This window comes from Propionivibrio limicola, assembly GCF_009469695.1.
GTDB classification, from domain to species: domain Bacteria; phylum Pseudomonadota; class Gammaproteobacteria; order Burkholderiales; family Rhodocyclaceae; genus Propionivibrio; species Propionivibrio limicola.
Genome location: NZ_SSSR01000014.1, coordinates 1 through 56,591, shown reverse-complemented (window position 1 = coordinate 56,591; position 56,591 = coordinate 1). Strand labels below are relative to the sequence as shown.

56 protein-coding genes (1 of these 56 running past the window's edge) are annotated in these 56,591 nt (G+C 62.3%); 29 read left to right on the top strand and 27 right to left on the bottom strand.

Annotated elements, in window-relative coordinates; all coding sequences use genetic code 11:
- The 7 genes from GH659_RS10470 to GH659_RS10440 form a co-directional block, all read left to right on the top strand.
- On the top strand, positions 1-969 hold the 3' portion of the coding sequence (locus GH659_RS10470; protein WP_153111354.1) for a leucyl aminopeptidase. Its footprint begins 528 nt before the window's first position; the window shows 969 of its 1,497 coding nt (coding positions 529-1,497); its start codon lies off the left edge, out of view; its stop codon occupies positions 967-969.
- Positions 970-991: 22 nt separating this feature from the next.
- Positions 992-1,411 (top strand): DNA polymerase III subunit chi, encoded by a 420-nt coding sequence (locus GH659_RS10465; RefSeq protein WP_153111353.1) that lies wholly within the window; start codon positions 992-994, stop codon positions 1,409-1,411.
- Positions 1,412-1,416: 5 nt separating this feature from the next.
- Positions 1,417-1,935 carry a hypothetical protein gene (locus GH659_RS10460; protein WP_153111352.1) on the top strand — a complete coding sequence of 173 codons (519 nt, stop codon included), beginning with the start codon at positions 1,417-1,419 and terminating at the stop codon, positions 1,933-1,935.
- A 97-nt stretch (positions 1,936-2,032) separates the two neighbouring features.
- Positions 2,033-4,849, top strand: coding sequence for a valine--tRNA ligase (locus GH659_RS10455; protein WP_153111351.1), 2,817 nt, complete (start codon positions 2,033-2,035; stop codon positions 4,847-4,849).
- A gap of 267 nt (positions 4,850-5,116) precedes the next feature.
- Positions 5,117-5,836, top strand: a complete 720-nt coding sequence (locus tag GH659_RS10450) for a winged helix-turn-helix domain-containing protein (RefSeq protein WP_153111350.1) — start codon at positions 5,117-5,119, stop codon at positions 5,834-5,836.
- Positions 5,836-7,257, top strand: coding sequence for an ATP-binding protein (locus GH659_RS10445; RefSeq protein WP_153111349.1), 1,422 nt, complete (start codon positions 5,836-5,838; stop codon positions 7,255-7,257). The genes GH659_RS10450 and GH659_RS10445 overlap by 1 nt, the downstream gene beginning before the upstream one ends.
- Positions 7,258-7,509: 252 nt before the next feature.
- Positions 7,510-7,758: a hypothetical protein gene (locus tag GH659_RS10440; protein WP_153111348.1), complete on the top strand. Its 249-nt coding sequence runs from the start codon at positions 7,510-7,512 to the stop codon at positions 7,756-7,758.
- Positions 7,759-8,075: 317 nt separating this feature from the next.
- Here the strand turns inward: GH659_RS10440 and GH659_RS10435 are convergent, their stop codons facing one another.
- The 12 genes from GH659_RS10435 to GH659_RS10380 form a co-directional block, all read right to left on the bottom strand.
- On the bottom strand, positions 8,076-9,407 hold the full coding sequence (locus GH659_RS10435) for a mechanosensitive ion channel family protein (RefSeq protein ID WP_153111347.1): 1,332 nt from the start codon (positions 9,405-9,407) through the stop codon (positions 8,076-8,078).
- Between the two features lie 58 nt (positions 9,408-9,465).
- The gene (locus GH659_RS10430) at positions 9,466-10,722 is read right to left on the bottom strand and encodes an RsmB/NOP family class I SAM-dependent RNA methyltransferase (protein ID WP_153111346.1); all 1,257 of its coding nucleotides are present in this window, start codon (positions 10,720-10,722) and stop codon (positions 9,466-9,468) included.
- A gap of 2 nt (positions 10,723-10,724) precedes the next feature.
- On the bottom strand, positions 10,725-11,762 hold the full coding sequence (locus GH659_RS10425) for a DUF3108 domain-containing protein (protein ID WP_153111345.1): 1,038 nt from the start codon (positions 11,760-11,762) through the stop codon (positions 10,725-10,727).
- Position 11,763: 1 nt separating this feature from the next.
- Complete coding sequence (gene purN / locus GH659_RS10420) at positions 11,764-12,426, bottom strand: phosphoribosylglycinamide formyltransferase (protein WP_153111344.1); 663 nt, start codon at positions 12,424-12,426, stop codon at positions 11,764-11,766.
- Positions 12,426-12,749 carry a Grx4 family monothiol glutaredoxin gene (gene grxD, locus GH659_RS10415; protein WP_153111343.1) on the bottom strand — a complete coding sequence of 108 codons (324 nt, stop codon included), beginning with the start codon at positions 12,747-12,749 and terminating at the stop codon, positions 12,426-12,428. Before grxD ends, purN begins: the two co-directional genes overlap by 1 nt.
- An 80-nt stretch (positions 12,750-12,829) precedes the next feature.
- On the bottom strand, positions 12,830-13,672 hold the full coding sequence (gene prmC / locus GH659_RS10410; RefSeq protein WP_153111342.1) for a peptide chain release factor N(5)-glutamine methyltransferase: 843 nt from the start codon (positions 13,670-13,672) through the stop codon (positions 12,830-12,832).
- On the bottom strand, positions 13,669-14,751 hold the full coding sequence (gene prfA / locus GH659_RS10405; RefSeq protein WP_153111341.1) for a peptide chain release factor 1: 1,083 nt from the start codon (positions 14,749-14,751) through the stop codon (positions 13,669-13,671). The genes prmC and prfA overlap by 4 nt, the downstream gene beginning before the upstream one ends.
- A 57-nt stretch (positions 14,752-14,808) precedes the next feature.
- On the bottom strand, positions 14,809-16,071 hold the full coding sequence (gene hemA / locus GH659_RS10400; protein ID WP_153111340.1) for a glutamyl-tRNA reductase: 1,263 nt from the start codon (positions 16,069-16,071) through the stop codon (positions 14,809-14,811).
- 127 nt (positions 16,072-16,198) lie between these two features.
- Positions 16,199-17,512: a hypothetical protein gene (locus GH659_RS10395; RefSeq protein WP_153111339.1), complete on the bottom strand. Its 1,314-nt coding sequence runs from the start codon at positions 17,510-17,512 to the stop codon at positions 16,199-16,201.
- Positions 17,509-18,690 (bottom strand): YbdK family carboxylate-amine ligase, encoded by a 1,182-nt coding sequence (locus GH659_RS10390; RefSeq protein ID WP_211364195.1) that lies wholly within the window; start codon positions 18,688-18,690, stop codon positions 17,509-17,511. The genes GH659_RS10395 and GH659_RS10390 overlap by 4 nt, the downstream gene beginning before the upstream one ends.
- Positions 18,687-19,958 carry a cation:proton antiporter domain-containing protein gene (locus GH659_RS10385; protein WP_170285872.1) on the bottom strand — a complete coding sequence of 424 codons (1,272 nt, stop codon included), beginning with the start codon at positions 19,956-19,958 and terminating at the stop codon, positions 18,687-18,689. The genes GH659_RS10390 and GH659_RS10385 overlap by 4 nt, the downstream gene beginning before the upstream one ends.
- Positions 19,955-20,746 (bottom strand): gamma-glutamyl-gamma-aminobutyrate hydrolase family protein, encoded by a 792-nt coding sequence (locus GH659_RS10380; protein ID WP_246167804.1) that lies wholly within the window; start codon positions 20,744-20,746, stop codon positions 19,955-19,957. Before GH659_RS10380 ends, GH659_RS10385 begins: the two co-directional genes overlap by 4 nt.
- A gap of 201 nt (positions 20,747-20,947) precedes the next feature.
- Between GH659_RS10380 and GH659_RS10375 the strand changes: the two genes are divergently transcribed.
- Both GH659_RS10375 and GH659_RS10370 read left to right on the top strand, forming a co-directional pair.
- Positions 20,948-21,469, top strand: a complete 522-nt coding sequence (locus GH659_RS10375; protein ID WP_153111336.1) for a MarR family winged helix-turn-helix transcriptional regulator — start codon at positions 20,948-20,950, stop codon at positions 21,467-21,469.
- A gap of 10 nt (positions 21,470-21,479) precedes the next feature.
- A complete protein-coding gene (locus tag GH659_RS10370) occupies positions 21,480-22,013 on the top strand; it encodes an OmpA family protein (RefSeq protein ID WP_170285871.1) in 534 nt (177 codons plus the stop codon).
- Between the two features lie 37 nt (positions 22,014-22,050).
- On the opposite strand, the gene GH659_RS10365 is transcribed toward GH659_RS10370, so the two are convergent.
- The 4 genes from GH659_RS10365 to GH659_RS10350 all read right to left on the bottom strand — a co-directional run bounded on the left by GH659_RS10365 (position 22,051) and on the right by GH659_RS10350 (position 26,032).
- On the bottom strand, positions 22,051-23,127 hold the full coding sequence (locus GH659_RS10365) for a sulfate/molybdate ABC transporter ATP-binding protein (RefSeq protein WP_153111334.1): 1,077 nt from the start codon (positions 23,125-23,127) through the stop codon (positions 22,051-22,053).
- A gap of 34 nt (positions 23,128-23,161) precedes the next feature.
- Positions 23,162-24,037, bottom strand: coding sequence for a sulfate ABC transporter permease subunit CysW (gene cysW / locus GH659_RS10360; RefSeq protein WP_153111333.1), 876 nt, complete (start codon positions 24,035-24,037; stop codon positions 23,162-23,164).
- Positions 24,034-24,864: a sulfate ABC transporter permease subunit CysT gene (gene cysT / locus GH659_RS10355; RefSeq protein WP_153111332.1), complete on the bottom strand. Its 831-nt coding sequence runs from the start codon at positions 24,862-24,864 to the stop codon at positions 24,034-24,036. Before cysT ends, cysW begins: the two co-directional genes overlap by 4 nt.
- Positions 24,865-25,024: 160 nt before the next feature.
- Positions 25,025-26,032 (bottom strand): sulfate ABC transporter substrate-binding protein, encoded by a 1,008-nt coding sequence (locus GH659_RS10350; RefSeq protein WP_153111331.1) that lies wholly within the window; start codon positions 26,030-26,032, stop codon positions 25,025-25,027.
- A 215-nt stretch (positions 26,033-26,247) separates the two neighbouring features.
- Between GH659_RS10350 and mnmL the strand changes: the two genes are divergently transcribed.
- From mnmL to GH659_RS10325, 5 genes are all read left to right on the top strand, one after another.
- The gene (mnmL, locus tag GH659_RS10345) at positions 26,248-27,195 is read left to right on the top strand and encodes a tRNA modification radical SAM protein MnmL/YtqA (RefSeq protein WP_153111330.1); all 948 of its coding nucleotides are present in this window, start codon (positions 26,248-26,250) and stop codon (positions 27,193-27,195) included.
- 86 nt (positions 27,196-27,281) lie between these two features.
- Positions 27,282-28,166, top strand: coding sequence for an FHA domain-containing protein (locus GH659_RS10340; protein ID WP_153111329.1), 885 nt, complete (start codon positions 27,282-27,284; stop codon positions 28,164-28,166).
- Positions 28,167-28,299: 133 nt separating this feature from the next.
- A complete protein-coding gene (locus tag GH659_RS10335) occupies positions 28,300-30,534 on the top strand; it encodes a penicillin-binding protein 1A (protein WP_211364197.1) in 2,235 nt (744 codons plus the stop codon).
- A 544-nt stretch (positions 30,535-31,078) separates the two neighbouring features.
- A complete protein-coding gene (locus GH659_RS10330) occupies positions 31,079-31,543 on the top strand; it encodes a hypothetical protein (protein WP_153111327.1) in 465 nt (154 codons plus the stop codon).
- A gap of 19 nt (positions 31,544-31,562) precedes the next feature.
- Positions 31,563-31,865 (top strand): hypothetical protein, encoded by a 303-nt coding sequence (locus GH659_RS10325; RefSeq protein ID WP_153111326.1) that lies wholly within the window; start codon positions 31,563-31,565, stop codon positions 31,863-31,865.
- A gap of 57 nt (positions 31,866-31,922) precedes the next feature.
- Here the strand turns inward: GH659_RS10325 and cyaY are convergent, their stop codons facing one another.
- Positions 31,923-32,252 carry an iron donor protein CyaY gene (cyaY, locus tag GH659_RS10320; protein WP_153111325.1) on the bottom strand — a complete coding sequence of 110 codons (330 nt, stop codon included), beginning with the start codon at positions 32,250-32,252 and terminating at the stop codon, positions 31,923-31,925.
- Positions 32,253-32,287: 35 nt separating this feature from the next.
- Between cyaY and lptM the strand changes: the two genes are divergently transcribed.
- From lptM to GH659_RS10290, 6 genes are all read left to right on the top strand, one after another.
- Complete coding sequence (gene lptM / locus GH659_RS10315) at positions 32,288-32,470, top strand: LPS translocon maturation chaperone LptM (RefSeq protein WP_153111324.1); 183 nt, start codon at positions 32,288-32,290, stop codon at positions 32,468-32,470.
- Between the two features lie 8 nt (positions 32,471-32,478).
- Complete coding sequence (gene lysA, locus GH659_RS10310) at positions 32,479-33,747, top strand: diaminopimelate decarboxylase (RefSeq protein ID WP_153111323.1); 1,269 nt, start codon at positions 32,479-32,481, stop codon at positions 33,745-33,747.
- Entirely contained in the window at positions 33,744-34,898 is a 1,155-nt protein-coding gene (locus tag GH659_RS10305; RefSeq protein ID WP_153111322.1) for an efflux RND transporter periplasmic adaptor subunit, read from the top strand. The genes lysA and GH659_RS10305 overlap by 4 nt, the downstream gene beginning before the upstream one ends.
- Positions 34,899-35,039: 141 nt before the next feature.
- Positions 35,040-38,144 carry an efflux RND transporter permease subunit gene (locus GH659_RS10300; RefSeq protein ID WP_153111321.1) on the top strand — a complete coding sequence of 1,035 codons (3,105 nt, stop codon included), beginning with the start codon at positions 35,040-35,042 and terminating at the stop codon, positions 38,142-38,144.
- 13 nt (positions 38,145-38,157) lie between these two features.
- Complete coding sequence (locus GH659_RS10295; protein ID WP_153111320.1) at positions 38,158-38,562, top strand: RNA-binding S4 domain-containing protein; 405 nt, start codon at positions 38,158-38,160, stop codon at positions 38,560-38,562.
- 103 nt (positions 38,563-38,665) lie between these two features.
- The gene (locus tag GH659_RS10290) at positions 38,666-39,499 is read left to right on the top strand and encodes a DUF5718 family protein (protein WP_153111319.1); all 834 of its coding nucleotides are present in this window, start codon (positions 38,666-38,668) and stop codon (positions 39,497-39,499) included.
- A gap of 80 nt (positions 39,500-39,579) precedes the next feature.
- On the opposite strand, the gene GH659_RS10285 is transcribed toward GH659_RS10290, so the two are convergent.
- On the bottom strand, positions 39,580-40,539 hold the full coding sequence (locus GH659_RS10285; RefSeq protein ID WP_153111318.1) for an AEC family transporter: 960 nt from the start codon (positions 40,537-40,539) through the stop codon (positions 39,580-39,582).
- A gap of 215 nt (positions 40,540-40,754) precedes the next feature.
- Between GH659_RS10285 and GH659_RS10280 the strand changes: the two genes are divergently transcribed.
- Positions 40,755-41,369 carry a cysteine hydrolase family protein gene (locus GH659_RS10280; RefSeq protein ID WP_170285870.1) on the top strand — a complete coding sequence of 205 codons (615 nt, stop codon included), beginning with the start codon at positions 40,755-40,757 and terminating at the stop codon, positions 41,367-41,369.
- A 161-nt stretch (positions 41,370-41,530) separates the two neighbouring features.
- On the opposite strand, the gene hslU is transcribed toward GH659_RS10280, so the two are convergent.
- Positions 41,531-42,865 (bottom strand): ATP-dependent protease ATPase subunit HslU, encoded by a 1,335-nt coding sequence (hslU, locus tag GH659_RS10275; RefSeq protein WP_153111316.1) that lies wholly within the window; start codon positions 42,863-42,865, stop codon positions 41,531-41,533.
- 110 nt (positions 42,866-42,975) lie between these two features.
- Between hslU and GH659_RS10270 the strand changes: the two genes are divergently transcribed.
- Together GH659_RS10270 and GH659_RS10265 are read left to right on the top strand one after the other, a co-directional pair.
- A complete protein-coding gene (locus GH659_RS10270) occupies positions 42,976-43,308 on the top strand; it encodes a hypothetical protein (protein WP_153111315.1) in 333 nt (110 codons plus the stop codon).
- A complete protein-coding gene (locus GH659_RS10265; protein ID WP_153111314.1) occupies positions 43,305-44,144 on the top strand; it encodes an HDOD domain-containing protein in 840 nt (279 codons plus the stop codon). Before GH659_RS10270 ends, GH659_RS10265 begins: the two co-directional genes overlap by 4 nt.
- Here GH659_RS10265 and hslV read toward each other — a convergent pair.
- Positions 44,141-44,680: an ATP-dependent protease subunit HslV gene (gene hslV / locus GH659_RS10260; protein ID WP_153111313.1), complete on the bottom strand. Its 540-nt coding sequence runs from the start codon at positions 44,678-44,680 to the stop codon at positions 44,141-44,143. The two genes, GH659_RS10265 and hslV, sit on opposite strands and share 4 nt — an antisense overlap.
- A 16-nt stretch (positions 44,681-44,696) precedes the next feature.
- Positions 44,697-45,851, bottom strand: a complete 1,155-nt coding sequence (locus GH659_RS10255; protein WP_153111312.1) for an STAS domain-containing protein — start codon at positions 45,849-45,851, stop codon at positions 44,697-44,699.
- 16 nt (positions 45,852-45,867) lie between these two features.
- Here GH659_RS10255 and GH659_RS10250 point away from each other — a divergent pair, with 16 nt between their 5' ends.
- Positions 45,868-46,083 carry a hypothetical protein gene (locus GH659_RS10250; protein WP_153111311.1) on the top strand — a complete coding sequence of 72 codons (216 nt, stop codon included), beginning with the start codon at positions 45,868-45,870 and terminating at the stop codon, positions 46,081-46,083.
- 33 nt (positions 46,084-46,116) lie between these two features.
- On the opposite strand, the gene GH659_RS10245 is transcribed toward GH659_RS10250, so the two are convergent.
- The 5 genes from GH659_RS10245 to dapF form a co-directional block, all read right to left on the bottom strand.
- Positions 46,117-47,133: a CobW family GTP-binding protein gene (locus tag GH659_RS10245; RefSeq protein WP_153111310.1), complete on the bottom strand. Its 1,017-nt coding sequence runs from the start codon at positions 47,131-47,133 to the stop codon at positions 46,117-46,119.
- A complete protein-coding gene (locus GH659_RS10240) occupies positions 47,126-47,575 on the bottom strand; it encodes a Fur family transcriptional regulator (RefSeq protein WP_153111309.1) in 450 nt (149 codons plus the stop codon). Before GH659_RS10240 ends, GH659_RS10245 begins: the two co-directional genes overlap by 8 nt.
- Positions 47,576-47,687: 112 nt before the next feature.
- The gene (gene xerC, locus GH659_RS10235; protein WP_281349733.1) at positions 47,688-48,629 is read right to left on the bottom strand and encodes a tyrosine recombinase XerC; all 942 of its coding nucleotides are present in this window, start codon (positions 48,627-48,629) and stop codon (positions 47,688-47,690) included.
- A gap of 24 nt (positions 48,630-48,653) precedes the next feature.
- Positions 48,654-49,313 (bottom strand): DUF484 family protein, encoded by a 660-nt coding sequence (locus GH659_RS10230; protein WP_153111308.1) that lies wholly within the window; start codon positions 49,311-49,313, stop codon positions 48,654-48,656.
- Positions 49,310-50,140 carry a diaminopimelate epimerase gene (dapF, locus tag GH659_RS10225; protein ID WP_153111307.1) on the bottom strand — a complete coding sequence of 277 codons (831 nt, stop codon included), beginning with the start codon at positions 50,138-50,140 and terminating at the stop codon, positions 49,310-49,312. Before dapF ends, GH659_RS10230 begins: the two co-directional genes overlap by 4 nt.
- A 181-nt stretch (positions 50,141-50,321) precedes the next feature.
- Here dapF and GH659_RS10220 point away from each other — a divergent pair, with 181 nt between their 5' ends.
- The 5 genes from GH659_RS10220 (at position 50,322) to GH659_RS10200 (ending at position 56,342) form a co-directional block, all read left to right on the top strand.
- A complete protein-coding gene (locus GH659_RS10220) occupies positions 50,322-51,209 on the top strand; it encodes a lysophospholipid acyltransferase family protein (protein ID WP_153111306.1) in 888 nt (295 codons plus the stop codon).
- A gap of 110 nt (positions 51,210-51,319) precedes the next feature.
- Positions 51,320-53,059, top strand: coding sequence for a carbamoyltransferase family protein (locus GH659_RS10215; RefSeq protein WP_153111305.1), 1,740 nt, complete (start codon positions 51,320-51,322; stop codon positions 53,057-53,059).
- An 18-nt stretch (positions 53,060-53,077) separates the two neighbouring features.
- A complete protein-coding gene (locus tag GH659_RS10210; RefSeq protein ID WP_153111304.1) occupies positions 53,078-54,208 on the top strand; it encodes a glycosyltransferase in 1,131 nt (376 codons plus the stop codon).
- Positions 54,205-55,254, top strand: coding sequence for a glycosyltransferase family 9 protein (locus GH659_RS10205; protein ID WP_153111303.1), 1,050 nt, complete (start codon positions 54,205-54,207; stop codon positions 55,252-55,254). The genes GH659_RS10210 and GH659_RS10205 overlap by 4 nt, the downstream gene beginning before the upstream one ends.
- The gene (locus GH659_RS10200; protein ID WP_153111302.1) at positions 55,254-56,342 is read left to right on the top strand and encodes a CgeB family protein; all 1,089 of its coding nucleotides are present in this window, start codon (positions 55,254-55,256) and stop codon (positions 56,340-56,342) included. The genes GH659_RS10205 and GH659_RS10200 overlap by 1 nt, the downstream gene beginning before the upstream one ends.
- A 22-nt stretch (positions 56,343-56,364) precedes the next feature.
- On the opposite strand, the gene GH659_RS10195 is transcribed toward GH659_RS10200, so the two are convergent.
- A complete protein-coding gene (locus GH659_RS10195; protein ID WP_425499991.1) occupies positions 56,365-56,481 on the bottom strand; it encodes a (2Fe-2S) ferredoxin domain-containing protein in 117 nt (38 codons plus the stop codon).
- Between the last annotated feature and the right edge of the window lie 110 nt (positions 56,482-56,591).

Sequence of the window (56,591 nt, the reverse complement as noted above, 5' to 3'; positions counted from 1 at the left end):
CAGGCCATCGCCGAAGGCGTTGCCCTCGCCCGCACGCTCGGCGACCTGCCCGGAAACATCTGCACCCCTGCATACCTGGCCGACACGGCAAAACGAATCGCCGCAGACCACGCACTCGAATGCGAGGTTCTCGAACGAAGCGACATGGAGTCGCTCGGCATGCATTCGTTGCTCTCGGTAGCCAAGGGCTCGCATCAGCCGCCCAAGTTGATCGTACTGCACTACAAGGGCGGCAAGGCAAACGACAAGCCGGTCGTGCTCGTCGGCAAGGGCATCACCTTCGACACCGGAGGCATTTCGCTCAAGCCGGGCGAAGGCATGGATGAAATGAAGTTCGACATGTGCGGCGCGGCAAGTGTGCTCGGCACGATCAAAGCCGCCGCGCTCATGCAGTTGCCGCTGAACCTGACGGTGATCGTACCATCGGTCGAAAACATGCCCGGCGGCAACGCCAGCAAACCGGGCGACATCGTCACCTCGCTCTCCGGCCAAACCATCGAAATCCTCAACACGGATGCCGAGGGGCGTCTCATCCTGTGCGATGCGCTGACCTACGCCGAACGTTTCCACCCCACGGCTGTCGTCGATATCGCCACCCTGACCGGCGCCTGCGTCATTGCATTGGGCCACGTCGCCAGCGGCCTGTTTGCCAACGATGACGATTTCGCCGCCGAACTTCTCGCCATGGGCTCCGAAGCCGGCGACCGCGCTTGGCACCTGCCCCTCTGGGACGACTACCAGGACCAACTGAAGAGCAACTTTGCCGACATGGCCAACATCGGCGGCCGACCGGCGGGCAGCGTTACGGCCGCCTGTTTCCTGTCGCGGTTTGCGAAAAAATTCACGTGGGCACACCTTGATATTGCCGGCACGGCCTGGAAATCAGGCGCTGAAAAAGGCGCCACCGGCCGCCCCGTCGCCCTGCTCACGCACTTCCTGCTCAACCGCGCCGGGAAGCTCGAGAATTAACCAACGGTTGGCCCTACATCAAGTGACCCGCATCTTTTTTTACCACGGCGCCAGCGACCGCATTGCCGCCATGGCCACCCTGATCGGCAAAACCTGCAAGCAAAAAAAGGCATTGCTGGTTTACGCGCCGGACAAGGTGGCCGCCGACGGACTCGACCGACGCCTGTGGACACATCCGCCGACCAGCTTCACCCCCCACGTGCGCGGTGATTCCCCCCTGGCACCGGAGACACCAGTGGTAATCACTGACGCACTCGACGGGCTGGCACACAACGAACGTCTGTTCAACCTCTCCAACGACATTCCTCCCGGCTTTTCACGCTTTACCAGCGTCATTGAGGTGGTCGGACAAGAGGGGGCGGAAAGGTTGGCGGGAAGGGAGCGCGTCAAGTTTTACAAGGATCGCGGCTATGAGATTCACTATGTCAATCTCGCGGAGTAGACGTCATGGCTGAAACCCCGGACATCGTCGAGCGGGCCGACTCGTTCATGCAACGCCGGCGCCGTTTCGTCGCCAACCGACCGGCAGAACCTACCCCCGCCGAGGACACAGAACCCGGCGACAACACCGCGCCGCCAGACGAATCCGACCTCAGCGCCGAAAACGGCCTGGACTTCGACGAAGACATTCCGGTTTTGACCGAGGTTATTCTTCCGGACGAAACCAGCCTTGCCGAAGCTGACGACCGGGTTGAGCCCCTCCTCCTTTGCCCAAACACAGCCCGCGCCGAAGCAGACGCCCCGCCCGCCTTCCCGAGCGACGAGGAAATCGAGGCTTTGGCCCTCGACATCGCCCAAACAATTGACCTGCAACTGGCCTACGAGCTTCCGACACTGCTCGAAGCGACGCTGTGCAAGGTAAGCGAGGAATTGCGGATCGGCATCGCCGCAACGATCGAAACAGCGTTGCGCAACTACCTCACCCAACGCAACACCAAGGCGGCCGAAGACGACCAAGCGGACTGAAGCTTCCTCATCCTGAGCACCTCAACACCATCGCCCCGGTGCAAAGGAGCCTTCCGGTATAATCGCGGGTTTTCCTCATTACCCTACCCCGCATCCTATGGAACTCGCCAAAAGTTTTGAACCGGCCGACATCGAGCGCCGCTGGTACCCCGAATGGGAGGCCAAGGGCCATTTCGACGTCGGCCTCGATGCAAACAAATCCGACGCCTTCTGCATCCTGCTGCCGCCGCCCAACGTCACCGGCACGTTGCACATGGGCCATGGCTTCAACCAGACGATCATGGACTCGCTCACCCGCTACCACCGCATGAAGGGCGACAACACGCTGTGGCAGCCGGGCACCGACCACGCCGGTATCGCCACGCAGATCGTCGTCGAACGCCAGCTCGACGCGCAGGGTATTTCGCGCCACGACCTCGGCCGCGAGAAGTTTCTCGACAAAGTCTGGGAGTGGAAGGAATACTCGGGCAACACCATCACCCGCCAGATGCGCCGCCTCGGCACCTCGCCGGACTGGAAGCGCGAGCGCTTCACGATGGATGCGGGCCTCTCCAAAACGGTCACCGAAACCTTCGTGCGCCTCTACAACGAAGGCCTGATCTACCGCGGCAAGCGGTTGGTCAATTGGGATCCGAAACTGCACACCGCCGTTTCCGACCTCGAAGTCGTGCAGGAAGAAGAAGACGGCTTCATGTGGCACATCCGCTACCCGTTGGCCGATGGTTCGGGCAGCCTGGTCGTCGCCACGACCCGCCCGGAAACCATGCTCGGCGACACCGCCGTGATGGTGCACCCGGAGGATGAACGCTACAAGGACATGATCGGCAAGCTGGTCAAGCTGCCGCTGACCGATCGCGAAATCCCGATCATCGCCGACAGCTACGTCGACCTCGAATTCGGCACCGGCTGCGTCAAAGTCACGCCGGCGCACGACTTCAACGACTACGCGGTTGGCCAGCGCCACAAGCTGCCGATCATCTCGATCCTGACGCTCGACGCCAAGATCAATGACAACGCCCCGGAAAAATACCGCGGCATGGATCGCTTCGACGCGCGCAAAGCCGTCGTTGCCGACCTCGACGCCCTCGGCATTCTGGAAAAGACCGACAAGCACAAACTGAAGGTGCCACGCGGCGACCGCACCGGTGTCGTCATCGAGCCGATGCTCACCGACCAGTGGTTCGTCGCCATGTCGAAGCCCGGTGCCGACGGCACCAGCATCGTCGGCAAGGCGCTCGAATGCGTCGCTTCCGGCGAAATCAAGTTCGTGCCGGAAAACTGGGTCAATACCTACAACCAGTGGCTCAACAACATCCAGGACTGGTGCATCTCGCGGCAACTCTGGTGGGGCCATCAAATTCCGGCCTGGTACGGCGAAAACGGCGAAATCTTTGTCGCCCACAACGAGGAAGAAGCGCGCGCCCAAGCCGACAAGATCGGCTACGCCGGCCCGCTGATGCGCGACCCGGACGTGCTCGACACTTGGTACTCGTCCGCCCTGTGGCCGTTCTCGACGCTCGACTGGACGCCCGAGTGGCCAGCCAAATCGAACGACGCGCTCGATCTCTACCTGCCGTCGACGGTGCTCGTCACCGGCTTCGACATCATCTTCTTCTGGGTAGCGCGCATGGTCATGATGACCAAGCACATCACCGGCAAGATCCCGTTCAAGCACGTCTATGTGCATGGCCTGATCCGCGACGCGGAAGGCCAGAAGATGAGCAAATCGAAGGGCAACGTGCTTGACCCGATCGACCTGATCGACGGCATCGGCATCGAAGACCTGGTCAAGAAGCGCACCACCGGTCTGATGAACCCGAAACAGGCCGAGCAGATCGAGAAGCGCACGCGCAAGGAATTCCCGGAAGGCATCCAGTCCTTCGGCACCGACGCCCTGCGCTTCACCTTCCTGTCGCTGGCCAGCCCCGGCCGCGACATCAAGTTCGACCTGCAACGCTGCGAGGGCTACCGCAACTTCTGCAACAAGCTGTGGAACGCCACGCGCTTCGTGCTGATGAACGTCGGTGACTACGACCTCGCGCTCGACAAATGCCCCGACACGCTCGCCGTCTCGTTCGCCGACAAGTGGATCGTCAGCAAGCTGCAGCGTACCGAAGCCGAAATCGCCCAGCACTTCGCCGAGTACCGCTTTGACCTGCTCGCCCGTGCCATCTACGAATTCGTCTGGGACGAGTTCTGTGACTGGTATCTCGAACTCGCCAAGGTGCAAATCCAGAACGGCACGCCGGAGCAGGCCCAGGCCACCCGCCGCACGCTGGTGCGCGTACTCGAAGCCGTGCTGCGCCTCGCCCACCCGCTGATTCCGTTCATCACCGAGGAACTGTGGCAGGCGGTCGCCCCGCTCGCCGGCAAGAAAACGCACGAAACGGTCATGCTCGCGGCCTACCCGGTTGCGCAACCGGCCAAGATCGACGAAGCCAGCGAAGCCAAGGTCCAGCAACTCAAGGACATGGCCTACGCCTGCCGCAACCTGCGCGGCGAAATGAACCTGTCGCCGGCGCAGAAAGTGCCCCTGATCGCCAACGGCGACGCGCCCCTCCTCGGCGAGTTCGCGCCCTACCTCAAGGCACTGGCCAAGCTGGCGGACATGCAGATCGTGGAAACCGGCTTCGAGAAGCTCGTCGATGAAGCAGCCGCACCGGTCGCCGTTGTCGGTGAAACGCGCCTGATGCTGAAGATCGAGATCGACGTCGCCGCCGAGACCGAGCGCCTGACCAAGGAAATCGCCCGCCTCGAAGGTGAAATCGCCAAGGCCAACGCCAAGCTCGGCAACGAAAGCTTCGTCGCCCGCGCCCCGGCACAGGTCGTCGAACAGGAGAAGAAGCGCCTCGCCGACTTCGTCGCCACGCTCGACAAACTCAAGCCGCAGCTGGAACGCTTGAAGCGCAGCTAAAGGCAAAACGCCCCAGCCAAAAACAGCCGGACTTGCCCTGCGCAACCGGCTGTTTTTTCGTCCAATATGCCAGCCCCCGGCAAACAGGCGAGGACTCCATGTCCGGCAGCCCTATCGAGAGATAGTTCGCGTTATCTTCATCTTGCTTCTCGGCTTGAACGGCGGGCGGACCAAGACACAGCCTGATTGGCGCTGCCATCCGCCGCCCCTTCAAGTATCATTCGCGAATCCGATTTTTGCCGGCCATCCAAAGGCCATGATCACGCCATGAAGACACGCATCCTGTTGGTGGAAGACGACGAACGCCTTGCCAACCTGACCGCCGAATACCTGCGCAAGAACGAATTTGAAGTCGCCATCGAGGCGCGCGGCGACGTTGCCGAGAATCGAATCATCAGCGAAGACCCGGATCTTGTGATCCTTGACCTGATGCTGCCCGGCAAGGACGGCTTCGAGATTTGCCGCGGCGTACGCGAAAAATACAAGGGCGTCATCCTGATGCTGACGGCTCGCGACGAAGATCTCGACCAGATTCTTGGACTCGAACTCGGCGCTGACGATTACATCGCCAAGCCCGTGCAGCCGCGCCTCCTTCTGGCCCGCATCAAGGCTTTACTGCGGCGGGCTCCGACGGTCGGCGACACCACCGGCGCAGGTGCCGAACATGGCGAGACCACCGAGCTATCCTTCGGCAATTTCAGCATCAGCCAGGCCACGCGCAGCACCCATCTCGGCAATCAGACCGTTGACCTGACCACCGCTGAATTCGACCTGCTCTGGCTTCTGGCCAGCCACGCCGGCAACATCCTTTCGCGCGACGACCTCCTGCAACAATTGCGCGGCATTGGCTTCGACGGACTCGACCGCTCTATCGACGCGCGCATTTCACGTCTGCGCCGGAAACTCGGCGACGACCCGGAGAACCCGACGCGGATCAAAACCGTGCGAGGAAAAGGTTACCTCTTCAGCAAGCACGACTGGCAGTAATGACCAGCACCACCCGCAACAACAAGCTGCTTGGCATCATCGGACGCTACAAGCCGTCCACGCCCTGGGGCGACGGATACAGCCTGTCGCGCCTGTTCCTGAACTTCTACCTGCTGGTGATGGGGTCGTTCGTCGCCGTCGCATTCTTCGCCGACTTCCTCATTTCCAGCGCCCTGCGCGGCATCACGGACGACTACACGAGCCGTTTCATGCGCGGAACGATCGTCATGATCGAGGACGAGCTTTTCCGCAAGCCGCGCTCTGAATGGACCAACACCATCAAGAGCCTGGACGAGAAGTTTTCCTACCGCCTGAATATCGTCGACCGCTGGTCGCTGAAACTCCCGCCCAAACAGGCCGAAAAACTGGACGCCGGCGAACTCGTCATCCTCGCCGAGAAGGACATGCTCTATCACCGGCTCAAACTGACGCCGCAGATTCTCGTCGTCGGACCGTTGAGCCCTGACATCAACCCCGATCGCCCGCGCGCGCTACCGCTCGATCTGCGCATCCGGCTGCTGACTTGGAGTCTGATCGGCCTCTTTCTGGCCATTGCCGTGTGGTTCTGGGTCAGACCCGTGTGGCGCGATCTGGAAGCCCTGCGCAAGACCGCGCGCGCACTCGGCGAAGGGCATTTCGAACGACGGGCGCCGCAAGCGCGCAGTGCCGCATTTGAACCCCTGATGCAGACGCTCAACGGCATGGCTGAACGCATCCAGCGCCTGATCGCGACGCAAAAGGAATTATCAAGCGCCATTTCGCACGAGTTGCGAACCCCCATTGCACGCCTGCGTTTTGCGCTTGAAATGATTGCCGAAACATCCGACCGCGAAGAGCGGGAACGGCTATGGTCGATGATGGAAGACGACATCGACGAACTAGACAATCTCATCGACTCGAGTCTGACCTATGCGCGTTTCGAGCGCGAACAACCCGAACTGAAACTCAAGATGGTCGACCTCGCGCCCTGGCTCGAAAATGAGGTCGACTCCATCCGCATTCTCAACCGCAATCTGAAACTCGATATCAGCGTCAGCACGCTTGCGCTGCCCTCGATGCTGCGCGTTGAACTCGATCAGAAGAGTATGCCGTACGCGATCACGAATTTGCTGCGCAATGCGCTCAAATACGCAAAATCGAAGATCGAGGTCAACGCCGAGGTCGCCGGAGATCACGTTCGGATTCACGTCGACGACGACGGAATCGGAATCCCGGAAGAGGAAAGACAATCGGTATTCACCGCGTTCACCCGGCTCGACCGATCACGCGATCGCTCGACGGGTGGCTACGGCCTCGGCCTGGCCATCGTGAAACAAGTCCTGGAGCAACATGGAGGGACCGTTCACGTCGACCAATCCCCGCTCGGCGGCGCCCGATTCACCATCGACTGGCCCGTGTTACAAAACGTCACGCAAAATTGACGGAAAACCGCAGGACGTTAGTCGACTACAAAACTATCATGAGTGGATTACGGGCTTCGCAACATCCATTCCCGATGCGACACATCCGATGAATCTTTCGATGATCCGCCCCTCCGTTCCATCCTTGCACCCCACAGCCTTACGCCCACTCCCCCACTCTGCCTTAGGCGATGGTTGCCAGTGTTATTCCCCGTTTCTTCTCTGCGCGCAGGACATCCCGCACAAGGACGAAACTCTCGACATTGAGATGCCATGAAAAACACCCACCCGTTGCCTGCCAAACCAGTGCATTTCCCGGTTGCCGAGGGCGTTGGCATCTTTATTGGGGTCGTCGCGTGGGATTTGCTCAGCGAAGGCGCAATCGAACTTCTGAAAGCGGCCCTGATCGCCGTACCGACATCGCTCATCTGGTATGCAGCGCGTTTATGGAAACAACGCTGCCTGGCAAAACCGGGAAAATCGGGAAGCTCGATCCAGCCCAAGAAAGGCCACCTGCAGTAACCATTGCGCTGGGTCCGCTCAATCTGAACCAGCGACAACTGCGCTCCCCAATACGCAACACAACTCCCACGCAGCAACGCCCCGCAAGCCTGTTACATTCCGTCACGCAAACAATGCACAAGGGGAACAGACCGGATTCGGGCAGTTTTTTATACTTCAGCCATTGCTTCAGCGTCCCCGCTGACAATGTTTGACCCTCCCTGACCTATCGCAAAGATAGGATCTTTATCCCGGACCGAAAACAGTCCGGGATTTTTTTTGCCTGTTTTCGGCGGGACGCAACCATAGAAGCGATACACGTTCGCCGATCAACGCACTCACGCGTTCAACGGCTGGCAGTCCCCCACTGGCTTGTCGAGAATTCGAACTTCGCGCTGAGGGAAGGGAATCTCGATGCCGTTTTCCTTGAAGGACTTCCAGATGGCCAGACTGACATCCGAGCGCACTCCACCGGTCCCGACTTCCGGATCGGCCACCCACAGGCCAAGTTCAAGATTGATACCGCTGTCGGCAAACTCGGTCAGCAAGACACCGGGCTCGGGATCGACCAGGACGCGGGGATGCTGGCACGCGGCTTCCTGCATCAGCTGCATGGCTTGCTCAAGATCGGTGCTATAGGCCACCTGAACTTTCACCGGTACCCTGACCCGGGTATCGGAAAACGACAAATTGCGCACCATGTTGCTGACCAGATGCTCATTCGGAATGATGACCTCGACACCGTTCAGCGTCCGCAATACCGTGTAACGCGTCGTGATCTGGGTGATCGTTCCGCTCGTCGCATCATCCACGGCAACGAGATTGCCAAGGCGAATCGAACGGTCGAGCAGGATGATGAAGCCGCTCACGTAATTGCTGGCGATCTTCTGCAAGCCGAAGCCGAGACCGACCGCCAAGGCGCCGCTGAACACCGAAAGCGCGGTCATGTCGATGCCGACGAGCGACAGGCTGATCAACAAGGCGACGATCGACAGCGCGGCCTTCGCCGCCCGCCCAAGTACTTCGCGCAGATTGCCGTCCATGTCACGCGCCGCCATCAGGCGTTTTTCAACGAGGCTGGCAATCCAGAGCGCGACGAGCAGCGTGCCGCCAATAGTGACCGTTCCGCTCAACAGCATCCACAGATCGAATTTCTGCTTGCCGACGCTGAATGTAACTTCTTCCAGCGCATCGATCACGAAGCGCGACATCCCGCTAAGTTCGATGACCAGACAACTCCAGATCGTCACCGTAATCAGCCGCTCGAAGCTCGTCAGGAAACCGCCGTGCGAGAAAACGCAGCGCAGCACGTAGACGAGAATTCTGACCAGCACCCACGTCATCAGCAGCGGCGCAGCCAGATAAAGCAGGCTGAGATGCCCCCAGCCGAACGCCACCAAGGTCTGGCGCAGGGAAAAGACCAGCACAACCGCAAGCAGGGGGAAACCGATCCGTTTCAGACCACCCTCGCCAAAAGCGCGCAAACCCGCCACGGTTGAGTCCGCTGGCGCACCGGCCGCACCCGCCGCCTTGGCCTTATTCAGCCACAATGAAAGCCAGCGCGAGAAGACCAGAATCAACACCAGCGCGCCTAATTCCCAATAGAACTCGGGATGCGAAACATCACCCCACAACTGGTGCAACAACGCAAAGATCTTCTTCTCGTTCATGAAAACTCCATCACTGACGCCACGCCATGCGCTCAACCATGCCGACGCACTGGCAAACTCACTGACGCTCCATCACGGCGGCAAAGAAGCCGTCCGTTTCATGCCGGTGAGGCAGCAGGCGCAAGTACTCGCCACAATCGATCTCGACCCCCTGCTTACGCAGGACGTCCTCGGCCGACAGGCTGACAAATTCGGGATGCGCCGCCAGGAATGCCGCCACCACCGCGGCGTTCTCGGCGTCGAGCAGGCTGCAAGTGGCGTATACCAGCCGACCGCCTTTTTTCACCAGAGTCGACGCGGCGGCAAGAATCGACGCCTGCTTGGCGGTCAATTCCGCGACGCTCTCCGGCCTCTGCTTCCACTTCAGGTCGGGATTGCGGCGCAGCGTGCCGAGGCCGGAACAGGGGGCATCGACGAGAACCCGGTCGAGCTTGCCGGCCAAGCGCTTGATCTTGATATCGTGTTCCGACTCGATACGGACGGGATGCACGTTCGACAGGCCTGAGCGGGCCAAACGCGGCTTGAGCTTCGCCAGACGCTTTTCGGCGACATCAAAAGCATAAAGGCGCCCCTGCGAGCGCATCATGGCGCCGAGCAGCAGCGTCTTGCCGCCTGCGCCGGCGCAGAAATCGGCCACCATTTCACCGCGCTTCGGTTGCAACAGAAAACCGAGCAACTGGCTGCCCTCGTCCTGCACCTCGATGCTGCCATCGATGAACAACGGGTGCTTGGAAAGCGACGGCTTGCCGCCCAAACGAATGCCGATCGGCGAATAACGGCCGGGAGCCGCCTCCAGACCGTCGGCCTTGAACCGCGCCAGCACCGTATCGCGGTCGGCCTTGAGCGTATTGACCCGCAGATCGAGCGGAGCCGGTTGATTCATGCTGGCCGCCAATGCCTCCAATTCACCGGCATCGAACTGCGCGGCAAGTGCCTCATACAGCCAGTCGGGCAAATCGAGCCGGACAGCGGCCGGCAATTCATCGAGCCTGACGGCCTTGGCCTGCGCCAGCCATTTGCCTTCCGACTCACTCAGCACGCCCTCGAGCTCGCGCCGGTTCATGCCCTGCACGCATGCGAGGTTGGCCAGAATCAACCGGCGCGACGTCACATCATCGAAACAACGCGCCGCGAGCGAGCGCTTGCGACGGAGCACGGAATAAACGGTTTCGGCGATAAAGCCGCGGTCGGCATGCCCAAGCTCACGGTGCTGACGAAAATAGTGCGAAACCACGGAGTCGGCCGCGAAGGACGTACGTAGCAATTCCGAAAGAAGCGACTCGGCATGCTTGAGTTGAGCGGATGTAAAACGCATTGTTATTGTTCCAATAGAATTTCGGTGGCGACTTGAACGTAACTGTCGCCCCTGTTATCGACGTAGCGGATTTTAACCGGCAGCATTCTGAAATCGTAAGCCAGCCAAAGCTCGGTCGCCGACCGCCCCTCCTCGCCTGGCGTCCGCAAATGCAGCGTATGCAGCACCATTTCGCCACTTGCCGGAACCTGAATGTCTTCATCGCCCACCACTTCAAAACGATAAAGCGCGTATTTTTTCCCGGTTGCAACAGGCAGCGTCGAGCCTGCCGCCGGCAGCGCCATAAGCCCCAACTGGTAGTTGAACGAGAGCAGATCCTGGGCGCCGGCCTCAAGCGGCTGCGGCGCTTTTTTGCCAACCGTAAGCAACCTGTTTTCCCAATCGAAAACGGCCCGCTCACGCGTCTCCTGCCCATCACGGCGCACGCTGAAGCGGTCCGGACGCAGGCCGGTTTCAACCACTTGACCAACACTCTCCATTTCAACGCTGACCGACTTGAGCAGCCAGGCAAGGCCGGTCGTCTGAGCGAGCGAGTGCAAACGATAGCGCCCCTCTTCGACCCACCACTCATGCCGGGCAAAGCCGATCTCGAAATTGCTGTCCCCGCGATCAATCCGGAAGCGGATCACGCCATGCGCAGACAGGCGGGAAGCCGTCGGCGACGGTTGACTGTCGGATGCGGCCGCCGGGATTTCAGCCTCCTCTTGCGGCGAACGCGCCTCCGCAAGAGGAGCCTCGCCCCCTGCGCCGGGCATCGCCAAATCGGGAAGCGCATCCCCGGTAGCGAGGACGCCGGGCGCCGGAGGCGTTTGCACGGCTCTCGGGGCCGCCTTCTTGTGGGCGCTTTTAGCCGCCGCCTTGCCGGCGACCGGGATCAGCTTCGGCCGAACGCTCACCTCCGGCGCCGGTTGCAACGGCCTCAGTTCGGCCACGAGCGGAGGAAGCTCGGGCTCTCCGGTTAAGTCGATGTCCGGCCCGAAAAGCGCGGCCAGATGGATGCCGAACGACGCGGCCAGAGCCAGCAAAAGGGCGGCGGACATCTTAGCCCGGCCGGGCGGCTCCCACCGCCGGAGAAATCAGGAGGGACTCGCCCCCCTGTTCAGCGTCGACGGCCACCCGCCCGCCGATGAGGCGCAAGCACCCTTCGGCAAACCAGCGAACCGCGAGCGGGTAGACCCGGTGTTCCTGCGCCAGCACGCGCGCGGCCAAGGCGTCTTCATCATCGCCATCGAGCACCGGCACGGCCGCCTGGACGATGATCGGCCCGTGGTCGAGCGCCGGGGTGACAAAATGCACCGTACAGCCGTGGATTCGCACGCCCTCCTCCAGCGCCCGCTGGTGCGTATGCAAGCCCGGGAACGATGGCAGCAACGACGGATGAATGTTCATCAACCGTCCTTCGTAATGGCAGACAAAGCCGTCGGTCAGGATGCGCATGAAACCCGCCAGCACCACGAGATCGGGCGCAAAGGCATCGATCGCCTCAACCATCGCCGCATCGAACGCTTCCCGGCTCGCGTACTGTTTGTGGTCGATGACACGCGTTGGCACGTCCCGCGCCGCGGCGATATCCAGCCCTTTGGCGTCGGGCCGGTTGGAGAGAACAGCGGCCACGCGCACGGGCACCGCGCCCGACGCCACAGCGTCGAGCAGCGACTCCATATTGCTGCCACGGCCGGATATCAGAATGACGATCGATTTCATCAGTCCGGAGCCGCGATGCCTTCAAGCAGCTTCTGCAACTCGCCGCTGTGATACATCTCGCGCATGATGTCGCAGCCACCGACGAATTCGCCACGGATGTAAAGCTGCGGGATGGTCGGCCAATTCGAGAACACCTTGATGCCGTCGCGGATGGCCGGGTCTTCGAGCACGTTCACGCTGAAAAAAAGCGGAAGGTTACAGGCTTGCAGAATTTGCACGGCGGTTTGCGAGAAGCCGCACATCGGCGCGCGCGGTGATCCCTTCATATAAAGCACCACCGGGTTGCTCGTCACTTGCTCTTTGATCAGCGCCTGCACGTCCATGGATATCCTCTATTGGGTCGAGTAAAACAATCGAAAAAGTGTACTGGTGCGATCTCTGCGGCGCAACCTTTGCCCAGCCATTACAGATGGCCGCCGCTCACCCGCTCGATGTCCGCGCCGTCCCGCCAGGAATCCACCCCGGCGAAACCGCGCGCGCGCAGCAGTTCGCGCACTTTGACTGCCTGATCGTAGCCGTGTTCAATCAACAGCCAGCCGCCGGGACGCAGATGCGCCGGCGCGCCATCGATCAGGATACGGATGCAAGCCAGCCCGTCGCCGCCCGCCACGCCGTCGGTCAGCGCGTGCTGCGGCTCGAACGGCAGTCCGTTCAGTTGCAGGTGCGGATCGCCGTCGACGACATACGGCGGGTTGGAAACGATCAGATCGAAGCGCTCGTCGCCGAGCGGCGCGTACCAGTCGCCCTCAAGAAAGCGGACATCGACGCCATGACGCGCCGCGTTGGCGCGGGCGACGGCGAGCGACGCCGGCGAGATATCGACCGCCGTCACGCTCGCCTGCGGACACAGCTTCGCCAGCATGATCGCCACGATGCCCGAGCCGGTGCCCAAATCGACGATGCGTGGCACGCTCAACTTTTGTGTGCGTTCGAGCGCCTGATCGACGAGCACTTCGGTATCCGGCCGCGGAATCAGCACGTCCGGCGTCACCGCGAATTCGCGGTCGTAGAACCAGGCGCTGCCGGTCAGATAGGCCAGCGGCTCGCCGGCCTCGCGGCGCGCCAGCAATTCGGCCAATCGCTGCGCCTGTTCCGGCGTCAGCAGTCGCTCGGGATGCGCGATCAGGTCGGTGCGCGTGCAGCCGCAGACGTGTTCGATCAGCAACCGCGCGTCGAGCCGGTCGATGCGCTGGCAAGCCTCGCGCCAGACGTCGCCGAGGCGAACGCCGTTTCCCGCTTCGCTCATTCCGCGTCAGCCAGCGCCGCCAACTGCTCGGCCTGATGTTCGGTCGACAGCGCTTCGACCAATTCGTCGATATCGCCGTCCATGATCGAGTCGATCTTGTACAACGTAAGGTTGATGCGGTGATCGGTCACCCGCCCCTGCGGGAAGTTGTAGGTGCGGATGCGCTCCGAACGGTCGCCGCTGCCGACCAGACTCTTGCGCGTCGAGGCGATCTTGGCGTTGTGCTCGCGCTCCTGCGCGTCGCGGATGCGCGAGACGAGCACGGCCATCGCCTGCGCCTTGTTCTGGTGCTGCGAACGGCCGTCCTGACATTCGACGACGGTGCCGGTCGGCAAGTGCGTGATGCGCACCGCCGAATCGGTCTTGTTGATGTGCTGACCGCCGGCGCCGGAGGCACGGAACGTATCGATGCGCAGGTCGGAAGGATTGATCTGCACGTCTTCGAGCGCATCGGCTTCCGGCATTACCGCGACGGTGCACGCCGAAGTGTGGATGCGCCCTTGTGATTCGGTTTCCGGCACGCGCTGCACGCGGTGGCCGCCGGACTCGAACTTGAGCTTCGAATAGACGCCACTGCCGGCGATGCGGGCGATGACTTCCTTGTAGCCGCCCAGCTCCGACTCGTTGGCCGAAACCACCTCGACCTGCCAGCGCTTGCGCTCGGCGTAGCGGGTGTACATGCGGAACAGGTTGCCGGCGAACAGGGCCGACTCGTCGCCGCCGGTGCCGGCGCGGATTTCGAGGAAGACGTTGCGCTCGTCGTTGGCGTCCTTCGGCAGCAGCAACTTCTGCAATTCGAGTTCGAGCTCAGGCAGCCGTTCGCGCGCGGCTTTCATCTCCTCCTCGGCCAGCTCCTTCATTTCCGGATCAGCCATCATTTCCTGCGCCGAAGCGAGATCGGCCTCGGTCTGCAGCCAGGTCTTGTAAAGCGCGACGACGGGGCCGAGCTCGGCGTGTTCGCGCGTCATCTTGCGGTACTGGTCCATGTCCCGCGTCGCCTCGCTGCTGGCCAGAATGCGGTCGAGCTCTTCGAGCCGGTCGCCGAGGTTCTCAAGTTTGTCGCGAATACTTTGTTTCATGGAATCGAATCCGTAAAAGAAGGCCGCGCCGAAAAGACGACGCCGCCGGACAACACGCTAATCGGCACTCCGGCCATCGGGATGCAGATGAAACAGGCGCGTCACCATCGCCTGCAACTCGCTGCGGTCGCCGTCAGACTGACTCAGAGCCTGCGTCGGGGCATGCAGGAACTTGTTGGTCAGCCGGTGCGAGAGCTGCTCAAGCACATTTTCGGCATTCTCGCCCCGCGCCAGCAATTTAAGCGCGTGATCGAGCTCATGCCGACGCATGCGCTCGGCCGCATCGCGCAGCGAACGGATCACCGGCACCGTCTCGCGCGTCTGCAGCCAGCCGAGGAAATTTTCGACTTGCGCCTCGATGATCGCCTCGGCGTCGACCACGGCCGACTGCCGTGATTCGAGTCCGGACTCGACGACCTGCGCCAAATCATCGACGGTATACAGGAAAACGTCGTCGAGCTCGCCGACTTCGACTTCGATGTCGCGCGGCACTGCGAGATCGACCATGAACATCGGCCGGTGCCGCCGCGCACGAATCGCGCGCTCGACGAGCCCGAGGCCGATGATCGGCAACTGGCTGGCCGTGCAGGAAACCACGATGTCGAATTCGGCCAGCCGCTCGCCGAGGTCCTCCAGGCGGATGGCCGTCGCCTCGAAGCGGTCGGCCAGCGCCCGCCCCCGGTCGATCGTGCGGTTGGCGACGACGATCTGCTTCGGCTTCTGCGCTGCAAAGTGCGTCGCGCACAGGTCGATCATCTCGCCGGCACCGATGAACAGCACGCGTTGCTCGGAAATCCGCTCGAAAATCCGCTCTGCGAGCCGAACGGCGGCGGCCGCCATCGACACGATGTTGGTACCGATCGCCGTCGTCGAACGCACATCCTTGGCCACCGCGAACGAATTCTGGAAAAGCTTGTGCAGCGTCGTCCCGAGCGCCCCGGCTTCGCGCGCAAAACGCATCGCTTCCTTCATCTGGCCGAGAATCTGCGGCTCGCCAAGCACCATCGAATCGAGCCCGCTGGCGACGCGAAAGGCATGACGCACCGCGTCCTTTCCCCGATGCGTATAGAAATACGGCTGCGCCTCGGCAAGCGGCAAGCGACGGTAAGCGGCCAGCCATTCAAGCACCTGATGCGGCGAATCGGCCTGACAGTAGATCTCCGTGCGGTTGCATGTCGACAGGATCGCCGCCTCGAAAACCCGGGCACTATCAGCCAGATCGGACAGCGCACGGTTCACTTCTTCCGGATGGAAGGCGACTTGCTCCCGGACCGAAAGCGGCGCTGTGCGGTGATTGATACCGAGGGAAAAAAGCGCCATGCGAGGAATCGGGAAAAGGGCCGGGGAACACAAAAACCGACGGATTATAGCACCCGCCCGAAAGCGCCCTGCTTCTTGCTTAAGGCAGAAACGGCGGCAAAAAAAGCGCCAAGCCCCCCTCCTCCCGCTAAGCCCCCTTGGCTTTTGCGGCCGGCACCGGCTGGCTGGCCGCCGCGAGCGCATCCCACACCTGTTCGAGCGTCGCCAACAAGGCGGGATTCGACGCTTCCGCCCCCGGATGAGCCGCGAACAGGGCGACGACCAGACGCCGATCCACGTCGACATAAAGGCTGTTGCCGTGCGGGCCGATCAACGCAACACGCCCGGCGCGACCGCCAAGATGCACGAAGCCGTAACGGTACTCGCTGCCGTTGCGCAGACCGGCCAGGGCCGGCGGATTCGGCTTGCGTGCGCCGGCTGACGCCGTCAGCGTTTCGACGAACCAGTTGGGCACCACGCTACGGCTGCCGCGCAGGCGCGGCTCGACCAGCACTTGCCCGAGCCGCGCCCAGTCGCGCAGCGAAAGCGCCAGACCGGCCGACAGCTCGGTGCCCGCGCCATCAGTCAGCCAGAGCGCGGGATACTCGGCTCCGAGACGGGAATACAGGTTGTCGCAGAACACCTGCGCCAGCGGCTTGTTGTATTTCTCGGCCAGCGCCCAGGCCAGCAAATCGCCCTCCGGGCCCGCCGCCGGCGAGAACGCATCACGGACATGGCTTTTTTCCCACAGCTCGGGACGTGCCAGCCAGGCACGCACGCCCTTGCCCGAACCGCCCGGCCCCCAGCCGCTTTCGGCGCGCCAGGCAGCCAGCTCCTGCGCCGACCACTCGAAGCGGCCATTGGCTTCAATCAACCGCTGCACCGACATCTTGCGCAATCCGGGCGGCTCGCCCAGCGCCTGCACATGCGCAGCCAGCGACTTCTCCGGCATCAGCTTGCCCTGCGCCGCACCAATGGCACCGAGCAGCGACAACACCGGCCGCGTCCCTTCGAGCAACAGGCGCGGCTGCTTCGCCGGCAGGCCGTGCCAATAGCGCTCGGCCAGCACGCGACCGTTGTGCAGCACGAGCAGGCCATCGGCGTAAAGGCGCGATTCGAGGAGGAAGACCAGACTGCGCGCCTTCATGTCGAGCGGATCGGTGGCCTGCACCCGGGCAAGGTCGAGCCGGCGCGGAGCGACAGGCAGCTTCGACGGCGCAGTCGCCGATCTGATTTCCACCCGGGGCATGAAGGTTTCCGGCGTTTGCAGGCTGAAGCGCAAGAACTCCGGCGCCAGCCAGTTTGCATGATCGAGGCGGCTGCCGCTCACCGGCGGATTCCGGTCGAACCGTTCGATCCGACACTGCGGGGCCGCGAGCGACTCCGCGCTCGCCAAGACCAGCGGGGCCAGCAGGAGCAGTCCCGAAAAAAACGGAAGAGAAGCCAATCGCCGGCCGTTCATTGTTTTGCCTCCTTTATCGGCATGAGCGCTTCCTGCGCGAAGCGGATCGAAGACTCGCGGACCACGTCATTGAGATTGCGCTGCCTCGCATAGCGTTCCCGCAACCAGTCGGCGTCGGAAGGCGTGCCGTCGAGCGGTGCCCGCAACGACTCCAGCCAGTGCGAGCAGCCCAGCGCAACGGCATCCTCGACCAGCGAATCGAGCAAGTCGGACAGCACTTCGCGCAACGGTTCCTGGCCGCGCTTGACGGGACTGGACAGCAGGGCGTCGAGCCCGTAGCGGCACGCCTGGAACTTGTTGTAGCGCGCCACGTGCAGATGCAGGTGGGCATTGTACGGCGGCCGCGTGCGCAACAAATGGCGTGCCAGGCATTGGGCAAACGCCGCCAGCGCCGCCGCCTGGGTGACGCCGAGCGGCGTATCGCAGACGCGGATTTCGACCGTGCCGTATTCCGGCTTCGGCCGCACGTCCCAATACAGATCCTTGATGCTGCGGATGATGCCGCAGTCCTTGAGCAGCGCGTAATACTCGTTGAAATGCGCCCAGTCGCGCAGCTCGGGGCACTGGCCGCTCAAAGGAAAGGCGGAGACGGCATTCAGGCGCGCCGACTGGAAGAAGGTATCGACGCCATCGACGAACGGCGACGAAGCCGACAGCGCGATGAAGAACGGCACGAACGGACACAGCGCCTGAGTCAGCCAGATCGCGTCATCGGCCGAAGCGCAGCCGACATGGATGTGTTGCCCGAAGACAGTGAATTGCTTGGCGAGGTAGCCATAGCGGTTGAATGTCTGCGCGTAGCGCTCGCCGGGCGAGATGCGCCGCTCCGGCCAACGGTGGAAAGGGTGGGTTCCCCCGCCGCAGATCACGATGTTGTTGCGCGCACATTCCTTGACGAGTACCTGGCGCAGACCATCCAGATCGGCCCCGATCTCATCCACGCTATGGCGCGGCAGCGTGCCGACCTCGATCATGCTCTCGGTGATTTCAAGCTTGATATCGCCGAAGCGGTTGTCGTAATCGAGGATGCTGAGCAAATCGGTCGCGCCGCGCGTCAGATCGAAGTCGCGCGGCGACAGGAGCTGCATTTCCAGTTCCACGCCCAGCGTCAAGGCGGCGCTTTCCGTGAACACCAGCAGCTCTTTCCCCGCCCCTTCCGTTGTCTTCACTTCACTCACAGGACATTCCTTCCTTCGTTACCCTCGCCCGCCGCCTCGCCCGCCCGCGTGATCGCGAACCGGCAAAGCAGCGGACCGACAATTTCCATCAGCGCCGCCGCAAAAAAGGCGAGCGTCAGCGCCGAGCGCCCGATCTCGGGATAGAGGCTTGCCAGCTCGAACGCCATGAAAATCGCCGTCGCCGACAACGGCTGGATACCGACGCCGACCAGCAAGCGCTTTTCCATCGGCAGGCTGCCGCCGGCCAGCGCGGGCGCCAGCAGCTTCGCTCCGGCGCGGACGACGAGGAGGCCGAGCGCCTGTAACCCGGTCAGCCAAGTAAAGTCCTGCCAGGGCAGTGACGCGCCGACAACGACGAACAGAATGATCGCCAGCAGCCAATGCCCCTCCGGCAGATTGGTGTAACTGAGCGTCTTGTCCGCATCCCGATAAGCCAACACCGCACCGGTCAAAAACAGCGTCAGGAAGATCGGCACCGACAGCATGCGGGCGACGCCCACCGCCAGCAGGGCCGCCGCGACCAGCACGAAAACCTGCGCCAGCGACCCCTTGGGCAAGCGCCGCGCCAGGACGAGCGCCAGCCAGGACATCAGCCAGGCAATCAGCGCCGCACCGAGCGCGACCCACAGCGGATGAACCAGCGCATTGAGCCAGTCGGCGCTGTACTGGGCGTGGACGACGCCGAGCACGACGGCGAAGACGATAAAAGCCGCCGCCGAGCCCAACGCCGTATGCAGAATGATCCGCTCGGACACCTGCCCCTGTCCGTTCGCCTCCTCGATCACCAGCAGCACGACCGCCGGCGCCGAGGCCATCGTCACCGCCGCCGTCGCCGCCGCCCAGGCCGGCGTCAGACCGGCCACCGCATAGGAAAAAACGAAGATGGCGAGGAACGAGAAAACGATGTCACTCAGCGTGCCGCGCATCAACACCCAGTTGCGGAACAGCCAGCGGATGTCGAGACGGCGACCGATCTCCATCAGCAATAGACCGTGCGCCGCATCGGCCAGCGGCCGCATCTGGGCCAGCGCCGCAAAATCGATCCAGCCGAGCATCGCCGGACCGAAAAATGTCCCCGCCAGCACGTAGCCGAGTACGCGCGGCCAGCCCCAACGCGTCCGCAGCCATTCGCCGACCAGCAGACCGACAACCAGCAACAGGCTGAACAAGGCCAGCGTATCGAGCTGATCGGGAAACGGCGGCAGGAAAATCAGCCGCTCCTGCAAGCCCTCCCAAGCGGCGCGCAAGGGCGCCAGCCAGCCGTTCACCAACGCCTCCCGCGCGCCGCACCGAGAAACTCATCGAGAATCGGCGTGCAATCGAGCAGATCGGGCGCGCCGGGTGGATGGAACTCCGGGTGCCATTGCAAGCCGAGCACATACGGCCGGCCTTCGAGCCGGACGGCTTCGATCACCCCGTCCTCGTCGCTCGTCGCCTCGACCTTCAAGCCACGCCCGAGCGCCTTGATCGACTGGTGGTGGATCGACACCACACGCCCGCCCGCCTGATCGGGATAAAGACGCGCCAGGCCGGAATCGGGCGCCCAGGAAATGGGATGGTGGTGGCGGTCGTAATCGTCATGGACATGCACGAGCGGCTTGTCGACCTGGGTGGCGATGTCCTGATAGAGCGTGCCGCCCAACGCCACGTTGATCAGTTGCGCGCCACGGCAGATGCCGAGCACGGCCTTGCCCGACTCCATGAATTCGTGCAGCAACTCCATCTCGTAGGCATCGCGCACGCGGTCGCCGCTCCATTCCGGCTGCAACGGCTCCTCGCCATAGCTCTGCGGCGCCACATCGGCGCCGCCCTGCAAAATCAGCCCGTCGAGATATTGCGGATAATCGGACAGGCGGATGCAGCTGCGATGCACGATGGCATCGCCGCTGACGGCGGGGATCATGAACACCATCACATCGCGCGACATTGCCCAGTGCGCCACGGATTGTTCGAGATACTGCAAGGATTTCGACTGCAAACCGGTCGCCCCGGCCTGCGGATGATAGATGCGCGCGGAAAGCCCGATGCGCAGCGGACGTCGACTCATGATGGACATTGCCTCCTCCCGGAACAGGCCCCGTTCATCAAAGGGATAATCAGCCCCTTCCGACGATTTACGGGACTTCAACCGTCAGGGGCCTCTTGCTCGGAAATTGCTCGCTGCAAATTACATTGAACAACAATATAATTGACAGGATTACACGAGGCAACCCATCCATCTCCCAAAAGATCCTCTCAACCGCCCCGCCGACACCCCATGAACGCCGCCCTTTCATCGCAATTGAATCTGGAAATCGTCCAGCAATTTCGCATCATCTACGGATCAATGCGCCAGTATTTCCGGGAGGTGGAAGAAAGCTGCGGCCTTCCCGGCTCGCAGATGTGGGTATTGCAGGAAGCCCAGCGCACACCGGGACTAGGCATAACCGAACTGGCCGGCCGCATGGGCATCCACCAATCGACCTGCAGCCTGCTCGTGGACAAACTGGTAACCCGCGGTTACCTGACCAAGGCCCGCCAGGGGAAGGACCACCGCCGGGTTGGCATCACCCTGACCGAGAACGGCGAAAAAGCCATCGCCGCGCTGCCCGGCCCGGCCGAGGGGATCCTGCCGGAGGCCCTGGCCACCATGCCGCTCGTCGCGCTAAATACATTGAACACCCATCTATCCGAACTCATTCAGCATCTGCCCGGCCACGTTGAAGGCTATGCCCGCACGCCGTTGGCCGACATGCTGCAAAACCGTCGCGATCCCGCGCAAAAGAATGAACTGCAATGAGGTTTCACCCATGACACGCTCGCACCCAACGACTCTACTGACCATCCTGCTAACACACGTCACGCTGCTTGCTGCTGGCTGCACAAGCCTGCCGACCGACGAAGCAGCCGACGCATCGCCCGCTATCGAGACAGAAGCGACACGCCGGCCAACCCGAACGCAATCGCCCACCTCGCCACGCGATGAAGCAAAAACGATCGCCGCCATCGATGAAGACGGTGCCATTTTTTTCCCGTCAGCCGTCACCCTCGTCAATGACGCGGGCAAGGAAAAACTGCAACGCCATGCAGCACGGATCAAGGAGGCCCCGGGAATCATCGTCACACTGACCGGCCACACCGACGACCAAGGCAGCCGCAACTACAATCTGGCGATCGCCGAGCAACGGACGCTGGCGGTCGAACGCCTGCTGCGTTCCTACGGCGTCCCCGCGCGCCAGATTCGCCGCTACAGCGCCGGCAGCGAAAAAGTCCCGAAAGCCTGCCGTTCGGCCGAATGCCGCGCCAAGATGCGGCGGGTCGATCTCGACTACTCGACGGAGTAGCGAACATCGCCGAGCCGCCCGGCGCGGCGACAGACACTCAGATGCCGGAACCGCCCTCTTCGAGCGGCACTTCCGGCACGCTGAATACCTTGACCTGACGCGGCTTGAGCCAGACGCACTGGCCTTTCGCCAGTTGCAGCACGTTGGCCCGCTCGCGTGTCAGTTCGACTTCGATCAGTTCGGAGGCATGCGCCAGTTCGACACGCACCATCGGCCCGATCGCATGCACGTCCTGCACCGTTGCCTCGATGCCACCGGCGACCGGCGTGTGCTCGATGTCGATATCGTGCGGCCGGACGAACGCCAGCGCTTCCTTGCCCTTCGGTGGCACGCCTTCGGCCGAATCCGCACCGACATTGGCCCACGCACCATGCACCCGGCTGTGAAAGACATTCACGTTGCCGAGGAACTGATAGACGAACGGCGACGCCGGGTTGGAATACACCTCGTCGGGCGTACCGATCTGCTCGACCTTGCCGTGGTTCATAACCACGACGCGATCGGCCACTTCGAGTGCCTCCTCCTGATCGTGCGTGACGAACACGCTGGAGATGTGCATTTCGTCGTGCAGTCGGCGCAACCAGCGGCGCAGTTCCTTGCGCACCTTGGTATCGAGCGCGCCGAACGGCTCGTCGAGCAGCAACACTTTCGGTTCAACGGCCAGCGCCCGGGCGAGCGCGATGCGCTGCCGCTGCCCGCCGGAGAGCTGCGACGGATAACGGTCGGCCAGCCAGTCGAGTTGCACGAGCTTCAGCAAATCGAGCACGCGGCGGCGAATCTCGGCTTCCGACGGACGCTCGTGCTTCGGCTTGACGCGCAGGCCGAAGGCGACGTTCTCGAACACCGACATGTGGCGGAACAGCGCGTAATGCTGGAAGACGAACCCAACCTGGCGGTCACGCGCATGCAGGTGCGTCGCCTCCTCGCCGCCGAATTTGACCACGCCTTCATCGGCCGACTCCATGCCGGCGATGATGCGCAAGAGCGTCGTCTTGCCGCAGCCGGACGGGCCGAGCAGCGCGACCAGCTCGCCGGTCGGAATCGTCAGATTGATGTTGTCGAGCGCGACGAAGTTGCCGAAGCGCTTGCCGATATTCTGAATTTCGATACTCATGGATAGGCACCCTTCAATTCGCGTTCATTGCGGTTCAGCTCGTCTTCTCCGGCGGCAATCCCGCCTCGAGCATTTCGGTTTCCTGGCGCATCCGCCATTCGACCAGCGTCTTGGCGACCAGCGTCACCAGCGCCAGCAGGGCGAGCACCGAGGCCGCGCCAAAGGCGCCGATCGCGTTGTATTCGTTGTAAATGATCTCGACGTAGAGCGGCAGCGTGTTCGTCTCGCCGCGAATATGGCCGGAGACCACCGACACCGCACCGAACTCGCCCATCGCCCGGGCGTTGGCGAGAATGACGCCGTAGAGCAGGCCCCACTTGATGTTCGGCAGCGTGACGCGGAAGAACATCTGCCAACCGGAAGCGCCGAGCGACACGGCGGCTTCCTCCTCGTCCCGCCCCTGCGCCTGCATGAGCGGAATCAGCTCGCGGGCGACGAACGGGAAGGTGATGAACAGGGTGACGAGGATCATGCCCGGCAGGGCGAAGACGATCTTGATGCCGTGCGCCGCCAGCCACGGCCCGAACACGCCCTGCGCGCCGAAAATCAGCAAGGAAACGAGACCGACGACGACCGGCGACACGGCAAACGGCAGGTCGATCAACGTGATCAAGAGGCTCTTGCCGCGAAAGTCGAAGCGCGCGATGGCCCACGCGGCCGCCACGCCGAAGGCGATGTTGAACGGCAGCACGACGACGGCGATCAACACCGTCAGCGCAATCGCCGACAGCGCCTCCGGATGCTGGAGCGCCTCCAGATACGCCCCCCAGCCGCCGGAAAAAGCCTCGGCAAAAACAGCGACCAGCGGCAGCGCCAGAAAGAAAAAGAGAAATCCGAGACCGATGCCGGTCAGCGACAACCGCACCCAGCGCGGCTCGGCGTTGGCCTTTCTCGCCACATACGAACTCATGCGCCCGTCCTCCGAGATTGATGACGATTGGCAGACCACCACTGCAACGCATTGACGGCCAACAACAAGACAAAGGAAATCGCCAGCATCACGCACGCCAGCGCCGTCGCCCCGACCACGTCGTACTGCTCAAGCTTGGAGATGATGAGCAGCGGCGTGATTTCGGAAATCAACGGCATGTTGCCGGCGATGAAGATGACCGAACCGTATTCGCCGATGGCGCGGGAGAACGCCAGCGTGAAACCGGTCAGCAGCGCCGGAAAGATGCCCGGCAACAGCACGCGGAAAAAGGTCTGGAACCGCGAAGCGCCGAGCGACGCCGCCGCTTCCTCGATTTCCGGCTCGATATCCTCGATCACCGGCTGCAACGTGCGCACGACGAACGGCAGGCTGATGAAAGTCAGCGCCACGACGATGCCGAGCGGCGTGAACGCCACCTTCAGTCCGAGCGGTTCGAGATGGCGGCCGATCCAGCCGTTACCGGCATAGAGCGTCGCCAGCGTGATACCCGCCACCGACGTCGGCAACGCGAACGGCAGATCAACGAGCGAATCGACAAAGCGCTTGCCGGGGAACGGATAGCGCACCAGCACCCAGGCCACCACGAGGCCAAAAAAAGCGTTGATCAGCGCCGCCAGCAGCGACGCGCCAAAGGTCACGCGGTACGCCGCCAGCGCCCGCTCGCCGGTCGCAATCGACCAGAACTGCTCGAAGCTCAAAGTACTCGCCTTGAACACCAGCCCCGACAGCGGCAGCAGGATCAGCAGCGACAGATAAACCAGCGTGAAGCCGAGCGAGAGGCCAAAGCCGGGAAGCACGCGTTTCATAGAAAAAACCCCTTTTCACCACAGAGACACAGAGACACAGAGGCACAGAGAAGAGATGGAGAGCCTTCTGTTACCAAAAAACTCGCTCTCCACCTTCTGCGCAACCTCCGTGCCTCCGTGCCTCCGTGCCTCTGTGGTTGATACGGTTTTCAGATCGTATTCACTTGGCCAGATAGATCTGGTCGAACGTTCCGCCATCCTTGAAGTGCGCCGGGAAGGCCTTGCTCCAGCCACCGAACACTTCATCGACGCTAAAGGTCTTGATCGCCGGGAATTGCGCCGCGTACTTCTTGAGCACCTCGGCATCGCGCGGCCGCAGGTAGTTCTGCGCGGCGTTTTCCTGGCCATCCTTCGACCACAGGTATTCGAGATACGCCTGCGCCTGCTTGCGCGTTCCCTTCTTGTCCACCGTCTTTTCGACGATGGCGACCGGGAACTCGGTCAGGATCGACAGCGACGGATAGACGACGTCGAACCCGCCCTTGCCAAACTCCTTGGCGATCAGCTCGGCCTCGCTCTCGAAGGAAACGAGCACGTCACCGATCTTGCGCTGCATGAAGGTCGTCGTCGCATCACGCCCGCCGGAGGCGAACAGCGGCGCATTCTTCAGCAACTTGCCGACGAATTCCTGCGCCGTCTTATCACTACCGCCCGGCTGCTTGAGCGCGTAGCCCCACGCGGCCAGATAGGAGTAACGACCGTTCCCGGTGTTCTTCGGGTGCGGCAGGATCACCTGCACGCCGGGTTTCGCCAGATCAGACCAGTCCTTCAGCCCCTTCGGGTTGCCCTTGCGCACGATGAAAACCATCGTCGAGGTGTAGGGCGACGCATTGGTCGGGAATTTCTTCGCGTAATCCTTGGCCACCAGGCCTTTCTCGACGAGGAAGTCGACGTCGGAGGCCTGGTTCATCGTCACCACATCCGCTTCCAGCCCGTCGGCCACAGCGCGCACCTGCTTGCTCGAACCGGCATGCGACTGCTTGAGCTCGACCGACTCGCCGGACTTGGCTTTCCAGTGCTTCTGGAATAGCGGGTTGTAATCCTTATAAAAATCGCGGGCCACGTCGTAAGAAACGTTGAGCAAACTCGCTTGGGCAAACGCCGGCGAAACGGCCACGGCCCCCGCCGCTACCACGCTCAGGAACAACTGTCGAAGCAATCGTGACATTTCTCTTTCTCCTCAAGAAACTCCGCCGTTCGGTCTTGAACAGCAACGCCCTCACTATAGACAGCCGACATAGAACCACAAAGTCTATTTATTTATTTGTTTATTCCATAAAAACCTATATACCCAAGGACGATTTAGCGAAACCGCCGGCAAATCGCGTAAACTTTCGCCCCCTCGTCCGGTCCACGGACAACCAAGGCTTCCGCGAACACTCCATGACCACCCAACCCCTGCAATTCCACGGCCGCCGCTACCACGCCTACAACGACTGGGTTAAACAGGAACACGGCGGGCGCCTGCAAAAGATTTCGATCGACGCCGGCTTCACCTGCCCGAACCGCGACGGCAAGCTTGGCGTCGGCGGCTGCTCGTTCTGCAACAACGAGGGCTTCACGCCAAGCTACCTGCGCGAACAGCGCGAGATCGAGCGGCAGATCGACACCGGCCTCGCCTTCATGCGCCGGCGCTACCCGGAAAACAAGGGTTTCCTCGCCTACTTCCAGAGCTATTCCAACACCTACGCCGATCTCGACCAGCTGAAGAAAATCTACGCCGTCGCGCTGGGCCATCCGGACATCCGCGGCCTCGTCATCGGCACCCGCCCGGACTGCCTGCCCGACGAAACGCTCGACTACCTGCAGGAACTCGCCGAACGCACGCTGGTGGAACTCGAAATCGGCATCGAATCGTGCAGCGATGCCGTGTTGCGCGAATGCCTGCGCGGCCACGATTTCGCCTGCACGCAGGACGCCATCCGACGCGCCGCCCGGCGCGGCCTGTTCATCACCGGCCACCTGCTGCTCGGTCTGCCGCTCGAAACACGCGCGAGCCTCATCGACGGCGCCAAGGCACTGGCGCAACTGCCGATCGACGCCCTGAAATTCCACCAGCTGCAGATCGTGCGCGGCACGCGGCTGGCCAACCAGTACCGCGCCGCGCCGGAAAGCGTGCCGCTGCTCGCCCCGGAAGGCTACCTCGACGCCGTCATCGACGTTCTCGAACACCTGCCGCCCCACATCAAGATCCAGCGCCTGGGCAGCGAAGTCCCGCCCGAGCTGCGCGTCTCGCCCGACTGGGGCATGCGCCTCTCGCGCTTCCCGGCACTGCTCGATGCGCGCCTGCAAGCGCGCGACACCTGGCAAGGGCGGCTCCACACGCCGTAATTTCCGGAGAAAAGCCGCGAATCGCCAACTATCATGAAAGCGGACGAGTCAAATATGATTGAAGCATTACAGCCAACAGATCAGCCATGAACCGTGCGCGCACCACCATGCTTCTCTACGCCGAAGTCCGACGGGACGGCGGCACGAGCGATACGGCGTTCGATGACGAAAAAGCCGGGCACCCCATCGACCGCCGCCTGAACCGCATCGAGCGTGTTGTCGCGGCAAACAACGGCCAGATCAGCGAGCGTTCCGGGCACAGTCGCCTCGCCGTCTTTTCCTCGGCCGACAGTGCCCTGCTCGCCGCCCGCGAAATGCAGAAACGCTGCTCGGTTTTGCCGCACGTTTCAGGGCAGACGTTGGCCCTACGCATCGGCCTCCACTGCGAAATCGCCCACCAGCGCTCCAACGACGGCGACGAGGACGCACGCGGCACAACCGCTCGCCTCGCCGCCATCGATGACGGGATTGTCGTTTCCGACCGGCTGGCCGAAATGCTCTCCGACGACCTGCGGGAAATGACCCGCCCGCTCATCACGCCGCGATTCGCAGTTCCAGCCCTCCAGGCCGACTGGCGGGCCGAGCTTCCCAACGGACGCTACGGCGGCGAATCCTTCTTCCCCTCAAGCGTGATGCCGCTCGCCGGCGGCCCGAGCATCCGGCTGACGCTCGGACTCAAAAGCCTCCAGTTGTCACTCCACCATCCGGTCGCCACGATCGGGCGCGACCCGGCCAACGATCTTGTCGTCGTCGACGACCACGTTTCGCGCAACCACTGCCTGATCGAAGTGCATCCCGGGCGGATCGTGCTCTCGGATACCAGCACCAACGGCACCACAATCGTCACCGACGCCGGCGTCGAGACGATCATCAAACGCCGCACCGCCGTCCTCGAAGGCCACGGCTTCATCCTCCCCGGCCGCCTTTTCCGCAACGAGCGACGGGGCGGCATCCGCTTCGAGACGGTCTAACCGGGCACGCAGCACACTTCACGGCGTGCGCATCTATAATGCGCGGTCACCATTACTCCTGCGGAAGACCGCCTTGCAAACCCTCTCGCGCTGGATTCTTTACCCGATCCTCTTCATCTTCGGCCTCGCCATCATGGCCGTCGCCATCGTCGCCGTCATCCTGACGCTGGCCTATCCCAACCTTCCTTCGCTGGAAATCCTCACCGATTACCGGCCCAAGATCCCGCTCCGCGTTTACACCGCCGACGGCCATCTGATCGGCGAATTCGGCGAAGAACGGCGCGCCATGGTGCGCATCCAGGAAGTCCCCGAGACCATGAAGCGCGCGATCCTCGCCGCCGAGGACGAACGCTTCTACCAGCATCGCGGCGTCGACGCGCTGGGCATCGCCCGCGCCGCTGTCAGCAACCTGCTCGGCGGCGGCAAGCGCCAGGGCGCCTCGACCATCACCCAGCAGGTCGCCAAGAATTTCTTCCTGACTTCGGAAAAGACGTACACGCGCAAGCTGTACGAAGCGATGCTGGCTTTCAAGATCGAGAGCAACCTGGGCAAGGATCAGATTCTCGAGCTCTACATCAACCAGATTTACCTCGGCCAGCGCGCCTACGGCTTCCGCTCGGCGGCACAGATCTACTTTGGCAAGCCGCTCAACGAGCTGACGGTCGCCGAGGCGGCGATGCTCGCCGGCCTGCCGAAAGCACCGTCGGCCTTCAACCCGGTCGTCAACCCCAAGCGCGCCCGCCTGCGCCAGCAATACGTTCTGCGGCGCATGCATGAACTGGGCTTCATCGATGCGAAGCAGCATCAAGCGGCCCTGCAACAGCCGCTCGTCGTCAAGCGCGACGCCAGCGCATTCGGCGTGCATGCCGAATACGTGGCCGAAATGGCGCGCCAGATGGCCGTCGAACGCTTCCCCGAAGACATCTACACGCGCGGCTTGAAGGTTTACACCACCATCCTCAAGGCCGACCAGGAAGCCGCCTACGCCAGCCTGCGCCGCAACGTCCTCGACTACGACCGCCGCCACGGTTATCGCGGCGCCGAAGCCTACGTCGAAATGGACAAGATCAAGTCCGACCAGGACGAAGAACTCGACGAAATGCTGCAGGATTTCAGCGACTCGGAAGACCTGCACCCGGCCATCGTCCTACGCGCCGACACGAAACAGATTCGCGCCTACCGGCGCGGCGGCGAGATCGTCACCCTCAGCGGCGACGGCCTCAAATTCGCCGCCCGCATGCTGGACGACAAGGCACCGCCGAACAAGCGGCTGCTGCGCGGCGCCGTCATCCGCGTGCAGAAGGACGACAAGGGCAACTGGCGCATCACGCAGATGCCGGAAGTCGAATCGGCCTTCCTCTCCGTCGCCCCGGACAGCGGCGCCATCCGTGCCCTCGTCGGCGGCTTCGACTACAACCGCAACAAGTTCAACCACGCGACGCAGGCCTGGCGCCAGCCGGGGTCGAGCTTCAAGCCGTTCATCTACTCGGGCGCGCTCGAAAAAGGCTTCATGCCGGCCTCGATCGTCAACGACTCGCCGATCAGCCTCCCGTCCTCCGCGACCGGCAGCCAGGCCTGGGAGCCGAAAAACTACGACGGCAAGTACGAAGGCCCGATGCGCCTGCGCACGGCGCTCGCCAAGTCGAAGAACATGGTCTCGATCCGCATCCTGCAAAGCAGCGGCGTCCACTTCATCCAGGACTACGTCAGCCGCTTCGGCTTCGACGCCGAAAAACACCCGCCCTACCTGACCATGGCGCTCGGCGCCGGCTCGGTCACGCCGTGGCAGATGGTCACCGCCTACTCCGTCTTTGCCAACGGCGGCTACCGCATCCAGCCATTCATCGTCAGCGAAATCCGCAATGAAAAGAACCAGGTACTGGCCCAGGCCCAGCCGGTCACGGCCGGCGAGGAGACATTGCGCGTCATCGACCCGCGCAACGCCTACCTGATGGACAGCATGCTGCGCGACGTCACCATTTACGGCACCGCCGCCCGTGCCTCCGCCACGCTCAAGCGGCGCGACCTCGCCGGCAAGACCGGCACCACCAACGAACACGTCGACGCCTGGTTCTGCGGCTACCAGCGCACCGTCGTCGGCTGCTCGTGGATCGGCTTCGACCAGCCGCGCAGCCTCGGCAAAGGCGAAACCGGCGGCTCCGCCGCACTACCGGTCTGGATCAACTACATGGCCACCGCACTCAAAGACCAGCCCGAAGCCTTCCTGCCCGAACCGGAAGGGCTCGTCGCGCTGGACGCGGTCGCCCCCGGCAAGGGACCGGCCAAGGAGCTCTTCTACAAGGAAAACGTTCCGCAAGAACTTGAGCCAGAACCGCCGCAAGACGAAACCAGCAAGCCGGTCGACTGACCCGGAACAATCGCGCCCCGAAGAACACGGCACTCTTCAGCCGGCTTCGGGGCGCTACCTCGCGCGCAACGCGCGACGCAAAAGAGCAAAGACAGCGCACCGTGCCCTCGTCTTACGCCAAGCATTTTCTGCCCAACCCGCATTACCCAATGGACATCGCGTCCGCCGCGCTTTATCCTTCACCGACCCAATGATGAAAACATATCCAGCCGACCAAAGCTGGAATCATCGTGCGTAACAGAGAACAAACCACGGTTTCGGCCATTCGGCAGATTCACAAAACCGTGGTCTGTCCCCGTTTCTTTTCAAGCGCATGGGGTGGCTATCCGCTGACAATCCACCCAAGAAATATTGGGAACACAGCGTCTTTTACATGCAGGCAACATTGCAAAAAGGGCCAGGTTCGATTTTTCCCTTTTGTGGGCTGCTTTTAAGATTGTTTTGTTTGCCTTTTTCGTTTGGCCAGCGCGTCGGTTCAAGATCGCTAACCCGCCGCTACCGAGGGACGCGTCGCTCGCCCTCTGAGCGTCGACATTAAGCACATATGAAACCCCGAACTATATTTATTTTGACATTCGGCATTACGGCACTGCTTGTGGCCTGCGTTGTTGGGCCATGGGCAGTTGGTGAATTTTCACTCCGTCTGCTTGTGCTAGTTTTCGTTGCAACCGCATCCACGCTCGTATTTGCGCGCATCGCCGCGATGTTTGCGCTTTCCTCAATTGGTTGGCAATTGTTCTTCGGTGCTGTGATCGCTGTCTTGTCGCTCCTCATTGTCTGCTCACTTCAGTACTACCTTGCCTCGGAGTGCAACCCGGCAACTCGATACGACGGCGACCCACTGATTAGTAAAGCGTGCATCGATCAAGAAATAGCTTTTGGAGGCTTTCTTCTTGCATCGCCGGCATTTGCAGTTCTCGGAGCCGCGATTGCGGTTGTCGCGACAATGTTGGCAAAACGCTCCCCTTATTCCACCGGAACAGCTCCGTCAAACAAGACAGACCGATGAATTCAGGTTTTAGAATCTTATGAATATTCTGCTCTTAATCGGTCTCGCCAAAGCGAACGACCACTTCAGGAAAACCTGGCTTTTCGCAGCGGTTTATGCCGCAATAAACCTATTCCTGAAGCTGCTAATGCCATCGACCGCAGCAACTTTCGGCTCAATATTTCTCTCAACGGGTTTTGCCTTCGTCGCCGTAGGCTTGCTCTTGAGCTTACTGCTTCGCTTTGAAGACAGCATAGCCATGTGGCTGGCGACCCTTGCGGCAGGTCTATTCGTACTGGCAGGAGGCGCAAAATTGTTTCTGGGCGTGTGGTTTCCCCTATAAATACGATAGGTAGAACCACCTCGCCCCGGCTGCTGCGCCCAACCGGTTACCTCCGAATCACCCCAGACTGAGCCCCACCCCGGCCTGCGCCGACACCAGCCGCGACAGCGCCTGCATCAATTCCCCACCGTCGCGCGTATCGCGCCACGCGGAGCCGTCCCACCTGAAGTGGAAACCGCCGGAACGTGCGGCGACCCAGATTTCCTGCGCGGCGCCATGGCGGTTGACGATGATCTTGCTGCCGTCTTCGAACTCGATTTCGAGCACGCCGGCGCTGACCATCGCGTAGTCGAAATCGGCGTCGGACTCGTCCACCGCCTTTTCCAGGGCCGCTTCGATGCGCGCCAAGGCCGCATTGGCCAGCGCGTCAAATTCGCTTTCATTCATCCTGTGCTACCATTTTTTCCATTTGAGTTTCACCCATGCGCCGACATTCTTCGCCCTGCGCACACTCCCGTTCGCTGACCCTTGCCAGCCTGCTGGCGTTGCTGCTGCTTTCCGCCTGCGGCACGCGCGGCCCGCTTTACATGCCGGTGCCGCCGAAAGCGCCGCCAGCAGCAACACCCGCCACCGACCCGGCTTCCGATACTAACACGAGCAAATAATCCGTCTCATGACTGCCAACCTCGCCCATCACGCCCCTTTCTTCGCCGTAAAGAACGGCCAACTACACGTTGAATCGGTCCCGGCGACCGACATCGCCGAGCGCTTCGGCACGCCCTGCTACGTCTATTCGCGCGCGGCGCTCGAAGCCTCGCTCGACGAATTCCTGAACGAGCTGACCGGTGTCGACGCGCTCGTCTGCTACGCGGTCAAGGCCAACTCCAACCTCGCCGTGCTCAACGTTTTTGCCCGTCGCGGCGCCGGCTTCGACATCGTTTCCGGCGGCGAACTGCAGCGCGCACTGGCCGCCGGCGCCGATCCGAAAAAGATCGTTTTCTCCGGCGTCGGCAAGTCGGCCGAGGAAATGGCGTTCGCCCTGAAGACCGGCATCCTCTGCTTCAACGTCGAATCGGCGCCCGAACTCGAACGCCTGAACGACGTCGCCGGCTCGCTCGGCCTCAAGGCGCCGATCAGCCTGCGCGTCAATCCGAACGTCGATGCGAAGACACATCCGTATATTTCGACCGGTCTCAAGGAAAACAAGTTCGGCGTCGCCTATGAAGATGCGCTGGCCATCTACCAGCGCGCCGCCGCGCTGCCGCACATCGAGGTGACCGGCATCGACTGCCACATCGGCTCACAGCTGCTCGACCCGTCGCCGTTTGCCGAAGCGCTCGACAAGGTGCTGCTGCTCATCGACCAGCTCGCCGCCAGCGGCATCACGCTGCACCACATCGACCTCGGCGGCGGCCTCGGCATCCGCTATCAGGACGAAGGCGCGCCGACCGTCAATAGCTACCTGCAACCGCTCCTGAAAAAGCTCAAGGCGCGCTCGCTGAAGATCGTGCTCGAACCCGGTCGCCGCCTCGTCGGCAACGCCGGCGCACTGCTCACCAAGGTCGAATTCCTCAAGCCCGGCGAAGTGAAGAATTTCGCCATCGTCGATGCGGCGATGAACGACCTCGCCCGCCCGGCGCTCTACGACGCCTGGCACGACATCGTTCCGGTCGTGCCGCGCAATACGGCTCCAAGCAGCTGGGAAATCGTCGGCCCGATCTGCGAATCCGGCGACTTCCTCGGCCACAGCCGTCCGCTCGCCATCGCGCCGGGCGATCTGCTGGCGATCATGTCGGCCGGCGCCTACGGCATGGCGATGAGCTCGAACTACAACACCCGGCCGCGCGTCGCCGAAGTCATGGTCGACGGCGATCAGGCGCACCTCATCCGCCGCCGCGAAACGGTAGAGGAACTGCTGGCGCTGGAAAGCCTGCTGCCGTGACGCCCGTGCGCGCCGCCCTGCTCGCTGCGTGCGTCGTTGCCGCCACCGCCTGCTCGAAGGGTGGCGACACGAAAAAGGCGGCGCCACCGGTGCCGGTCATTGTCGCTCAAGCGGAAACACGCGACGTTCCGGTCAGCCTGCGCATGGTCGGCCGCGCCGAAGCCTTCGAGAGCGTGACGCTCAAGGCGCGCCTCGACGGGCAGGTGGCCAGCGTGCATTTCACCGAAGGCCAGCACGTCAAGCAGGGCGACGTGCTGATCCGCCTCGACCCGGCCGATTACGCGGCCCGGTTGCGGCAAGCCGAGGCCAACACGGCCCGCGACACGGCGCTGCAGGAAAAATTGCGCGCCGACACCGTGCGCTACACGGCGCTGCGCGAACGCAATTTCATCTCCGACGAAAAACTCAACGACGTCCGCACCAACGAAACGGCGGCCACCGCCAACCTGCGCGCCAGCCAGGCGGCGGCGGAACTCGCCCGCGTGCAGCATTCCTACACGACGATCCGCGCCCCGATCAGCGGCGTCATCGGCGCGCGCCTCGTTTTCCCCGGCTCGTCGGTCAAGGCCAACGACACGGCGGTTGCCGTCATCAACCGGGTACGGCCGCTGCTCGTTGGCTTCGCGCTACCGGAAAAACATCTGCCCACCGTGCGCGCCGCCATGCAGGCGGGCGAACTCGGCGTACAAATCACGGTGCCGGCCAGCCCCGGTGCCAACGCCGCCCCCGCCGTGGCCGGGAAAGTGCGCTTCATCGACAACGCCGTCGACGCCGCCACCGGCACCATCCTGCTCAAGGCCGAAATCAGGAATGATCCGGAGACGCTGACGCCGGGGCAGTTCCTTAATGTTTCGCTCGTCCTCGACACGCTCAAGGACGCCGTCACCGTCCCGAGCCAAGCCGTCCAGCAGGGGCCGGAAGGCCATTTCGTGTTTGTCGTCAGCGCGGACCAGAGCGTCGAAGTACGCCGGGTCGACATTGCGGGCGAAGACAGCGGACGCAGCGCCGTCAGCCGCGGGCTGAAGAGCGGAGAAACCGTCGTTACCGACGGCCAGCTGCGCCTCACGCCGGGCGCCAAGGTAAAGCCGCAAAAGGCAGAAGAGAAGCGAAAAGACACGAACGCCGGATCGGCCCCAACCGATGCCTCATGAACCTGAAAACCTCCACCATAACCGCTTTCAACGCAGAGCTCGCAGAGCTACAGAGAGCGCAGAGAAATCTCTGTTATTTCGCTTTCTCTCCGTTCTCTCTGCTTTTTCTCTGCGCTCTCTGCGTTAAATGCGGTTTTTAAAATGAACCTGCCCGAGCTCTGCATCCGCCGCCCGGTGATGACGACGCTGCTGATGGCGGCTTTCGTCATCTTCGGCTTCATCGCCTACCGGGCGCTGCCTGTCTCCGAACTGCCCAACGTCGATTTTCCGACCATCTCGGTCAGCGCCAGCCTGCCCGGCGCCGCGCCGGAAACGATGGCCTCCGCCGTCGCCACGCCGCTCGAAGGCCAGTTTTCGACGATCGCCGGCCTCGAATCGATGAGTTCGACGAGCGCGCAAGGGACGACCTCGATCACGCTGCAGTTCTCGCTCAACCGCAACATCGACGCGGCGGCGCAGGACGTGCAATCGGCGATCGCCGCCGCGCAGCGCAAGCTGCCCTCGAACATGCCGAGCCCGCCGTCGTTCCGCAAGGTCAATCCGGCCGACTCGCCGATTTTCTACATCGCGCTCTCCGCGCCGACACTGCCGCTGCCGGTGGTCAACGAATACGCCGAAACGCAGCTCGCGCAACGGCTCTCAACCATCGCCGGCGTCGCGCAGGTGCTCGTCTTCGGCTCACAAAAACACGCCGTGCGCATCCAGGCCAATCCGGATCAGCTGGCCGCGCGCGGCCTCGGCATCGACGAGCTGCAGCAAGCCATCGCCCAAGCCAACGTGAATCAGCCGCTCGGCCTCATCGACGGCACGCATCAGGCGTTCGCCATCAAGTCGAACGGCCAGCTCACCTCCGCCTCCGCCTACCGGCCGCTCGTCGTCGCCTGGCGCAACGGCGCGCCGGTGCGGCTGGAAGAAGTCGCCACGCCAATCGACGGCGTCGAGAACAAGCGCATCGCCAGCTGGAACGTCGACAAGCGCGCCATCGTGCTCGCCATCCAGCGCCAGCCGGGGGCCAACACGATCGAGACCGTGGACTCGATCAAGCGCGTCCTGCCCGGCTTTCAGGCGACGCTGCCGGCGGCGATCGAGATGACCACGCTCTACGACCGCAGCCTGTCGATCAGCGAGTCGATCATCGACGTGCAATTCACCCTGCTGCTGGCCGGTTTTCTCGTCATCCTGGTCATCCTGCTTTTCCTGCGCAACCTGTCGGCGACGGCGATTCCGGCGCTGGCCCTGCCGATTTCGGTGATCGGCACCTTCGCTGTCATGCACGTGCTCGGCTACAGCCTCGACAACCTCTCGCTGCTCGCGCTCACGCTGGCCGTCGGCTTTGTCGTTGACGACGCCATCGTCATGCTGGAGAACATCGTCCGCCACGTCGAACTCGGCGAGACGCCGTTGCAGGCGGCGATCAAGGGCTCGCGCGAAATCGGCTTCACGATCATCTCGATGACCGTGTCGCTGATCGCCGTGTTCATCCCGGTGCTGTTCATGGGCGGCATCGTCGGGCGATTGCTGCACGAGTTTGCCGTCACCATCTGTGCCGCCATCCTCGTCTCGGGGATCGTCTCGCTGACGCTGACGCCGATGCTGTGCAGCCGCTATCTGAAACACGCCGCGCCGGAAGAGCACGGCCGCGTCTTTCGCGCCTTCGAGCGTTTCTTCGACGCGCTGCTGGCCGGCTACGAATGGACGCTGCGCTGGTCGATGGCCCGCCCGCGCCTCGTCATGGCCGGATTCGCGCTCTCCATCGCGCTCAGCGCCATCCTGTTCGTGCACACACCGAAAGGCTTCCTGCCGAGCGGCGACAGCGGCCAGATCAGCGTATCCACGGAAGGCGCACAGGACATCTCCTTCGCCGCCATGGTCGAGCACCAGCGCGCCGTCGCCGCCATCATCGCCCAGAACCCTAACATTCACACCTTCATGTCTGCGGTCGGTGCCGGCGGACCGCGGGCCACCTCGAACAACGGATCGCTGTTCCTCGTCCTCAAGCCGCGCCATGAGCGCGAGCTATCGGCCGACGAGATCATCCAGCAACTGCGCCCGAAGCTCGCCGCCGTGCCGGGCATCAAGGTTTATATGCAGAACCCGCCGGCCATCCGCATCGGCGGCCAGGTGACCGCCGCGCAGTACCAATACACGCTGCAAAGCACCGATCTGGGCGAGCTGTATCAATGGACCGACACGCTGCTCGAACGCATCCGGCAGCTGCCCGGCTTCATCGACGTGACCAGCAACCTCAACAACCAGAGTCCGGTCGTCGCGCTCGACATCGACCGCGACAAGATCGCCAGCCTCGGCCTTTCCTTCGCGCAGGTCGAGGACGCGCTGCAAAGCGCCTTCAGCGCACGGCAGATTTCGACGATCTACGGCACGGCGAGCCAGTATCAGGTGATCCTCGAAGTCGCGCCGGAATACCAGATCGACCCGTCAATGCTTTCCCGACTGTACGTGCGCGCCGGCAGCGGCAAGCTCATCCCGCTCGACACCGTGACCCGCATCACCCGCAAGACGCAGGCGTTGACCGTCAACCATCAGGGGCAGCTGCCGTCGGTGACGATCTCCTTCAACCTGCTGCCCGGCGTCTCGCTCGGCGACGCCGTCGACCGCATCAAGGTGGCCGAACAGGAATTGCGCCTGCCCGCCTCGCTCAACACCAGCCTGCAAGGCACGGCGCAGGCGTTCGAATCGTCGGTCAAGGGACTCGGCATCCTGCTGCTCGTCGCCGTGCTCGTCGTCTATATCGTGCTCGGCATCCTCTACGAGAGCTTCATCCACCCGCTGACCATTCTCTCCGGCCTGCCGTCGGCGGCGCTCGGCGCGCTGATCACGCTGCTTCTCTTCGGCATCGACCTCAATCTCTACGCCTTCGTCGGCGTCATCATGCTGATCGGCATCGTCAAGAAGAACGCGATCATGATGATCGACTTCGCGCTCGAAAAGCAGCGGCTGGAAAAGCGCCCGGCGTTCGAAGCGATTTTCGAAGCCTGCCTGATCCGCTTCCGCCCGATCATGATGACGACGCTCGCCGCGCTCGTCGGCACGCTGCCCATCGCGCTCGGCATCGGCGCCGGCGCCGAAGTGCGGCAGCCGCTCGGCATCGCCGTCGTCGGCGGCCTGCTGCTCTCGCAGTTCCTGACCCTGTACCTGACGCCGGTCGTCCACCTCTACCTCGACCGCCTGACGCGCAAGGAAGAAGCCGCGCACCTGCATTTCGATTCCGCCGACGAGGCGGCCTGACGCCTGAGAGACCATGAACCGCCCCGAAAAACTCCCGCCTGCGCAGCAGCGCATCGACAAATGGCTGTGGGCCGCCCGCTTCTTCAAGACGCGGTCGCTGGCCACCGAAGCCATCCACGCCGGCCACGTCAAGCTCAACGGCACGACCGTCAAACCGGCACGCGACGTTCGCCCCGGCGATACGCTCGACATCACCGCCGCCGACACCCGCTTCACCGTGGAAGTGAAAGGGCTCAACGAACAGCGCCGCCCGGCCAGCGAAGCCCAGGCGCTTTACGAAGAAACCGAGGAAAGCAAAACGCGGCGCGAGACGGTCAAGGAAGCGCAACGCCTAGCGCCCACGCCGGGCAGTGATCTGCGCGGCCGCCCGACGAAAAAGGCACGGCGGCAAATCCACGGTTTCAGCGACAAATACTGAGCGGCTGAGCGATTGGACAGCCCTCGGAGCTGTTGAGATAATCGCGCCTCCCGCAAATTTCCAATCCAGAAATCCCTCCAGACCCACTCCACGAGTTTTGAACATGAATCTGAATGAAACGATCTGCTTTGGTGTCGCCGGCAACTTCGCCGGACACCTCGAACAAGCCGGCGAAGCCAGCGATTTCGTCAACGTGAAGGTGAAAGAAGCCGTCGCGCCGAAAGCCATCTTCCCGATCTACGTGCCGAATCTCGCCAACAGCCGCCTGAACGTCTATCCGATTTCGAGCGACACGATCCACTATCCGGACAGCGGCGACAACCTGCAGATCGAGCCGGAAGTCGCGCTGCTCTGCGACATCGTTTACGACGCCGACAAGAAGGTGCAGGCGCTCGCCCCGAAGATGTTCACCGCTTTCAATGATTGTTCGATCCGCCGTCAGGGCGCACGCAAGATCAGCGAGAAGAAGAACTGGGGGCCGGCCAGCAAGGGCATGGGCGCCAACTTCATCCCGATGCAGGGCTTTGGTCCGGGCGACGAACTGGACAACTACCGCATCGCCAGCTTCCTGCGCCGCGACGGCGAATGCCACGCCTACGGCCTCGACAGCCCGACCGTGGAATACAGCTATTTCCACGCCAAGCTGCTCGACTGGGTCATCGAAAAAATGAACCAGCAGCAGGACGAAGGCCCGGCGGAAGACATCGCCGCCCTGCTCAAAGCCGCCGGCTACCCGCAGCAAACCATCGTCACCATCGGCGCCACGCGCTACACCCACTTCGGCGAAACGAACTTTCTGCAGCCGGGCGATGAAAGCATCGTCGTCGTCTATGACGCGCGCCGCTTCAGCGTCCAGCAAATCCAGGACATGGCCAAGGCCGGCGAATTTGCCGCCGACGGCTTGAGCGTCGTGCATCAGAAGGTCATTCCGGCCTGATCTTTTCTGCAACAACCGCGGCCATGAACGCCACCGGGGTTCATGGCCGTTGCACCATTTGGGCTACGCGGCCACGCGCCTCAGGCAAAAACCGCGAAACGCTGAAGCGCCCACAGCACCCCGCTCAACGTGAAGAACGAGGCCACCGTCGTTAGCAACAAGGCGACGGCGCTGAAATCCTCCTGCCCGTATTGCTGCGCCAGCGTCGCGTAGATGCCGAGCATCGGCACCGCGGCCATCAGCACGGCCGCCATCTGCAGTTCTGGATTGATCGACGGGAGGCCGAGCGACGGCATCAGCGTAATCGCCACAAAAACCGCCAGCGGATGCAGAAGCAGCTTGCCGATCACGATCGGCGCAACTTCTTTGCCGATGCTGCCAATCGACAATCCGACGAGCGTTCCGCCGATAACGAACAGCGCGACCGCCCCGCTCGCGGCCGAAAACATCGTCACGGTGCGAGTGATGGCGTCGGGCAATTTCAGTCTCAGCAGTGAAACCGTCAGACCGGCCAACAGGCCAATCATCAGCGGATTTCTCGCCAGCCGTAGCATCAGCATCCTGATCGTTGCCCACGCCCCGCCGCTACCCCGCCCGCGTTCGGCGAGCGTAAGCAGCAGCGGCAACGCCAGCAGATTCTCGACCATCATGTTGAGCGCCAAGGCGACGCCGGCCACCGACGGCAAGGTCAGCAACAGGATCGGGTAGCCGATATAGCCGCTGTTCGAGCACGACATTCCCATTGCGTAAAAGGTGCTGGCCTGCTCATTCACTCGGGCGACACGCCGCGCCCAGAGAAAACCGACACCGATGACCGCCAGACTGCCAATGGCGTAGGCGAGCAGATAACTGGGGTTGAGGATATCGGCCACTTGCCGCTGGGCAAGCGCATTGAACAGCAGCGCCGGCAGCGCCAGATTGACCACGAATTTGCCGAAAACCCGCATGTCCGCCTTGGCGAACACGCCGAAGCGCGTCATCAGAAAACCGATCAGGATGATGATGAAGATCGGGCTGGTAATGGCCAGAATATCGAGCATGGGAACGGCCCCTTTGCTGGGCAGAAGACTGGAGTACGGCCTGACGGACTCAGGCCCCGAGGATTCGGCGTAGTATATCGGCCTTCGTCGGCGCCTTACCGCTGACAGCTTCGCCGGAACGGAAAATGTGTTGTTCTGCGCCAACCTCCGCGGAGGCCAACACCATTCCCCCTGGCCCAGTTTCCCCGTTAGTCACTCACCACAGGAGATCAAACATGGCTTCGTTCGCTACGCACAATGCACTTCTCTTGGTCGATTTCGTCAACGAGATCGTCGATCCCAACGGCAAGACGTCCGGCAAGGGCTACGCCGATTTCGACGCTCGCCACGGCTCGCTTGACCGCGTCAGCGCGCTGCTCACCCAGGCCCGCAAGGAAGATTTCGCCGTCATCCACGTGCGCATCGGTTTCTCCGCCGACTACAAGGAACAACCGGAAGCCTCGCCGGTCTTCGGCGGCGCCAAGAAATTCGGCGCGCTCCAGCTCGGCACGTGGGGCACCGAATTCCATCCCAAAGCCGCCCCGACAGAGAACGAGACGGTCATCACCAAGCACCGCGTCAGCCCGTTCTACGGCACGCCGCTCGAAGCCATCCTGCGCACGTTTGGCGTCAAGAACCTGTTCGTCGCCGGCGTTTCGACCGACATGGCGGTGCAGGCGGCCATCCGTGACGCCCACGACCGCGACTTCGCATGCCACGTCATCGGCGACTGCTGCATCGCGCCGAACGATGACGACCACGCACACGCGCTGCGCCTGCTCGGCAAGCTGTCCAAGATCATCACGCTCGAAGAATTCCTCGCCGAAGCGCACCACTCGACGCCGATCTGACCGGAAAAGCTCGGTTGGAACCGCTTTCGACGCAGAGACCGCGGAGATACAGAGAGCGCAGAGAAAAACCTGTATTTCAGTTCTTGCGCTTTCTCTCTTGTTTTCTCTGCGTCAAATCCGGTTTATTGGTTTGAATGCCACCAGCGCCGGGGTATCAGCCGTTACAACACGTAACGCGACAGATCCTCGTTGCGCGACAGTTCGGTCAGACGCGCGTCGACGAAGGCGGCGTCGATCGTCACTTTCTGCTCGCCGACCACGCTGCCGGCGCTGAACGAAACCTCTTCCAGCAGGCGCTCCATCACCGTGTAAAGACGGCGGGCGCCGATGTTCTCGGTCCGCTCATTTACCGACCACGCCACTTCGGCGAGGCGCTGGATGCCTTCCGGCTGGAATTCGAGTTCGACGCCTTCCGTTTTGAGCAACGCCTGATACTGCATGGTCAGACAGGCATCGGTCTGCGTCAGGATGCGCTCGAAATCGGACACGGACAACGAATCGAGCTCGACGCGGATCGGGAAGCGTCCCTGCAGCTCCGGAATCAGATCGGACGGCTTGGCCAGATGGAACGCGCCGCTGGCGATGAACAGGATGTGATCGGTGCGGATCATGCCGTACTTGGTGGTCACCGTCGTGCCTTCGACGAGCGGCAGCAGGTCGCGCTGCACGCCCTGACGCGACACGTCGGCGCCATGCGCATCGCTGCGCGCCGTGATCTTGTCGATTTCGTCGAGGAAAACGATGCCGTTCTGCTCGACGTTCTGCACCGCGTCGAGCTTCACCTCCTCGTCGTTGACGAGCTTGCCGGCCTCTTCCTCGATCAACAGCTTGCGCGCCTCGCAGATCTTGAGCTTGCGCGATTTCTTGCGCGCGCCGCCCATGTTCTGGAACATGCCCTGAATCTGCGAAGTCAGGTCTTCCATGCCCGGTGGCGCCAGAATCTCGGCCTGGATGCTCGGGCCGGCGACCTCGATTTCGATTTCCTTTTCTTCCAGTTCGCCTTCGCGCAGTTTCTTCCTGAATTTCTGGCGCGTGGCGTTTTCTTCCGACGCCTGCGTCTCGTTGAAAAACGCGCCGCGCGCCGACGGCAACAGCACATCAAGAAGCCGGTCCTCGGCGGCATCCTCGGCACGCTGGCGGACGGCTTTCATGGCCTGCTCGCGGCCATTCTTGACGGCAATTTCGACGAGGTCGCGAATGATCGTCTCGACGTCGCGGCCGACGTAACCGACCTCGGTAAACTTGGTCGCCTCGATCTTGATGAACGGCGCATTCGCCAGCCGCGCCAGACGGCGCGCGATCTCAGTCTTGCCGACGCCGGTCGGACCGATCATCAGGATGTTCTTCGGCGTGATCTCCTGACGCAGCGGCTCGGCCACCTGCGCACGCCGCCAGCGGTTGCGCAGGGCGATGGCGACCGCCTTCTTGGCCTTGTTCTGGCCGACGATGTGCTTGTCGAGTTCGTGAACGATTTCCTGGGGAGTCATTTGCGTCATGGCTGTCCTGCGAGTAATGCGAATGAAGAGCGTTATGTTCTCACTGCCGAAACGATGTGGCAAACTTGATCGACCGTTTTCTCAAGACGGATAACGAGGAGAATCCTTCGATGAAGACCCGCACCGCATGCCTTTCGCCCGGCCGCGTTGATCCCGGCACGATCTTGGCGCGCGCCGTCGCCGACCGCGATGGGCAGACGTTGCTGCCAGCCGGCACGGAACTCGACGCTACGTTGCTTGACCGGCTGATCCGGCGCGGTGTCGAGTACGACTTCGTCACCCTCCCTGACCACCGTAGCGCCGAGACCATCGCGGAAGAAATCCGGGCGGCCGAAATCCGCGTCGAAACGATTTTTCGCGTGCATGAAAACACCGCCAGCAGCGCCACCCGCGAGGCCTTGCACGCCGCCGTGCTCGCCTATCGCCTGGAAAGCGCCCAATGACCGCCGCACCGACACTCGACGAACTCGTTCGCCACGCCGGTTCGCTTCCCTCCTTGCCGGAAGCGGTTAATCACGTCATGCGCTCGCTGGCCGACGAAAACGCCGACATCGACTCGCTGGCCCAGCACATCAGCGCCGATCCGGCCATCGTCGCCCGCCTGCTCGCCGCCGCCAACGCCGTCTCCTCGGGCGTTTCGACGCCGATCTGTTCGGCCCGTCAGGCCTTCCTGTTCCTCGGCGTCAATCGCGTCGTCAGCATCGTTCTCGCCTCGACGCTTCTCCACCGCTACGACATCCGCAACCCGGGTTTCAACACGCGGCAGCTGTGGCGGCATGCGCTCGGCGTCGCCACCTGCGCCCGCCTGCTCGCCGAACAGACGCGGCTCAACGCCGATCTGGCGTTCACCGCCGGATTGCTGCACGACATCGGTCAACTCCTGATGTTCAGCGCCAGCCCGACGCGTTATCTCAAGGCGCTCGATCTGCACAACAAGGGCGACATGCCGATCGTCGACGCCGAGCGCGCCCTGTTCGGCGTCGACCACGCCACCGCCGGCGGATTGCTGGCCGAGACGTGGAAACTGCCGGGGAAAATAAGGGACGCCATCGAGGCGCATCACGAGCCGGACCAATTCGGCACAGACATCGGCGACCTGATCCACGCCAGCGAGGTGCTCAGCCACGCCCTCGACCTCGGCGAGCCGCAGGAGAACCGGGTGCCCGCGCTCTCCGACCGGGCGTGTGCCACGCTTGGGCTGTCGTGGTCGAAACTTTCCGGCCATTTCGCGGAAATCGAAGCCCGTTACGACGGGCTCTGCATAGCGCTCGGGATTTAGGGGTCGAGCGTTTCGATCGTGAAACTGTGGTTAGTGTAGATGCAGAGGTCGCCGGCGATTTCAAGTGACTTGCGCACGACCGTTTCCGGATCGAGGTCGGTGTTTTCGATCAGCGCCCGCGCCGCCGATTGGGCATAGGCGCCGCCGGAACCGATGGCGACGATGCCATGCTCCGGTTCGAGCACGTCGCCGTTGCCGGTAATCACCAGCGAATTCGTTTTATCGGCAACCGCCAGCATGGCCTCAAGCCGGCGCAGGGCGCGGTCGCTGCGCCAATCCTTGGCCAGCTCGACCGCCGAACGGAGCAGGTTGCCCTGATGCTTGTCGAGCTTGGCCTCGAAGCGCTCGAACAGCGTAAAGGCATCCGCCGTCCCGCCGGCAAACCCGGCCAGAATCGATCCCTGGTGAATGCGCCGCACCTTGCGCGCGCTCGCCTTGATCACGATGTTGCCCAGCGTGACCTGCCCGTCGCCGCCCATCGCCACGTGCTCGCCGCGACGAACGGACAAAATGGTAGTGCCGTGGTATTGCTCCATGAAGCCCCCTTCCTTCCTAATTCTTGCCAAAAACAATCGTTGCCACGGCGTCCAGACCGAGCACCCCGAACAACTCGGCAACGAGATAGTTCGGCTGTTTGAAAACAATCCGCTTGCCGGACGAACAGAACGGCGTGAGCACGTTAAGCAGCGTCGCCGCACTGACGAAGTCCATCCGTGTCAATGCCGAACAATCGACAAGGATTGAATCGGCCTGCTGTCCGTACGCCGCCAGCTCGGTAAATTTGGCGCCCTTGATGTCACCGCGCAGTGCGAACCCGTTGGTTGATCCCTCGTCATTCGCCACCGCCACGGGCGTCGGGTCGCTCGTCGCCTCGGCATCGACGGTCGTTCCGGCCGCGCCAGGAGTCGAAGCGGCCTCGGAGGCCATGACCCGCTCTGGTTCCCACGAGGGAGGAGATTCCTCGAACGTGACCGCGTAATTGATGGCAAGGTCTTCAAAAACGTCCTGCCGGCCTTGCAACTGATGGATATCCAGAAGCAGGAGCCAGCACGCCTTACCTTCGGCCCGGCCCACTTCGATGCCTGCGGCAATTTGCTCGCGCAAGGCATCCAGCCCGAGCAAGACGATTTCGCCCCGGCTCTTGCGCGCCTTTTGCCGCAGCGCCATCAGCCGCGCACAGCCGGCGTCATCGAAATGAGTGATTTTGCCGAGATCGAGACGAAGCTTTGGATTCTTCTCAAGCGATTTTTCGATGGCGGCGAACGCGGCGTCGTTGTCCCCGCACAAGGGGTCGCTGAAAAAAACACTGCTGCTCGACACGCCGGCTTTCCGCTTGCCCACGGCTGCTTTTTCCGGCGGAACCGAAGCTTCGCGCCACACTGGCGGAGATTGCTCGAATGCGCTCGCGTAACCAATCCCCAAGGCATCAAACGCCGCCCGGTCGCCAGACAACCTGTGTAGATCGAAGAGCATCAACCACAGTCGCTCCCCCATCCCGGAAGAAGGATCGCGGACGGCCGCCTCAAGCACCATCCGCGCCGCCTCATCCTGAGCGTTCGAGAAAAGCACGGCGGCTTCTTCCGCCTGCGCATCCACGGGATCGATCTCGGCCTCGATCTGGAACTCCGGAGCGCTCTCACTGAATACGAAATCGGAAAGATCAAGCGGCGTCTGTTCGGCCCCACCGGCTTTTTTTGGTTCAGGCACCGTCGCTTGGCAGGTCTTGGCAAGCGCATCCGCCGGCACGGTTTTCTCGCCGGCGAGTGAATCCCTCACCGGTTCTTTTGCCGTCGGGACCACCGCCGGCTTCGCGGTCCTTTTTTCCGGCGGCTTCTTGAAAAAGGAGAAAACCATGGATTGGAACACCGATCTGTGCAAAAAAAATCAGGCGGTTCTTTTAACACATCCGACCGCCGCCCGGCAATTTATCGGCCAATAAGCGCCATCCAAAAAACGACGCTCAACGCCGCGTTTATTCGAAGTCCTTGACCTGGCTCTGCCGCAGCCCCTGCTCGATGATCTCGCGCGGCAAATTGCGGCCGATGAACACGAACGTGCTGCCCCGTTCTTCACCATCGGCCCAGTCGGCTCCGGCGCTGCCGCCCATCAGTTCATGCACGCCCTGGATGATCACGCGGTAGGGAAGGCCGTCGATCGACAGCACGCCCTTGTAGCGCAAAAGGTCGGCGCCATAAACGCGGGCGATGGCGCGCAGAAAATCCTGCAGTTTGTGATTATCGAAAGGCAGTTCGCTGCGGAAGACGCAGGAACTGATGCGGTTGTCGTGACGATGCGCGTGGTGGTTGTGGGGGTGCCCGCCCGCCAGGAAGCCCGGCGCGATCTCGAGAACGGCGTTGAGGTTGAAACCACGAATGTCGAGCAGCGCGGCCAGAGGTGTCTGCCCGAAATAGACGGCCTGAATATCGGCACGCGGATTGATTGCGTGCAAGCGTTGCGACAGCGTTTCAATCTGCTCGGCATCGACCAGGTCGGTCTTGGAGAGTAAGAGACGATCGGCGAAACCAACCTGTTCCTGCGCTTGATCGTGCTCATCCAGCTGCCGCATGGCATGCACCGCGTCGACCAGCGTCACGACGGCGTCGAGCAGATAGCGCCGCGACACCTCCTCGTCGAGAAAGAAGGTCTGGGCCACCGGTCCCGGCGTCGCCAGACCCGTGGTTTCGATTAACACGCGATCGAACTGCAGCGAGCCGGCGGCGCGCTTGTCGGCCAGTTCGCCAAGGATGCGGATCAGATCGCCGCGCACCGTGCAGCAGATACAGCCATTGTTCATCTCGACGATTTGCTCGTCGCCGGAGAGCAGCAACTCGTTGTCGATACCGACCTCGCCGAACTCGTTCTCGATGACGGCGATTTTTTCGCCGTGGCGCTCGGTCAGGATGTAGTTGAGTAGCGTCGTCTTGCCGCAACCGAGAAAGCCGGTAACGATCGTCACCGGAATCGGCGCGTTAATCTCTCTTTCATTCATCGATTTTTTCCTCGCCACGTTTGGCACATTTGTCGCACCACCCGCTCAGCTCGAGATTCATGTGCGACAGCGCGAAGCCGGCCGGCAGCTCGGGCGCCTCGGGCGGCGGCGCGTCGAGGCAAAAAACGCCACCGCACTTTTCGCAACGGAAATGAATATGCGCCTGATGCTCCCCGCCGACGGCCGGCGAAAACCGGAACACGCGCTGGGCATCGGCCGCCTTGTTGGCCAGCCCGCTGGCGACCAGCCAGTCGAGCACCCGGTAGAGCGTCACGCGATCGAGCGCCGGCTCGCCCAGCGACTGCTCGATTTCATTGTGCGTGAGCGGCATCGGCGCCGTGCGCAACGCATGCAGGACACGAATCCGCGCCGGCGTCGCACGGGCGCCCATTTGCCTGAGCTGACCGGCCAGAAGCTGCATGTTCGAGGTAAATGAGGACACGTCGGGGACCCCGGTAAAAAAGCCGGCCGATTAGACCATAGCGACCGCTCAGACGCAACGCGGTTGCAACAGCAACACCCGATGAAAGCCAGTCAAACGAACCCGAGGCCGCTTATTCGCCCTCCTTGCGCTTGGCCCGCGGATGCGCCGCGTCGTAGACCTTGGCCAGATGCTGGAAATCAAGGTGGGTATAGACCTGCGTCGAAGCGATGCTGGCGTGACCGAGCATTTCCTGGACGGCGCGCAAGTCACCGGAGGATTGCAGCATGTGCGACGCAAAGGAATGGCGGAGCATATGCGGATGCACGCCGGTCGCCAGCCCCTGTGCCAACGCACGGATTCCAATCCGGGACTCGACGACGCGCGGGTGGATGCGCGCGCCGCGCTGGCCGACGAAAAGGGCGTTCTCCCCCGGTGCGGCCAGCTCGCCACGCCGCGCCAGCCAACGGTCGATCGCCTCGCGCGCCTTGCGACCGACCGGCACCAGCCTTGCCTTGTTGCGTTTGCCGAGCACCCGGATTTCGCCCTCCAACAGTTCCTGCTGGCACGACAGATCGAGCGCGACCAGTTCCGCCAGGCGCAGGCCGGAAGAGTAGAACAGCTCGAACATCGCTTGGTCGCGCAGGTCGACCACTTCGTCGCTGGCGTGATCGAGCAGCCGGTTCGCCTCGTCCGGCGAGAGCACCTTGGGCAGCGGGTGCGGGCTTTTCGGCGGCCGCACGCCATCGACGGGATTGGCTTCGATCCGGCCGCGCACGCCCAGCCAGCGGTAAAAGCCGCGCCAGGCCGACAACATCCGCGCCAGCGAGCGCCCGCTCAGCCCGCGCCCATGCAGCACGCCAACAAACCGCCGGATGTGCGCCGTGTGCAGGCGCAAAAGGGAACCGGCACAGGCCTCAGGCGGCTGCTCTTCGAGCAGCGACAACAACGCCCGCAAATCGCGCCGGTAGTTGCTGATCGTGTGCGGCGACTGCCGCCGCTGCTGGGCGAGCTCGTCGAGATAGGCGCCGATCAGCACCAGACCGTCGACGGCCGCTTCAGTCGGTATAGGCACAAGAGACGTTTTGCGCCGACGAAATCAGGGCAGACGCAGGACGCGGGCCAGCGCCGCGGAAGCCATTTCGCCCAGCCGCTCAAGATAAAGCGTCCCCATGCCGGCATAGAAGCGCTGCGGGTCTTCGCTGCCGAGCGCGATCATGCCGAAGCTGCCGCCGCCGTTCCTCAGGGCGATCAGGCCTTGCGAACGGACGTGCGACGACGCTTCGCCGAACCAGGACGAGGTCTCGAACCCGGAGGTCGAACCACAGTACGGCTCGGTCAACGTCTCGGCGAACGACTGCAATTCGACGCTCACTTCAGCGAACTCGGGCAGTTCTTCGCCGCTCTCGGGGCAACGCCACAGGCGCAGCGCAAAATGCGGGATGGCAAAATCATCGCGCAGGTGGAAATTGAGCGAGTGCACCACCGACTGGAAGGTCGACGCGGCGATGATGGCCACGCCGAGGCGATGCATCTTCTCGCTGATCACGTCGTTCTCCTCGCCGAACTGCAGCAGCTCGCTCATCTTGCCTTCAAGCTGGCGGTTCTTGTCGCGCAGACCGATCATCTGGCGCTCGGTGATCGAAATCGTCCGCCCGCCATGCGGATGCGGAATCGCCAGATGGACGACAAGATCGGCATATTCTTCGAAAAAATGCGGATGATCTACGAGATACTGCGCGACTTCTTCCGATTTCATAATTCGATTTCTCCGGTAAAGACGGTGACGGCGGGACCTGTCATCAGGACGGCGGTGCCGGTGCCGCCCCAGGCAATTTTGAGCTCGCCGCCGCGCGTCGACACGCGCACCGGCGAATCGAGCAGCCCGCGGGCGATGCCGGCGACGACGGCGGCACAGGCGCCGGTGCCGCACGCCAGCGTTTCCCCCGCGCCGCGCTCGAAGACGCGCAGGCGGATCGAATTCCGGTCGACGACCTGCATGAACCCCGCATTGACGCGCTGCGGAAAGCGCGGATGCGATTCGATCAGCGGCCCCTGCTGCGCAACCTGTGCGGTATCGACATCGTCCACAACCTGCACGGCGTGCGGATTGCCCATCGATACGGCGGTGACAGCCACGCTCGCCTCGCCCACCGCCAACGGCTGGATCAGATCGGCCGTCTCGCTGACGAACGGAATCTGTTCCGGCGCAAAGACGGGCACGCCCATATCGACCGTCACGTTGCCATCGGCCTCCAACCGGGGGGCAATGAGGCCGCGCATCGTCTCGACACGGATCTCCGGCTTTTCCGTCAGTCCCTGCTCATGCACGAAGCGGACGAAGCAACGCGCGCCGTTGCCGCATTGCTCGACCTCGCCGCCATCGGCATTGAAGATGCGGTAACGGAAATCGATGTCCGGGCGGCTCGCCTTCTCGACCAGCAGCAGTTGATCGCAGCCGATGCCGAAATGGCGGTCGGCCAGAAAACGAATCTGCTCCGGCGTCAGCGCGAGCGACTGCCGAATCCCGTCGAGCACGACAAAGTCGTTACCCAGACCGTGCATTTTCGAAAATCTGATTTTCATTGGTGGAATCCGCCCTTGTGCAAAATATTGCGCGCCATTATAAGGTCGTCGCTTTTGAATCCCCGCTGAAATCAGCCGAAACGACAGCCCGCAACGCGGTTTGGCATACAATGCCGCGCCCGCATGACTATACTGCACGACGCCCATCGCGCCTGCGCCGCTTCGAGACCAACGTTTCACCATGCTCAAACGACTCCTGCCCCAGCCCCTCGTTTTCCTGCTCTGGTTGCTGCACTTTCTCCCCTTGGCGCCGCTCGCCGCCATCGGTTGCGGTGTTGGCGATCTGTTGCGTCTGCTGGGCAAACACCGCCATGCGGTCGCCCGGAAAAATCTGGAGTGGTGCTTTCCGGAACTCTCCGAACAAGAACGCGCCGCTTTGCTGAAAGCGCACTTTCGCGCCCTCGGTCGCAGCCTCGTCGAGCGTAGCGTGTTGTGGTGGGGCAGCCGCGAACGGCTCTCCCGCATGATCCGCGTCGAAGGCGAGGAAAAAATCCGGCAGTGCCTGGACGCGCAACGACCGATCATTCTGCTTGCGCCGCATTTCGTCGGACTCGATGCCGGCGGCGTCGCCATTGCCATGCGTTTCAACTGCGTGAGCATGTATGCGACGCAAGCCAATCCGGTCTTCGATCGCCTGCTGCTGCGCGGCCGCCATCGTTTCGGCGACCAGCAGTTGCTCTCCCGCCAAGACGGCGTGCGAGCCACCATCAAGGCCATGCGCTCCGGCCGACCGTTCTATTACCTGCCCGACCTCAACGCAAGACGCCGGGACTCGATTTTCGTGCCGTTTTTCGGCATCCAGACAGCCACCATCACCGGCCTGTCACGATTGGCCCGCGCCGCCAACGCCGCCGTGCTGCCTTGCGCGACGCGCATGCTTCCCGGCGGCGAGGGATACGTCGTCGAGATTGGCGACGCGTGGGAGAACTTCCCGACCGACGATGTCGAGGCCGACACCGCGCGTATGAACGGCTGGATCGAAGCAGCGATCAGGACGATGCCCGAGCAATACTACTGGGTGCATCGCCGTTTCAAGACGCGACCGGAAGGCGAAGTCCGGCCGTATTGAATCCCGAATCCGGATGCAATGCCCGCGAACCTGCCTGAATGTATACTTGCGCCTCGATCGGCGGGCGAGCTTCCTCTTTGCGGTCCGCGCAAAACCAGCGAGAGAGCACCTTGGCACTGACAATACTTGGACTTTCCGGCGCGCTGACGCAGGATCCGTCGGCGGCACTCTACATTGACGGAAAACTGGTAGCCGCCGCCGAGGAAGAACGCTTCGTGCGCGAAAAGCACGCCAAGAACCGCATGCCCTACGAAGCGGCGAAATTCTGCCTGCAGTTCGCCGGCATCATGCCGTCGGACGTCGATGCCGTGGCCATTCCGTTCGCCTCGATCAGCCTTGGTAAAAAGGCGCGCTGGCACTACGCGAAACGCTACTGGTACGCGCCGGATCGCGCGCTCGATGTGATCTTCGCCGGCAACCGCCACTTCCATCGCTACAAGAAGCGCATCGAATGGTGTTTGGTACAACTCGGCTTCGACCTCAAAAAAGTCGAAATCGTCCCCGTCGAGCATCACCTCGCGCACGCCGCCAGCGCCTATCACTGTTCCGGCTTCCACGAAAAAACCGCGATCCTCGGCATCGACGGCAAGGGCGAATACGCCACCACCTTCTTCGGCTACGGCGAAAACGGCAAGATCCACAAGATCAAGGAATTCTACGACCCCGACTCGCTCGGCGGCCTCTACGGTGCGATCACCGAGTTCCTCGGCTTCGAGATGCTCGACGGCGAATACAAGGTCATGGGCATGGCGCCCTACGGCAACCCGAACAAATACGATTTCTCGCGCCTCGCCAAATTCGAGAACGGCGAACTCGTCATCAACACCGACTACGCCAACGTAATTGGCATTCGGCGCCACAAGGAAAACGGCAAGGGCTTCCATTTCTCGCCGAAACTGATCGAGTGGCTCGGCCCGAAGCGCGTCGGCGACATCGCCGACGCCCCATACATCCACTACGCGGCGAGCATGCAAAAGCTGTTCGAGGACCTGTCGCTGCAGATGATCGACCACTACCTCGGCGACATCCTGCGCGAGACCGGCAAGCTCGCTTTTTCCGGCGGCGGCGCGCTCAACGTCAAGCTCAACCAGAAAATCATCGCCCGCCCGGAACTCAAGGAACTGTTCGTGCAACCGGCCTCCGGCGATGCCGGCACCGCTGTCGGCGCCGCGGCCTACGTCTCGGTCGAGCGCGGCGTGCCGGTGGAGAAGATGGAGCACGTCCATCTCGGCCCGTCGTTCAGCAACGAGGACGTCATCGCCGCCTGCGCGCGCCATCCGGCGCAACCGAAGTGGCAGAAGATCAATGACGTGCCGCTGGAAATCGCCAAGATCCTCGCCGACGGCAATCCCGTCGCCTGGCTCCAGGGCCGCATGGAGTTCGGCCCGCGCGCCCTCGGCGGGCGCTCGATTCTCGGCTGCCCGAGCGTACCCGGCGTCGCCGACCGCATCAACGAACAGATCAAGTTCCGCGAACGCTGGCGCCCCTTCTGCCCGAGCATGCTCGACACCGTCGGCCCGCAGATGCTCGGCAGCGACCACCCGGCGCCGTTCATGACCTTCACCTTCGAAGTCGCCGAGGAATGGAAAAACCGCGTGCCGGAAGTCGTGCATGAGGATGGCACCTCGCGCGCGCAGGTACTCGAACGCAAATTCAACCCGCGCTATTACGACCTGATGAATGAACTCGAAAAACTCACCGGCAACGGTGTCGTCCTCAACACCTCGCTCAACCGCCGAGGCGAACCGATGATCTGCTCGCCGACCGACGCGCTGAACATGTTCCATGACTCGGATCTGGAGTATCTGGTCATGGAGGATGTGTTGGTGACGAAACCAAATAAACGATAAATACGGGATTGCGCGCATATGGACGACCACTGGATCTTGCAACTCTGCCACGGCTATTCCGGACCGTTTCTCGACGTCGCCCGCCAATATGCGGCGCTGTTCAAGGGCTCACCGTTCAAGGTGCTGACTGTCTATCTGACTGGCAAGCCCGACGAACAGGCGCGCGCCGGATCGGCATCGGACGAGGTGATTTTCCTCAATTACTCCAGCCGGGCAATCCGCGGCCTCAAGATCGATGCCATTCGCAAGATCCAGAGGATTGCCGCCAGCCGCGATTTCGCGCTCGTCATTGCTCATCGTTTCAAGCCGATTTACGTTGCCTGCCTTGCCACCCGCTTGCCGGTCGTCGGCATACATCACGCCTTCGGTGGCTATGATCGCCCGCAACGCCGCTGGTTTGCGCACCTGTTCCGCCGGCGCCTGTCGTTGCTGGGGGTTTCCGACGCCGTTCGCGACGACATCCGGAAACGCCTCCACGGCTGGGCGCCGGAACGCATCGAGACGTTACATAACCGGCTCGACGTCGAAAGCGCAACAGCCCAGTTGGTCTCGCGCGAAGAAGCGCGGACAAAACTTGGCTTGCCGGACGACGCCACCGTCATCGCCAACGTCGGCCGCCTGCATCCGGACAAGGATCAAGCCACCTTGCTGAAAGGATTCGCCGCCGCGCTGCCGAATCTGCCGGCCGACAGTCTGCTGGCCATTGCCGGTCGCGGCGCACTGGAAGACGACCTGCGGCTTCTGGCGCGAAACCTCGGCATTGCCGACCGCGTTCGCTTTCTCGGTCAGGTTCCGGACGTCCGCCGTTTCTTTCCGGCATTCGATCTGTTCGTGCTCAGCTCGGATCACGAACCGTTCGGCATGGTGCTGCTGGAAGCCATGGCGGCGGGCGTGCCCATCCTCGCCACCGACTGCGGTGGCGCGCCGGAAGTGCTCGGAAGCGCAGACCAGCTTTTTCCGTTGGGCAACGCAAAACAGCTTGCCGACATGCTGACCGACTTCTTTACGCGACAAGATGCGGCTTTTCGCCAGGAGATCGCGGAGCAAGGCTGCCAGCGCCTGCAAAAAAAATTCTCTGACGAAACCGCACGGCCGCTTTTCTTTAGCCTGCCCATGATTCAGAACGTCCTTTCCCAGACATCGACATGACCCGCACCCTCTTCGCACAACAGCCCCCCCGCAGCAAGGCCAGAATCGCACTGGTTTCGTTCGATTCGCTGGGCGACGGTCTGATCTATCTGATGATGGCCGACAACCTGCAGCGCAACGGCTATGACATCACCTGCTACGGCAACATCGCCTACCAGATGCGACAGTGGCTACCGAATCTCGCGATTCGTCCCTACCCTCCCGCTGGCCGGACCGAAACGCTTGAAATGGAACTGGCAGGCTATGATCTGGCGATCGTGAGCCCCCCCAGTTTCATCCGCGAACACATGGACGAATCGAGCACCGCCCGCCTTCGGGAGAAATGGCTGCTGATCTGCCAGAAAACACCGGACGCGTGGCATTTCGACCATAGCGCAAGGATTCGGGAAACAAACCCCGAGCAATTCGAAGCACTTCAAGGATTGCTCGACTGCAGCGGCTCCATCCGATTCAAGAAGTTCACGACCGAAAGTGCCGTCGGGATGACCCTTCAGTACATGCGGGAGAAGATGCATCTCGCGAACGTGACGAAGACGCCGCCGATCGTCCCGCCAGAGGGGTTGCAACATCGCCGCCATCGCCGCCGGATCATCGTTAGCCCGGATTCCGCCGGCCCGGAAAAAAAGAACTGGCGGCCAGCGTCTTTCCTCAAGCTCTGCCGACAGCTTCAAGCGCGCGGCTACACGCCCGAAATCGTCGTTGCCCCGAAAAATCACGGGACTTGGGCAAAGATGAAGGACAACACGTTCAACACGCCCCGTTTCGACGACATCAGCGCACTTTGTGCCTATCTGTACGAATCCGGCATCGTGATCGCCAACGACTCTGGCAACGGCCATCTGGCGTCTTTTCTCGGCATTCCGGTCGTTACCATTTACCGAAAAAGGAACCCGCTCTTCCATTGGCGCCCGGACTGGGAACCTGGCACCGTCGTGTGCCCGAAGCTTTCACTGCCCTGGCAGCAGGACTCCCTCTGGAAACACCTCATCAGCACCTCGCAGATCATCGCGGCCGTTGAACAACTGCAAGCGAGAAAGACCGACTGATGATCCCGCCCTTGCCTCCGTCCACCAGCCCGTTCAGATTCCTGATCCTCGACGGTATCGGCGGTGTCCCGCTCGGTCTTGAACTGGCGACAGCGCTACAGGCGGATGGCCACACAGCCATCCATTTCGACTGTCTGAAGCAGAAAACCCGCCCGTTCTACGGCATACGCTCCGCCTGCGCAAAACTATTGGACAAAGAAGCCGACAAGGACGGTTTCTACCTGCTGCCAAAACTCGCCAGCCCGACGCTTGCCGATCTCGTTGCACGCACCGCCCCGACGCATATCCTCGTGGCCGGGTTCATCTACAAGTTTTTTGACCCGCACGAATTGCGGCGGATCGCCGACACCTGTCGCGCCACGCTGCTGCTCTACGACACTGACAGCTGCAACCTGTACGGCAAGCGGCGCGAATTCCTTTTCTTTATCGAAAACGAGCTACCGGTCTACCATCGGATTTTCTCGTTTTCCCAGGTTACCACCCGTTTCTTCGGTGAAACCCGTCAGTTGCCGGTCACGCATCTTCCCTTTGGCGCCAACCCGATAGCGACGCCCGACCATGCCCCGCCCTCGATCGACACGCTATTTGTCGGCAGCGGCGATTTGCGACGAATTCTGCTACTGGAAGCCATCAGAAAAAACGTCACGGTTTTTGGCAACCGCTGGCGCCGCAACTACCCGCTCATCTCTCGGGAGCTTCAGGCCCGGATTCATGACACGCCAGTTTGGGGCAAGGAACTGCACTCATTGCTCGGTCAGTCGAGGATCGTGCTCAACATCACGCGAACCGATTTTTATGGCGCAGAAACCGGCGTCAATCTGCGCATTTTCGAAGCCGTAGCGGCGGGCTGCTTCCTTCTGACCGACTATTGCGAGGAACTTGAAGAGCTTTTCGAGATTGGTCACGAAATTGAAGTTTTCCGCTCGGCCAGCGAACTAGCCGACAAGGTTCACTATTACCTGACGCACGAAGACAAACGCCAAGCCATCGCCCGACAAGGCCATGAGCGCTTTATGAGGGAGCACACCTGGACTGCGCGCGCCCGCGAGCTGTGTTCCCACCTATCCACAAAGTTCCCGAAGGACTGACTGCAGCAACAGGGAAACGCCCTTAAATCTTCAACCGCTCGACCACCCGCCCATGCACAAGATGTTCTTGGACGATCTCCTCGACATCCTCTTCATCGACATAGCGGTACCAGACTTCTTCCGGATAAACGACGATCACCGGCCCCTCGTCAGGGCAATCGCATCAAACCTACCCGAGTCCAAGGATGGACTCCCGGTAGGCATCAGAGGAGGCGGCGAGGATTCTGCGCGTATGAATGCCAGCCTTTC

What these genes read in the sequence shown, in the direction of transcription:
- GH659_RS10205 (WP_153111303.1), top strand. Translation starts at nt 54,205, where the DNA reads ATGACCCGCACCCTCTTCGCACAACAGCCCCCCCGCAGCAAGGCCAGA.
- GH659_RS10460 (WP_153111352.1), top strand. Translation starts at nt 1,417, where the DNA reads ATGGCTGAAACCCCGGACATCGTCGAGCGGGCCGACTCGTTCATGCAA.
- lysA (WP_153111323.1), top strand. Translation starts at nt 32,479, where the DNA reads ATGACTGCCAACCTCGCCCATCACGCCCCTTTCTTCGCCGTAAAGAAC.
- GH659_RS10350 (WP_153111331.1), bottom strand. Translation starts at nt 26,032, where the DNA reads ATGTCACGATTGCTTCGACAGTTGTTCCTGAGCGTGGTAGCGGCGGGG.
- hslU (WP_153111316.1), bottom strand. Translation starts at nt 42,865, where the DNA reads ATGACGCAAATGACTCCCCAGGAAATCGTTCACGAACTCGACAAGCAC.
- GH659_RS10365 (WP_153111334.1), bottom strand. Translation starts at nt 23,127, where the DNA reads ATGAGTATCGAAATTCAGAATATCGGCAAGCGCTTCGGCAACTTCGTC.
- GH659_RS10330 (WP_153111327.1), top strand. Translation starts at nt 31,079, where the DNA reads ATGAAACCCCGAACTATATTTATTTTGACATTCGGCATTACGGCACTG.
- GH659_RS10430 (WP_153111346.1), bottom strand. Translation starts at nt 10,722, where the DNA reads ATGCGTTTTACATCCGCTCAACTCAAGCATGCCGAGTCGCTTCTTTCG.
- GH659_RS10265 (WP_153111314.1), top strand. Translation starts at nt 43,305, where the DNA reads ATGACCGCCGCACCGACACTCGACGAACTCGTTCGCCACGCCGGTTCG.
- GH659_RS10435 (WP_153111347.1), bottom strand. Translation starts at nt 9,407, where the DNA reads ATGAACGAGAAGAAGATCTTTGCGTTGTTGCACCAGTTGTGGGGTGAT.
- GH659_RS10295 (WP_153111320.1), top strand. Translation starts at nt 38,158, where the DNA reads ATGAACCGCCCCGAAAAACTCCCGCCTGCGCAGCAGCGCATCGACAAA.
- GH659_RS10200 (WP_153111302.1), top strand. Translation starts at nt 55,254, where the DNA reads ATGATCCCGCCCTTGCCTCCGTCCACCAGCCCGTTCAGATTCCTGATC.
- GH659_RS10370 (WP_170285871.1), top strand. Translation starts at nt 21,480, where the DNA reads ATGACACGCTCGCACCCAACGACTCTACTGACCATCCTGCTAACACAC.
- GH659_RS10380 (WP_246167804.1), bottom strand. Translation starts at nt 20,746, where the DNA reads ATGTCCATCATGAGTCGACGTCCGCTGCGCATCGGGCTTTCCGCGCGC.
- GH659_RS10440 (WP_153111348.1), top strand. Translation starts at nt 7,510, where the DNA reads ATGAAAAACACCCACCCGTTGCCTGCCAAACCAGTGCATTTCCCGGTT.
- GH659_RS10450 (WP_153111350.1), top strand. Translation starts at nt 5,117, where the DNA reads ATGAAGACACGCATCCTGTTGGTGGAAGACGACGAACGCCTTGCCAAC.
- lptM (WP_153111324.1), top strand. Translation starts at nt 32,288, where the DNA reads ATGCGCCGACATTCTTCGCCCTGCGCACACTCCCGTTCGCTGACCCTT.
- GH659_RS10280 (WP_170285870.1), top strand. Translation starts at nt 40,755, where the DNA reads ATGGCTTCGTTCGCTACGCACAATGCACTTCTCTTGGTCGATTTCGTC.
- GH659_RS10230 (WP_153111308.1), bottom strand. Translation starts at nt 49,313, where the DNA reads ATGAAATCGGAAGAAGTCGCGCAGTATCTCGTAGATCATCCGCATTTT.
- GH659_RS10455 (WP_153111351.1), top strand. Translation starts at nt 2,033, where the DNA reads ATGGAACTCGCCAAAAGTTTTGAACCGGCCGACATCGAGCGCCGCTGG.
- GH659_RS10445 (WP_153111349.1), top strand. Translation starts at nt 5,836, where the DNA reads ATGACCAGCACCACCCGCAACAACAAGCTGCTTGGCATCATCGGACGC.
- hemA (WP_153111340.1), bottom strand. Translation starts at nt 16,071, where the DNA reads ATGGCGCTTTTTTCCCTCGGTATCAATCACCGCACAGCGCCGCTTTCG.
- GH659_RS10325 (WP_153111326.1), top strand. Translation starts at nt 31,563, where the DNA reads ATGAATATTCTGCTCTTAATCGGTCTCGCCAAAGCGAACGACCACTTC.
- GH659_RS10425 (WP_153111345.1), bottom strand. Translation starts at nt 11,762, where the DNA reads ATGTCCGCCGCCCTTTTGCTGGCTCTGGCCGCGTCGTTCGGCATCCAT.
- GH659_RS10300 (WP_153111321.1), top strand. Translation starts at nt 35,040, where the DNA reads ATGAACCTGCCCGAGCTCTGCATCCGCCGCCCGGTGATGACGACGCTG.
- GH659_RS10285 (WP_153111318.1), bottom strand. Translation starts at nt 40,539, where the DNA reads ATGCTCGATATTCTGGCCATTACCAGCCCGATCTTCATCATCATCCTG.
- GH659_RS10395 (WP_153111339.1), bottom strand. Translation starts at nt 17,512, where the DNA reads ATGAACGGCCGGCGATTGGCTTCTCTTCCGTTTTTTTCGGGACTGCTC.
- prmC (WP_153111342.1), bottom strand. Translation starts at nt 13,672, where the DNA reads ATGAGCGAAGCGGGAAACGGCGTTCGCCTCGGCGACGTCTGGCGCGAG.
- mnmL (WP_153111330.1), top strand. Translation starts at nt 26,248, where the DNA reads ATGACCACCCAACCCCTGCAATTCCACGGCCGCCGCTACCACGCCTAC.
- hslV (WP_153111313.1), bottom strand. Translation starts at nt 44,680, where the DNA reads ATGGAGCAATACCACGGCACTACCATTTTGTCCGTTCGTCGCGGCGAG.
- GH659_RS10270 (WP_153111315.1), top strand. Translation starts at nt 42,976, where the DNA reads ATGAAGACCCGCACCGCATGCCTTTCGCCCGGCCGCGTTGATCCCGGC.
- cyaY (WP_153111325.1), bottom strand. Translation starts at nt 32,252, where the DNA reads ATGAATGAAAGCGAATTTGACGCGCTGGCCAATGCGGCCTTGGCGCGC.
- GH659_RS10375 (WP_153111336.1), top strand. Translation starts at nt 20,948, where the DNA reads ATGAACGCCGCCCTTTCATCGCAATTGAATCTGGAAATCGTCCAGCAA.
- grxD (WP_153111343.1), bottom strand. Translation starts at nt 12,749, where the DNA reads ATGGACGTGCAGGCGCTGATCAAAGAGCAAGTGACGAGCAACCCGGTG.
- prfA (WP_153111341.1), bottom strand. Translation starts at nt 14,751, where the DNA reads ATGAAACAAAGTATTCGCGACAAACTTGAGAACCTCGGCGACCGGCTC.
- GH659_RS10210 (WP_153111304.1), top strand. Translation starts at nt 53,078, where the DNA reads ATGGACGACCACTGGATCTTGCAACTCTGCCACGGCTATTCCGGACCG.
- GH659_RS10340 (WP_153111329.1), top strand. Translation starts at nt 27,282, where the DNA reads ATGAACCGTGCGCGCACCACCATGCTTCTCTACGCCGAAGTCCGACGG.
- cysW (WP_153111333.1), bottom strand. Translation starts at nt 24,037, where the DNA reads ATGAGTTCGTATGTGGCGAGAAAGGCCAACGCCGAGCCGCGCTGGGTG.
- GH659_RS10335 (WP_211364197.1), top strand. Translation starts at nt 28,300, where the DNA reads ATGGCCGTCGCCATCGTCGCCGTCATCCTGACGCTGGCCTATCCCAAC.
- GH659_RS10245 (WP_153111310.1), bottom strand. Translation starts at nt 47,133, where the DNA reads ATGAATGAAAGAGAGATTAACGCGCCGATTCCGGTGACGATCGTTACC.
- cysT (WP_153111332.1), bottom strand. Translation starts at nt 24,864, where the DNA reads ATGAAACGCGTGCTTCCCGGCTTTGGCCTCTCGCTCGGCTTCACGCTG.
- GH659_RS10220 (WP_153111306.1), top strand. Translation starts at nt 50,322, where the DNA reads ATGCTCAAACGACTCCTGCCCCAGCCCCTCGTTTTCCTGCTCTGGTTG.
- purN (WP_153111344.1), bottom strand. Translation starts at nt 12,426, where the DNA reads ATGAAATCGATCGTCATTCTGATATCCGGCCGTGGCAGCAATATGGAG.
- GH659_RS10290 (WP_153111319.1), top strand. Translation starts at nt 38,666, where the DNA reads ATGAATCTGAATGAAACGATCTGCTTTGGTGTCGCCGGCAACTTCGCC.
- dapF (WP_153111307.1), bottom strand. Translation starts at nt 50,140, where the DNA reads ATGAAAATCAGATTTTCGAAAATGCACGGTCTGGGTAACGACTTTGTC.